Source organism: Enterococcus sp. 9D6_DIV0238, assembly GCF_002174455.2.
GTDB classification, from domain to species: domain Bacteria; phylum Bacillota; class Bacilli; order Lactobacillales; family Enterococcaceae; genus Enterococcus_L; species Enterococcus_L dunnyi.
The window spans coordinates 3,141,029-3,198,699 of sequence record NZ_CP147246.1 but is presented as its reverse complement, the minus strand read 5'-3'; the positions used below and the strand labels follow the sequence as shown (position 1 = coordinate 3,198,699).

The window sequence follows — 57,671 nt, the reverse complement described above, 5'->3', positions numbered from 1 at the left end:
TGACGACGACGGGAAATGATAATTCTAATAGACCTGCAATAACAGCACAGGAAAAATCTAAGATAAATAAATGCTTATATGGTCGATAATAGCTAAAAAAACGTTTTAACATAAACTCCCTCTTTCTCTTTTTGACTCTTATATATTATACGCAAAGAAAAGCATTGATGCAAAATTTGAAAAAAATACTTCATACTCTACAAAAAGCAAAGTAAAAAAAACTTGAGAATAAATTCACATGATAAGTAAAAAAAGAGAAAAAAGTTTATTTTTTAAGCATAAAAAAATGAACGATCGTTATTTTTTAAATATAGAAAATAATAATTCTATTTTTAAAATCCATATTATCCGTATAATATATTTTGATTTCCACAATAATAAAAAATAGCTTCTGTGGTAATTAAAGTCGTTGAAATAGATAGTTATTTCTTCATGTAGACAACATCATTATGAAAATTTTTTAATAAATCCATCGGTAATATTTTCAGATATAATCAGTATAAATATCAGATAACTACTTCGTACTTCTTATAATTAACTTTAGTTTTAGTTTTTTATACATTTTGATCTCTGTTATTTCAAATACTTGAAAAGCTGACCAGTATTTGTTAAATTATATACATACATGTACATCATTGAAAAACACCGATAAGTTGCTTATATCTTGGGGAAGATAGGCCTAATCGGTGTTTCTGTTTATATTATACTGAATGTACATTTTTTTTTAAAAGCCTTATTCTAAAGAATCTAGCTAACATTCAATAGCAATCAGCCTTCTATTTCAAGAAAATTTGCCTCTAACATTAAAAATTTCTTTCTGTTCTTTTTTCGTGAAATTCGCTACAATGAAAATGAGATTGAAAAAATTTCTGAAAAATATTAAGGAGTGCAACTTTTTTAATGAAAACTATTGTTTTTGATGTGGATGATACGATTTATGACCAACAACAGCCTTTTAGAAATGCGATCAATACAGTTTTTCCTACTGTGAAATCAGATGATATGCATGAGCTTTACATTCGTTTTCGCTTTCATAGCGATGAAACATTTCCAAAAGTAATGTCCAATGAATGGACATTAGACTTTATGCGTTTTTATCGAATCGACGAATCATTGAAAGATTTAGGGTATGTTTCTGTTACAAAAGAAGACGGCATCACTTTTCAAAAAGTATATGAAGAGGAATTAGACAATATCGTCATGCATCCTGAATTAAAAAAAGTCTTTGACTTCTTAAAAAACAAAAATATTCCAATGGGAATCATTACAAATGGTCCAACAGATCATCAATATAAAAAAGTAAAACAGCTTCAACTTGAACAATGGGTCCCTACTGATAACATCATTATTTCTCAAAGTACTGGCTTTCAAAAACCAGAAAAAGAAATTTTTGACCTAGCAGCAAAAGAATTTTCTATGGACGCTGCACACACACTTTACGTCGGTGACAGCTTTGAAAATGATATTGCTGGTGCCAAAAACGGCGGCTGGCACTCTCTATGGTTCAATCATCGCTTAAGAGCCTTACCTGAAAACGAAACACCAACACATCTTCATGAAGTAACTTCATTTGATGAATTGCTGCCAGTCATTCAATCGATATTTTCATAAGGAAATACAAATAGAGCCCGAAACAAAACTAAAAATCAGTTTTGTTTCGGGCTCTAATTACGAGTAAGCTGCTAATGCGCTCTGATCACATCAGCTATGGCATACAGCTTCATTATTGTTCCCTTTTCTACAACTCTCCAATGCTCAAAATTGCACGAATATCGTCTTCGGTCATTTTAGCTAACTGCTCTTCATTCCCTTGAATTACTTTTTGGAATAGTTCCCTTTTCTCCTGTTGAAGAGAATTCATTTTCTCCTCAACTGTTCCTTCGGCAATCATTCGCCAGACCTCAACGACATTTTTTTGTCCAATACGATGTGCACGTCCAGCAGCTTGTTCTTCCACAGCAGGATTCCACCAAAGATCGTACAAAATAACTGTGTCTGCTCCTGTCAAATTAAGTCCAGTACCTCCAGCCTTCAAAGAGATCAAGAAAACGTCTTTTTGACCTGCATTGAAAGCATCCGCCATTTCCATTCGCTCTTTGGGCTTCGTACTCCCTCTTAGATAAAAGGTCGACAGACCTAATTCATCTAATTCTTTTTCAATAATAGACAGCATGCTGGTAAATTGAGAGAAAAGCAAAACGCGACGATTATTTTCTTTAGCTGCAATCAATAGATCTTTCACTTGTTCAAGCTTACCAGAACCACCTGAATAATCATCAATAAATAAACGAGGATCGCAGCAAATCTGGCGTAATCTTGTCAAACCTGCTAAAATACTTAAACGATTTTTCTTGAACGCATCTTGATCCATTTGGCTGACATCTTCCTGCATTTGTTTTAGATAAGCCAGATAAACTGTTTTTTGTTCCTCAGTCAGTACACTATACAAATTACTTTCAATTTTTTCAGGTAAATCTTTAAGGACCGTCTGTTTATCCCGACGTAAGATAAATGGTTGGATCATCTTAGCGATTTCTTCCGGCTTCATCGCTCTAAATAATGTACGCGTTGGAAATAGACCAGGTAAAATCATTTGAAAAATCGACCACAGCTCATCTAAATTATTTTCGATTGGCGTTCCGCTTAATGCAAAACGTTGAGGGACTACTAAACTTTTTAGCGCCTGAGCTGTTTTAGTGCCGCTATTTTTGACCATCTGGGCTTCATCTAAGATCAGATAACCTAAATCAAATGCTTGATACATATCGACATCTTGCCTTAAGCTTGCATAAGATGTGATCAAAATATCCAGATCTTTTTGAGCTACAATAGCTTCTCGCTCTACTTTGTTGCCGGCGATAACAGCTGCTTCCAGGTCTGGTGCAAACTTCTTGATTTCCGCAGCCCAGTTGTATATCAAACTCGCTGGCGCAACGATCAATGCTTTGCCTTTGATTCTATTTTCTTCTTTTTCAGAAAGCAAATAGGTAATCGTCTGCAGTGTTTTCCCAAGACCCATTTCATCTGCTAAAATACCGCCAAATTGATAATAACTTAGCATCTTGAGCCATTTAAATCCATCGACTTGATAATTTCGTAAAGTTGCTTGAATATTACCAGGTAATTTTGCTTCAAATTCTTCCGGGTGAGTCAGGTTTGTGACCATTTCCTTGAATGATTCTGAAAAATGAGCCCGTGAATTATTTTCCAGCATACTTTCGATCATCAACCCTTGGTTTCTAGGTACTTGAATCGTTCCTTGAACATTTTTCATATTTTGTCTTAACAATGTCAGTATTTCACTGGTTTGTTGAAATTCTTCTGAATCAAATGACAAAATCTCTCCTGATTCTAAGGTATAAAACCGGTCATTCCGTAATAAGCTGGATAAGACTTCATCGATTTCCTGTTCGCGGATACCACTGATATCAAACCGAACGTCCAACCAAGAATCAGAATCGGAAACTTCGATCATTGGCTGATGATGTTGAGCATCCAAGAATAATTCTCGTAGTTTTTTCCCCATCCTAACCTCGCCTAGACGTCGGAAAGCAGGAATTTCTGCTTTGAAAAAGTAATACAAACGCTCACCAGCTGGTAATGGTTTTTCATAGGCATCAACACTTTTTTGATAGCCAAATGTGCCAAGCTGCTCAAGGATTTCTTGTTCTTTTTTTCCGTCACGGATCACTTCCTGATTTTCTCCTGAAGCGATAGAATGCGTTTCATCAGTTGAGAAAATAACATCACCATAAGTAAAATCAACTCGAACTTTGATCATTCCTTTGATTTTCCTGAAAATGAAAATTGTTTCCAAAGAATGGTAAACAACTTCTCCTGAGACTTCATCACTGACTGTGACCGTCCCGATTTTTTCTAATAATGGCACAACGGAACCAAATAGATCAGATAACTCGTGTTTCTCATAAACGATCTCAGGTTTTTCGATCCGTTTCAACAATTGCAGCAAGGTAGTATAAATTGACTCTTGCTCCGGTGTAAACAGATAGACTTGATTATCACTGATCCCCCACTGATAATGCGCCAAAAAAGTAGTGATTCGATCATCGATCTTTAATTTATACGTACCATCACTTTGTTTACTAACGTCGAACAAAATCGGTAACGCGCCTCTAGTAAATGTCAAATGACGATATTTTTTCTCTTCATCATTCAGCTGAAAGTAGGGAATATGGGTCATTTTTTCGATCAATTGTTGTCCTTGATCGATCGGTAAAATGAGGTAGCGCTTATCGATCTTTCCTTTCACTTGGACACCATTCGCGCCAAGCAGCTGACTGGTTTGATAAACAGCAGCCAATTGCGACAATAACTCTTGTACTTCGATCGAAAATGCGTCTTTCTTCAAATCAAAGTAGTGCTGTTTATTGACTAAAAAAGTGCCCTCTTTTTGAAAAGTTTGTAAAAATTCACCAATATTTTTGATGATATAGGTCTTCGGTTTGACTCCTTGATACCCCAATCGAAGAGAAACACCTAAAACAGCCAGTTCGGGATAATAATTATTTGTTTCGATCACATCAATAACCACTTCAACAACTAAAGGAATTATTTTTTCCGTTTCAGCTGCTTGATTCAGCTTAGCAAAGCCTTTTGTAAACATTTCAGACATAGATACAGAACGCTTTTCAAACATCTGAGGCTGATCGTCTTTGATGATCCTTGAGGTTCCTTTTTGCCGTAAAGATAACTCAACAGCTACAGTATGTTTACAATAACCATGATCCATCCAGTATGGACATTCACAGACATCATTTTCCTTTGCTGAACCATCTAATTGTACATGGTATAGTTCATTCCCTAACACTTCAGCATGCCAGAGCTTTCGCTCTGGGTCTTGAACGATCGACAAGACTCGTCCTTCTTTCATATAATCTCTACCGCGCTCTACGATACGCTCCGGTATACTCCATTTCATATGTTCACCTCCTATGCCATTTGATAGGTCACTTTACTTTGACCATTCCCATTTGTTTTGATTTGTAACTGTTGTGGAATTCTTGCTTTTAATTCACTTACATGACTGATAATACCGATCATTCTTCCTTCATTTTCAATTGTTTCCAAGGCTTCCATCGCCATTTCTAGCGCTTCTTCATCTAAAGATCCAAATCCTTCATCGATAAAGAGTGCCTCGATCAAAACACCGCCAGCTTGTTCTTGGATGACTTCAGCTAAAGACAAAGCCAACGCTAACGCCGCGATAAAGCTTTCGCCGCCAGAAAGTGTATGGGCACTTCGACTCGTTCCCGCATTGTCATCATATACATTGATTTCAAGTCCAGTTTGATTTTTATAACTGCCCGAATCTTGGTTCAGCTCAAACTGATATCGGTTATTCGTCAACAAACCCAAACGCTGATTCGCAACAGTCAATACTTCTTCCAAGTATGTTTGAAGAACATATCGTTCTAAACTTGTTTTTCTTGGATTATCGCCATTGATCGTTGCTGATAATTGATGCAAAGCTGTCACTTCTTCCCATTTTTGTTCTACAGAAGCAATCAATTCTTTGATCTGTTTTTCTATATATTCATTTGTTTGGATTCTTTCTTGTTGCTGATAGTATTGCTCTTCTTTTGACTGAATTTCATTTGATAAAGAAGTAAGTTCCGCTTCAACTGCATCGATTTCAGGTTGTTCCTTATTCTCTAATTTTTGCTCTAGCTCAGCGAGCTGGAAGGTCAATTGGTCTTTTTTCTTATCAAATTCTGTCAATTCTTCTGTGATCTTTTCTAGTTTTGGAACTTCCTGCACTAACAAACGCAAACTCTGTTCATCAAAATCAAACATTGATTCACTGATTGCTTGTTCCAGCTGCTTTTGTGACTTTACTTGCTCCGCTAAACTGGCTTCTTTTTCCTTAGCAAGATGAACTGCTGTATTTTTTAAGATCAAATGTGTTTCCTTTACTTTTGACCATTGCTTTTCGATCGTTTCTTTCATTTCTTCCCACTGAGTATACTGTTGTTCTAATTGTTGCTTTTCATTTAGTACCTCTGCTAAAGATGTATCTTCAGTTTGTAATTGCTCTGAGATTGTTTTCAATTTTGTTTTAGCTGAAATCTGCTCTTGATTTTTTTCATTCCATTGATTTTCTTGCTCTTTCAACATCTCAATCTGCTGTTCGAGAATTGATGCTAATTCAACGCTCTTCAACTTAGCTGATTCAACTTGTACCAATGCCTGATTCAAATCATGAGCTGCTTTTTCGAATTCATCGCTTCCCTTTTTGATCCACTCTTCAGTTATTGGCTCTGATAGTGTCAAGAAAGATATCTTATTTAAGGCTTCTCTCGATAGCTCCAGCTTCTTCTCTTGTTTTTGCAGTTCACTTGTCAGCTCTACCTTACTTGTTTGAGCTTGCGTAAGTTCTGACTGAAGCATCGCTGCAAGTGCTTCCTGCTTTTGTGCCTTTTTCTCCAGCTCATCTAACTGACTTTCCATCATTTGGATTTCTTCGAGTGAAAATTCTTGGTGCTCGTTTTGTATAGGATGTTCAAGAGAGCCACAGACAGGACAAGGTTCTCCCTCGACTAAAAGCAGGCTTAAGCGGCTAATTTGCATTTTTGCCCACTGGCTTTTTTGTTTTTTGACTTGCTCATAAACGGCCGTTTTCGTTTGTTCAGCTTCTGCCAATGCTGTTTTTTTATTGGTGATTTCTTCTCCTAACCGTTCTTTTCTTTGTTCTAGGCGTTGGGTATTTTCCCAATTTTCGAGAAATATTGCCCACTGCTCCTGACTTCGTTCTAATGTCAGCTGATCTTTTTCGATCGTTGCTTGCTGCTCAACGATCAACTGTTGTTCCTGATATGCTTTTTGGGTGATGGCTTGCTTCTCTTTGATTTCTGTTAATCGACTATTGATCTTTGCCAAAGTCTGTTGATTTTGCTGAATATCTTTATTTACTTTCTCTTTTTCCTCGTATAAAGGAATTTGAAATTGCAATTTAGTGATTTTTTCTTTTATTTGAGCCAATGCCGCTGCTTGACTTTGACTCGTCTCATGTTCTTTTTTCCAATGCAGTTCTAATTCCTGCTGCTTTTCTTGTTCCAATTGATTGGTCTGTAGTTGCTCCGTATAAGACAAAACTGCCCGATTTTTTTCGTCGATTTTTTCGATGACGCTTTGATGATCTTTGATCCACTTCAGTTGCTGCTCTTCTGTTCGCAGCTTTTCTATCAACTCAGCTGTTTCATCTAATTGGGCCTTTTGTTTTTCTAACAGTGCCTTCTTAGTAAAATCATTGATCAATTCTTCCAACTGAAATTTTTCTTGTTCCTTCGTTTGCTTTTTCTGTTGAAGGATAGTCACAGCTTCTTTAGTTGCTGATTGTTGCTCCAGCATTTCTTTTTGTTGTAGATTCAATCGTGCTAATTGCCGTTCCACCGTTTGTTCTGCTTCTATGTCAGTCAGCCAATATAATTGATCCAATTTAGCCTCAATTGTTTGTTGTGTTGCTTCGATCCCTTTATTGACTTCCTTTAACTGTAGTTTAAGCTGTTCATTCAAGGTCTGATATAAACGAGTGCCAAAAAGATTTCTCAACACCTTTTCTTTATCACTACTATTTGCGATTAAAAAGGTGCGAAATTCTCCTTGAGGTAAAAGCACGATCTGAGCAAATTGGTTAGCATCTAAATGAAGCAATTCCTGAATAAAAGTATCAACTTCACGTCGCTTGGTATATTCTCTAAGTTCTTTGCCTTTGTGATCTTTAACCACCAATGAAATCTTGGCACTCTGTACTCTAGTACCATCCCCGCGCTTTTTAAATAGTTTCTGTTCAGGCTTTCGTAGAATATCATAAACATGGTCTCCATGTGAAAAAGTCAAATGAACTTCCGTCGGTTCAGAAGGATCTGCAAATGTTGAACGCATTTCTTTTCCCTGCCGCAGCTTTCCAGAGCTTTCGCCAAACAAAGCATAGCTTAACCCATCAAAGATCGTTGTTTTTCCAGCCCCTGTCTTACCGCTGATCAAAAATAATGAGGAATCTTCAAATCGGCTAAAATCGATCGTTTCGTCAATAAAAGGGCCAAAGTTTTTCAATGTTAAATTTAATGGTTTCAACTTATTTCCCTCTTTCTGATTGATGGATTTCAGCTAATTGTTCTTTGATCCATTTTTGCTGTTGACCAGTTGGTTCTTCACCAGTGACTTCTGAAAAAAACTGTTCGACCAATTGATTTGGTGCTAGTTTTTTTAATCCAGCTTTGGTTGTTTTCTTTGCCGTTTGGTCTTCTCTTCCATACAGTCGTTCAACACCAATGATTCTAGGATACACTTGTCTTAGTTGATTCATCATATTTGGAATAACCGCGCGATCTGTCAATTGCACATGAAGATAATCATCTTTTTGGATCGTTTCATAAAATTCAGGTGAGATCAGTTCCTTGAAACTCCCCTTGATCTGTATGATGTCCCTTACCGGTTGAATTTCTTTGAATTCAAGCGCTAATTTTTGAACGTCGATATCTACGAGCCAAACCCCTTTTGTCTGATTCAGCTCAGATAATGAAAACTTCAACGGCGAACCGCTGTATCTAGCTGTCTCTGATTGAAGAGCATTTTTCCCATGAAGATGACCTAAAGCGACATAATCAAAAGCATCCAGTGTTGCTAATGGTACGGTATCTAGTCCGCCAACCATCAATTTTGTTTCTGAATCTGTTTTTTCACTGCCAGCCACAAAAAAGTGACTAACTAAAACATGCGCCTTCTCCGGATCAAAATGCATGGTCATTTCTTTGACGACTTCTTTCATTGCCTGTTCGATCGTTCTGATTTCTTCATTTTCAAAATACAAACGAGCAGAAATCGGCTCAAAATATGGCAATAGAAAAAATTGAGTATCGCCCATTTCGATTGGCTGAAATGCTTGCTCTAAGCGTGTATGTAAATAAAAATCAGACTGTACAAACCAAGGGCCGCCTGTTTCTAGACGAGTGCTACTGTCGTGATTTCCCGAAATTGCTAAAATTGGCAATTTTTCCTGCAAATTCATTTCAATGACCATCTGATTGAAAAGTTCAATTGCCTCCACCGCTGGTACAGAACGGTCATACAAATCTCCTGCAATAACGATTGCATCAACTTTTTCAGTTTTTGCAATTTGCAAAATTTGGTCAAATGCAGCTTTTTGGTCCTCTAATAAATCAAATCCATGCAGTTTCTTGCCAATATGCCAATCAGCTGTATGTAAAAAACGCATTCCTTCACCACCTAAAAAAAGTCCTTCTCACTATTATACCAAATTTATGGAAAAAGAGGTCATCCAAATGTATTGTAATTATTAAAATTGCATCAAAAAAAGAACCAAAACCTATTTAGGTTTCAGTCCGCTTGTTTTACTCTTTGATTTCATATTTGAAGTTCGGATCGATTTCTTTATCTAAACTATCAAACGCATTTTGCATTCTTCGTTCCACTTCAGCAATACCCTCTTTGTCCATTTTTGGAACATCGCTGATATCGATCGGCTCTCCAAATCTCACAGTGACACGACGACGTTTGAACAAGTCTTTTAATGTTAATGGTCCTTGATAAACTGCTGGAACGATTTTGACTTTCGCCATTTTGGCGATCAAAGCGACGCCGCCTTTTAGTTCAGAAGAATGTCTCGTCCCGCTTGGAAACATGATCAAACTTAAATCTGTGCTTTTCAAACTTTTGACTGGTGTTTTGATCGCACTTGGCCCTGGCTTATCCCGATCGACCGGAAAAGCATTGGCGTGACGCAGGATGAAGCTTAAAATACCATTTTTAAATAGTTCTTTCTTGGCCATAAAGCTAAACTTTTTAGGTGAACCGCCAACAGCCAAATAAAGAGGCTCCCACCACGTTCTATGAGGTGCAACTAAAATATAATTTTCATTTTGAGGAATACGGTCTTTTTTTTCATAATGTGCATTGCCATTGATAATAAATAGCACAACACGCACAACACCGCGCATAAATGTAAAAAACATAATTTTCTTCCTTTCTTTTCACTAGTTATAAGTATGCCGAAAGCTTTGGTGTTTGACAAGTCTTTTTCTTTAGTTTCTTATGATTCTTAATCGTAGTATAATACAATGATTTTAGTGATTCCATCAAAGTGTCTTTTACATTAAGAATCATTGTCAAGTCTTTCTATTTCAGCATAAGTACTATATAATCTAAGAAAAATGGAGGCTATCTTATGGTTGAATTCAAACAACCGGCACTTAGTGAAAATGAAGAGAAACTGATCGAACTGCTTTCTGAAAATCAACTTGAAGAGAAACAAATTCCTTCTGAAGCAAATTGTGATTTTTCATTGGCGCTTTACGACGATGGACATTATCTTGGCGGAGTCACAGCAAATAAATGGATGAACATCACACATATTTCTCTACTTGCGCTTGTCAAAAGTGCCCGCGGAAAAGGTTATGGAACAAAGCTTTTAAAAAAAGGCTGAAGTTTTTGCTGCAGAAAAAGGAGCATCTGTCATTACGATCCATACACAAGATTACCAAGCAAAAACATTTTATGAACAATTTGGTTATTCCGTTTTTGGAAAACTAGAAGATGTTCCATTTGAAGGAACAACAAAGTTTTATTTAATGAAAAAAATTTAATTATAATCTACTTAAAGGAATGAACAATACATGCTATTACCAGGTGAACGAATCGATCAATTATTTGCTGATGATATCCAGATCATCCAAAGTAAAGAGGTGTTTTCTTTTTCGATCGATGCTGTCTTGCTGGCAAATTTTCCCAAGCTTCCTAAAAAAGGAGTAGTCGTAGACTTATGTGCCGGTAATGGTGCTGTGGGTTTATTTGCCAGTAGAAAAACAGACGCTAGAATCATACAGATCGAACTTCAAACACGCTTGGCCAATATGGGACAGCGTAGTATCCAGCTTAATCAGCTAGAACAACAGATGATTATGATCGAACTAGATCTAAAAAAGGCAACAACAGCGATCAAGCCAGACTCTGTCGACCTTGTTTTATGTAACCCTCCTTACTTTAAGGAGCTGCCAACCAGTCAGAAAAATCCTAATCCTCACCTAGCGATCGCTCGCCATGAAATTCATACGACGTTAACTGAAGTCGTTGAAGTCTCTTCAAAGCTATTAAAAACTAACGGACGCTTAGCGATGGTTCACCGTCCTGATCGCTTTTTAGATATTTTACATGCAATGGAAGCTGCTGATATTGCACCTAAACGAGTTCGATTTGTCTATCCGAAAGTTGGAAAAGAGGCAAATGCATTATTGATCGAAGGAATCAAACAAGGAAAGAAAGATGGTTTTCGTGTTCTTTCTCCTCTATTTACTTATGATGAAGAAAATAATTATTTACCAGAAATGAAGGCGATGTTATATGGAAACTGAGCACTACTTTTACGTTCTTCATTGTAAAGATGATACTTACTATGGCGGTTACACAACTGATCCTGATCGCCGCCTGAAAGAACACAATAGCGGAACTGGTGCAAAATATACGAGGCTTGCTTCACGTTTACCTGCACAAATGGTCCACGTCGAAAAATTTACCAGCCGAAGTGAAGCAACTAAGGCAGAGTATGCCTTTAAAAAATTGACTCGTAAACAAAAAATAGCCTATTTAAACAAAAACCATCCTTGATCAAAAAAACTGATCAAAGATGGTTTTTATTTATTCAACCTGCATTTTCAACTCCTGCTTTACCTTATAAAGGAAGAATAATAAGAAAAGAATATTCACAAGTAAGAACGGAGCTGTATAATCTTGCAGCAGCAACCCTATCACCACCCAGCCGACAAAATAAAGAATATTTTTACTGATGAAAGGGAGATAATTGTACTCTTTTTTCGTATAGATGACCATATTGACAAGCGTGCCGCCCAGGAAACAAATTAGGCTGGCCGCTAAACACAGAACAAAAAACAGTGGATCGATCTCACCTTTTACGTAGTTTTCATATAAGACGATCGATAGTTCCAATCCAGCAAATACAAAATAATGAGAATGGATCAAGACCAGCCCTGCCGTAGTTTTTTGCCGATCGATCCCAGATTTATAGATCGTATTATAAAATAGAAACATCACAACGATCAATAAAAAGAACAAGACACTACTAAACTGAATGTCATTAAATAAAATCGTACTGGCAACAGCTATCACAGCCTCACCAAACAACAGTAAGGTAAATAAACTGTAACGCTCAGTCAAATGTTCAAAGTTGGTTGGAAAATCCAATAATGCTTTTTTTGTCACGATCGGGAAAAAAGCGGTGATAAAAATTGAAAATGCATAGATAGCAAAACGAAGCCAATAGCTTCCAAACGGCAGTATTGAAATGAATCCGAGCACTCCACTTACGACTAAAACTACCGCCAATTGAATACATAACTTTCTAATAATTTCATTATCCGTACTTTTCATCTTCAAGTAATACTGCAAAGCAATACTAAAAAACAAAATAGAGGTCGCGCCTGCAAATGTAAAATGAGTTCGCTCAAAATCGACATTGATCGACTGCGCTAAAATAATGACCCAAAACATATCAAAAAATAAAAAAAGAGCACTTAACTTATTTTTGATCGAAAAACGATTCGCAAAAACGGTTTGGTAAGTCCAAATCGTCCAAAAAACAAGCGTCAGCATCAAAAATTCTCCAAGGCTTTTGAAAGACAACAGGTGATCTGTTCCGACAAGTAAAATAGAGGCGATTTTACTAATAGCATACGCAAAAATCAAATCATAAAACAATTCAAACTCAGTCACTTCTTTTTTCAGTATCTGCATTTGATCACTTCCATTCTGATTTAATAAGTTCTCCTGTTCTTTATTATTATAATGGTTCTTTTACCATTAATACAAAAATAGTGATCTTTCGCACTAAAAAAGTGTCTGGGACAAAACTCAGCGAGTTAAATCCCGGACACCTGGAATCCAAATAAGCGGTGAGAGCAGAAGCAATCCCTTCGGAAATAAGCTAGAATTCACAAAAATTTGGAAAATAATTTTCGCGGATTTTTTCTTAATTTCTCGGGATTAGACACTTCTGTCTCAACCTATTTTTTCTATTCAATTATTTGAGCACCTAATGTTTGTTTGAAGTGCGTTAAGGCCCACTCATGACCTACTGGATCAAAACTGGCGACTGCTGATTTGTGCACAACAATTTGATACCCTAGATTATACGCATCTACTGCCGTATGCAGGACGCAAATATCTGTACAAACACCTGACAAATGAACTTCTGTGATCTTTCTCTCACGTAAACGGATATCTAAATCCGTCCCGCTGAATGCAGAATAATGACGCTTATCGATCCAATAAACATTTGACTGATCCGAGCTTTGCTCATAAAGATCAGCAAGTGCTCCATACAACTCTCTGCCCGTTGTACCCTTGAGATTATGGGGAGGAAACAGCTCATTTTCAGGATGATATCGATCTTTTGTATCATGGCAATCTATTGCATAGACAACAAAATCATCATTTTCAGTAAATGTTTTTGTCAATTCGACTAATGCGGATTCAATCGCTTGTCCAGCCTGCCCTGTCGTCAAAGCGCCCTCAGTGGCTACAAAGTCATTAGTGTAATCAATAGAAATCAGTGCTTTCATCGCTATCCCTCCAATTTAGACAAGATGTTCTACAAAATGAATCACCATTTGAGCAGATTTCTCGCCTGCTTCTTCAATGAACTCATCAAACGTTTGACTTGCCTCATGATCAGCCGTATCACTGATTGCCCGAACAACTAGGAACGGAATCTTGAATTGTGCCGCAGCTTGAGCAATAGATGCCCCCTCCATTTCACAAGCTAAAGCCTCTGGAAAGTCTTGAAGGATTTTTTGTACTTTTACTTTATCGTTGACAAATGAATCGCCTGTAACGATCAGCCCATGTCGAACGGACATTCCAGTTTTTTCTGCAGCTTTTTTCATTTCTAGCTTCAAATATTCACTGCACTCATAGTATAAAGGCATGCCAGGCAGCTGTCCTGGTGCATAGCCGAAGCCAGTGACATCAACATCAAAATAAGCTAATTTATCAGAGATCACTACATCACCGACTTTTAACCCTGATCCTATACCGCCAGCTGAGCCAGTATTTATGACCATGTTTACTCCGTATTGGTGGATCAAAAGCGTCGTCGTAACTGCTGACAATACCTTACCGATCCCTGAACGAACAACGATCACTTCATGACGACCTAAAGAACCTGAGACAAAAAGTGCTCCTGCTCTTTCCCACGAACGAGTATCTGATAATTTTTCCTTTAAAATTTTTACTTCCTGATCCATCGCACCGATAATACCGATTTTCATACTGATTACCTCTTTTCTATAAATTCAATACAATAAATATCACGATCGCAAGTAAAATGGCAACAACAATAATCGCTTTCGTCAATGTGCTGCTCCGTTCGCGGATTTTTGTCTGCTCATTTGATCGGCTTTTTGTGATTTCCTTTTGCTTTTTATGTTCTTTGCGGTAAAAGCTGGAAATTTCTTTTTCCTTTTTGCGGTATTCTTTATCCGCTTCTTTTTTTTGTTGTTCCAAATATTTCTGTTCTTCTCTTTCAGCCTCTTCTTTTCGCTTGCGTAATTCTGTCCGAGTGACCAGCGGACCTTTGCTCATCGTTTATCCTCCTTTAGCTGCTGCAATTCCCAATATTGTACAGCAAAGATTGTTTTGGCATCGCAAATCAATCCGCTAGCGATTTCAGCTTTTGCCTCAGCTAATGTTAGTGTATATAATTCTATCACTTCATCATCATCTAATGGACGAGGATTAGGAACTTTTTCAAGTTGTTCAGCAAAATAAATATGAAGTAGTTCATTCGCAAAACCTGGTGAGACATACATAGAGTTTACAAAAGAGAACTTATTTGCACGATAACCTGTTTCCTCTTCTAACTCTCGCTCAGCCGTTTCTTTAGGATTATTCTGTTCTCCAGGATCGATTTTGCCGGCAGGAATTTCCAAAGTAACTTTTTCCAGTGGTTTTCGATATTGTTTGACCATGATCATTTTATTATCTTCTGTGATCGGAATGACTGCAACAGCACCTGGATGAAACACTAATTCTCGTTTTCCCGTTCCTCCATCAGGCAGCTGAACATCATCGACGACGACCTCAATGATATGACCTTTAAATATTTCATTTCTGGAAATCGTTTTTTCTTCAAAATCTTCAAAATTCATCATACTGTTCACCAATCTTTCTATCGATATCATACCTTAATTTTGAAATTTTATCACTTCTGCTTCTTTTTGTGAATCCTTTCTCTCAATTAATTGCTCATTTATGCGCAATTCACATGATTTATTAACAATAACTTAGGACTTTTGCTATCAGTTACAATTATACCAGTAATTAGTCTTAAAAAACTTTTTTTCGATTTTACTCGCTAAAATAAAAAAAGAAGGGAAACAAGACGCTCGTTTCCCTTCTTCTCTATAAAAACTTTTTTATAATTCTGTCAATGATTTCATAAGCTTGATCATATCAGGCTCATTCTCCTTCTTTGTACTTTCTAAAGTCCAGCTGATACATTGAAGGTAGTGGTCTTCGCTTTCCATTAAATCATACATGTAATAAACTTCTATACCGTCTTTCGTTGCAGTGAACTTACGGCGTTCACCTTTCATCCCGTTATATTTGATCGATTCTTTTTTCTCATTCGATATCTCTCCTAAATCAGAAATATCGACTGATTTTTTAAACGCAGAAAAATTTTCAAAATCTTTTTTGGCTTCACTTAACACAATATAATAGGTTTCTGTATTCGAATTTTTCACGCTAATATCTGCATTATCACTCAATTCTTTTGTCTCGACAGTCTCCCATCCTGTTGGAAGCTCTACTTTAAAGTCACCATTACTTGTCTTGATCACTTCTACTTTGCCCTTGTCTTCAGTAGAAGATTGTGTTGTTGTTTCTGTCGCTTGTTTATTTTCATCTATTGTACTACTTGTCTCAGTGCTATCTCTGGGTTCATAAAACACTTCATCGCCTTCATAGGAAACAGATTCCTCAATGCTGGAACTCGACTCTTCTTTATAGGCATCCTCTATTATTTCTACCTCAGCTTTACGCCCAAAACAACCTGTGAGCATAAACCCTACAAATAAAAGCGGTATGATATTTTTTATCTTCACTGTATTTCTCCTTTATACCAAATCATTATTATCCATTATACCCTATGGTTTTGCTTTTTTCTCAGATTTCTTTTGACTTTTTTGTGAATAGGATGCATCATTCTACATCCTAAGTAGTAAAAAACAGTTGAATTCACTTGTCATTTCTTACATTTTCTCTAAATATTAAAATCCATCTTTGGACTGATATTCTTTCTTAAGTAGAATGTGCTAAAATAGCATATATAGCGAAGGAAAATTAACTTTCGATGGAATAAATGATTGGAGGGAACTGAAATGAGAACAGGAAAACTTATTAAAATAATTGCCTACTTGATTTTAGCTGGCTTCGTTCTGCGTTTTATTACCGGTATACATCTACCTGCCGTTATCGTGGCTTTAGTGATATTAATGGTGCTGCTCTTTACTGGGTCAAACAAAAAGAATGTGAAAAAAGAAGAACAGCTGCCTAGCTTGACCAAGGCAAAAGAAGAACATTATTCTGAATCAGGTATGACAGATCAGGAAATCACCTTTTTCCGTGATACGATGAACACAACAAAAAAACAGATCATTAAACTGCAAGAAAATATGAACGCCTCAACTAAATTGAGAGCGATCGATTTGCGCAATGATACATTGCGAGTATCCAAAGCTTTGTTCAAGGAATTAGTTAAGGAGCCTAAAAAGCTTCATTTAGCAAATCATTTTCTTTACACACACTTACCTAACTTAGTTGATTTAACAAGTAAGTATTTAGAAATCGACGATCATGAAATCAAAAATAAACAAACCTATGAAAAATTAGAAGAAAGTGCTCAAATTATCGATCAAGTCTCAAAATTGATCAAAAAAGATTATGAACAATTTGTTGCAGACGATTTAGATGATCTAGATATTGAGATTTCCGTTGCTAAAAACAGCTTAAAAAGAGATAATGAACATAGTGAAAATGAAGAATAATATCATTAACAGCACTATGTAAGCTCGTTTATGCACAGAGGAGGAAACTATATGGAAAATAAGCCAAAAGATGTGACACCTGTCAGTGATACTTTAGATGATTTATTAAATAACCCGTTTTCAACCCCTATCGATTCATTGACTGCTACACAGCAAAGCGAAATTTCTGCTTTACAGGATCAGCAAGTTGCTGCCCGTTTGGTAGATAAATTACCAGAAGAACGTCAGGCACAGGCCAGAGAATTAGCGTCAAAAATCGATGTACAAGATGCCCAAGCGGTCATTACTTATGGAGCTGCTGCTCAAACAAAATTAGGAGAATTCTCTCAATCAATGTTAAATCATGTGCAAGCACAAGATATCGGCCCTCTTGGCGATTCATTGACCGATTTGATGTATCGTCTAAATGAAGCGAACCCGGATGAATTACGGACTGGTGAAGGAAATATTTTCCAAAAAATGTTTGGAAAAGTCAAACAGTCGATCTTTGAAATCACTGCAAAATATCAAAAAATCGGTGCACAAATCGATAAGATCGCCATCAAACTTGATAAAGAAAAAAATGGCTTGCTAAAAGATAATTTAATGCTGGAACAGCTGTATAACAAAAATAAAGATTATTTTGATGCATTGAATATCTATATTGCTGCAGGAGAATTAAAAATCGAAGAGTTACAAACAACGATCATCCCGGAAGCAATGAAAAAAGCAGAAGAATCAGGCGATCAGATGGACGTACAAATCGCCAACGACTATACACAATTTTTAGATCGTTTAGATAAACGGACGCATGACTTGCGATTGGCTCGTCAAATCACGATCCAGCAAGCACCGCAGATTCGTCTAATTCAAAATACCAACCAAGCATTAGCAGAAAAAATTCAGGCATCGATCAATACTGCCATTCCACTTTGGAAAAACCAAGTAGTTATTGCTTTAACTCTTTTGAGACAAAAAGATGCTGTAACTGCCCAACGCCAAGTCTCTGAAACAACCAATGATCTATTGAAGAAAAATTCTGAAATGTTGAAAATCTCAGCAATCGAAACTGCTAAAGAAAACGAACGCGGTATTGTTGATATTGAAACATTACAAAAAACACAAAATGACTTAGTAGAAACGATCCAAGAAACATTACGTATTCAAAAAGAAGGAAAAGAAAAACGTAGAGCTGCTGAAATCGAATTAGGTCATATGGAAGAAGATCTGAAAAATAAATTATTGGAATTGACTCAATAAGAATCAGAGCCCGAAACAAAGCTATTTTCTAACTTTGTTTCGGGCTCTTTTTTTGATGTAGTAAATAAAGCTGCTAAGCCTACTTGGCTTCTTTCATTCTTGTTTATACGATTAACAAAAATAAATATCTTCATGATTTGCACACTTAGAATTGAATTGGTGACCACAATTTGGACAAGAACCGCTTTGTTTATATTGATCATAATTCATTTCAACAGAGCAGACCCCACAGAGAATTATTTTGACCTGGGAATCTTTACTGACCGGCCAAGCCTTAAAGCTATGCTCTTCCATTTCATCGTGGCAATGATAGCATGCATAATACGTCCGACATTCATAACACTGATTGGCAACAACATCATACTCAGAATCATAATGACTGCATCTGCCATGCTCATCGACACCGATGCCGCTGATCCTCTTCACTATTGTTCCCCTTTTTTTAGAAGAACTTTTGACAGTCTCTTAGCAACAAAAGCAGTTAAAAAGGCCTTGATCGTATCCCCAGGAATAAATGCCAAACTTGCCACTAAACTTTTTGAAAGAGAAACATCTGATAATAGACTTACGCCAACAGCACCACAAAAATCAATGAAAACTGCGCCAAAGATAAACGTAATGATAAATGCATAGATAAGCTTCTGATTGTTTGGATTGAATTTTTCAGTTAACCAGCCAATCAAAAAAGTCGCAAAAGGATACGCGAAAAGATATCCTGCCGTAATACCTATAAATACAGTGATCCCACCGCGTCCACCTGCTAAAATCGGAAATCCGATTGCTGTTAGTAGTAAAAACAGCAGCGTAGCAATCGTTCCATTCTTTTTCCCTAAAAGTAACCCACTCAACATGAATCCAGCATTTTGAATAACGATCGGCACTGGTAACAGACTAATTGGGATCGGCGGGAAAAATCCTAACACAATAATAATGCTTATCATAATTGCAATTCTTGTAATATCTTTTGTCTTCATAGGTCGGCTCCAAACTATTTGTATTTGTTGTATCTTTAAAATACTATTTACTTCTTCTTTTGTCAACCTATTTAAAATAAAGGTTAACTAAAAAGCAGGAGACTCAATTATATCCTCACATCAATAAGATTTACAGCTATTTCTTTTACTATTTTAGGAGGTCTGATCGATTTTTCTTTCCAAAAACTGTTCAACTTGTTCAAGTTCAAACTCATTTTCACTATTTTTTTGACATAATTTATGTTGTTTTCTAAATGATAATGGTGGTAAATCAAATTTATCCTTGAATGATTTATTGAATGCCCTAAGACTGGAGAAACCTGTGTCCAAAGCGATGTCCATAATTTTGGCATTCGTCTTTTTTAGAAGACAAACACTGTAAAATAGTCTGACTTCCCGTAAATAGATTTGGATAGAAAAACCTGTACTCTTTCTAAAGTTTTGAAAAAGAGTATATTTATCCAACATAAAATGTTCGACCAATTTTTCTAAGCAATGCTCCTCCATATAATTTTTATTGATATACTCCAAAATCTCAATAAAATCAGTGAATGGGCTACCATCGCCTCTCATGGTCTTCTCGATAAATATAATCTGATTTCTCAGTAACAGCTTCAACAAATACTGAGGATGTTCTTTATAAAGTAGACATTTTATAATTTCTTGATAGATTTTTTCACTAGAAATTGTTAAAGGACTGGGTTGTTTAAATCGACAGTTCATCCACTTTTCTGGCGTAATGTTCAAGCTTACACTTAATACCTGATTCTTGCTGCTTGGAAAAACACTCATCACTTCATTCTTATTCAATAGGTAAATCTCCCCTTTTTTCAACACCACATACTGATCCAATAAAATCAATTCGATTTGTCCTGAAATAACCATCAACAGTGTTAATTCCTCATTAAGATAAAGCATTTTTTCTTCTATTTCGCTAGTGAAATATTTAGTGATCGTTGTTTTAAATCCTTGTTTGCTATGCATTCTCTTTGCTCCCTCATGTTTTTCATTTTTATTTTTCCTTCTTGATAAAGATACGCAGAAGTTTAGGATTTTTATTTTTTATCAATCATCAGTCTTTAGTTGTTTTTCTTGTTGATAATGATACAATAAAGTAAAAAGTACTTTTATCTAATTTAGAGAGGATGAGCGATTTGGTGCACTTTAATTCTAGGGAAGAAGAAAAACAATACTATGAGCAACACGCTAGTGAAGCCGAATTTTTAAATTGGTATCATCAACAAGAACTTCCTGAATATGAAAAGCCTTCTCTGACCGTAGATATTGTTTTGATGTGCTATAACAAAGAAGAGGATCAATTAAAAATATTATTGATAAAAAGAAAAGGCCATCCTTATCGAAATTCATGGGCATTACCTGGGGGATTCGTCAACCGGAATGAGTCTACTGGTGAAAGCGTACTGCGTGAAACGACTGAAGAAACAGGCGTTGTTATTTCTAAAGAAAATATTGAACAGCTGCATAGTTTCAGCAGACCTGATCGTGATCCGCGCGGCTGGGTCGTGACTGTCAGCTATTTAGCATTTATTGGAGAAGAACCATTGATTGCAGGAGATGATGCTAAAGAAGTACGCTGGTTTACGATGGAACGTGGCGGAGATCTTCTTTCACTAACTAATGGCAGTGTAGAGATTATTTTGGACTTGAAAACAGGTGCTTCAAACGGCAAAGATACATTAGCTTTTGACCATAGTGAAATTATTTTAAAAGCATTTAATCGGGTTTCAAACAAAATGGAGCATGATCCGCAAGTTCTACAGGTATTGGGAAAAGATTTTACAATTACTGAAGCACGTAAAGTATTCGCTAAATTTTCTGGCGTCGACTACAAAACGATCGATCACTCAAACTTTAAAAAAGCAATGCTTCATCATTTTGAAGAAATTGGCGAGCGTCCCGTAGGAATCGGTCGTCCTTCAAAAATTTACCAGCTAAAACCTGAAAATTCATTGAATGACCACTAAATGTCATAAAGAAAGGATCTTACTATGGCGACTTATCTAAGATATGCGCAACCTAATGATTTGCCTGAGCTGATGGAAATCATAGTCCGTGCAAGGCAACTTTTAGCAGAACAGAAAATTCCACAATGGCAAAATGGTGAAGGCCCAAGTGAAAAGCAATTGATTTCAGATATTTCTTTGGGGCACTGCTATGTCCTGGTCGTCGATCAAATGATTGTTGGTCTAGGCGTTATTTCTACCGATAAAGAACCACCTTATGAACAAATAAAAAACGGTAACTGGCAAGATACAGGTTCATCTTATGCTGTTATCCATCGAGTTGCTCTTCATTCAGATCACCAAGGAAGAGGTTTAGCGCTGACCTTGATGAATCTGCTTATTTCAGCCGCTAGGTTAAATGGATATTTAGATATCCGAATTGATACTCATCCTAAAAATCTAGCCATGCAACAATTGATAAAAAAAGCAGGCTTTTCGTATCAAGGGGATATCCTGTTGAAAGTACCAAATGGAGAACGTTATGCTTATCAATTAGTCTTAACATAAGTAAAAAGGTGAAACAAACTGTTGATCAGTTGTCTCACCTCTTTATTTAACTTATTTTGACATCCTACTAAATAAAAGACTATTCACTATCATTCTGAACTAAACATCTATCAGTGATACAACCCCAATAGATACATTTTTACTATAATTCAACGTTTCACTTTTAAATACATGCCCACACTAGAAGGACTTGTTTCAACAAATCCAAATTGTTCATATAATTTATTTGCAGGCACATCTGCAATTAGATTGACATAAGCCAGCGGGTCACATTTTTCATTTATATAAGCCATCAGCTGCTCCATGATCTGCTTTCCTAAACCTTGTTTCTGATATTCTGGGTGGACAACAATATCAACAACTTGATAACTTGTACCGCCATCCCCTACGATTCGTCCCATTCCAACTAATCTTCCGGTCTCTTTTTCTCTAATACAGATAGAAAATAAGCTATTTTTTAATCCTAATTCACTTGCTTTTTTTCCACGTGGAGACAGACCTCCGCTTTTACGTAAATCTAGGTATTCTTCAACTTTAGGTATTTCTGTCTTTATTGACCAAAACTGCATTTTTTATACCTCCTTCATCCTGTTTTCTTTTATATTATACATTGGATACACAGAAAAATGGCAAAGAATCTGAACATTGACTTTTTCGTCATCATTCAGATTCTTTCAATATCATTTCAGAATTTCTTTTGCAATAAAGTTAGAATATTTGACTTGTCCATCAACATTGGGATGAACTCGGTCTTCATAAAACCACTCTTCATGTGCATTACTATAATTATACCAATCGATAACCGTTAAATTCTTATATTTCTTTTTCATGTTGTCCAACATCGTATTAACTTCGTTTTGCCATCTACGTGTTGGAACGCGAACATTGATCCAATAAACTTTTCGCTTCGTACCGATCGCTGACATAAATTCATCAAACTGTGCTTCAGTAAATGAGCCATTCGTCCCAAGCCCAACCAAAACATTGTCTTTTAATAATTTATCTTTATCCAACTTTTGAATCGTCGGAGCACTTTCATATAATTGTCTTCCCACTTCACCGTCAACAATTATTTTTGGAAAAATTTCCTGTAGTCCAGCTGCTGCATCAAGTACTACTGAATCCCCAAAAGCAGTGATCTCCATCCCTTGTGCTTTTTTGATTTCTTCAGCTGTCAAATCAACATTTATTTCTGGTGCTTTTGCTGACTGTTCTGTAGACTCAGTCGTTTTTCCTTCGTTTTTCGCTTTCTCTGCTTCTTTACGTTCTTCTGCTTTTTTCTTATTTTCCTCAATCGTTTTTTGCAGCTGCTTTTGATCAGCAGTTACTTCATTAGATGGTGCGATCGCCAGACCATATAACGCAAAACAAGTGAATACTGTGCAGATGACCGCAGTGATTTTAGCCGAAGTAAACCAAGGCTTTTTAAAGAAATCTTTGATTGCGAACCATGTATACTTATAATAAAATTTGCCTAAAGGTTTTTCAATAAAGCGATAAGAAAGCTCGCTGATGCCTAAAATCAAAGCTAGTTCGATCAATGAGTGCAATAAAACATGGTCACTAAGATTTTTTATTTTGGCTTCGTAAAAAATCATCACTGGAAACTGATACAAGTAGATCCCATAGCTTCTCTTACCGATCCAAGTAAAAACAGGATTTGTCAGCCAATGATTGACGTCAGCTCCTGGATGAGCCGTAACTGCTACTAAAAGCGTAGCAAAAATACTGACAATAAACATCCCTCCGTAATAGACAAAAGAATAACGATCTGCGAAAAACAAAAACGAGGCTAATAGAACAACCAATGAAGCAATTCCTACGCCATTCAATAAATTCCTTGCTTTAGCAGGAATTTCTTCTTTCAGACGATAGCTTGGCCAAACAAAAGCCAAGCCACTCCCCATTAAAATCGAAAATAATCGCGTATCTGTTCCATAATAAACCCTTGTGGGATCCGATCCTGGTGTGAACAAAACCGCCATCAGCACCCCAGAGATGACTGTCGCCCCCATGATCAAAGCAAAAATTTTACCACTATGTTTCACGTATTTTTTTAAGACAATAAATAACAACGGCCAAACCAGATAATTCTGTGCTTCAACTGCCAATGACCAAATGTGAGTAAAAGGAGATTGTGTAGCAAAACGATCAAAATAAGAAAAGCCTTTAAATATCTGCCACCAGTTATTATAGTAAAATACGCTGCTGGCAAAAACGCTGCGTAAATTGTTCAGTAAATCTTTTTGGAAAAGAACGATATAGGCTGATGATAGGATCAACATAGCAATCAAGCCTGGGTAAAGCCGCTTCATCCGACGAATATAAAAGCCCTTGACATCGATCGTTTCGGTCTGAAGCCATTCCTGCCTCAGCAGGTCAGTAATCAAATAACCTGAGACAGCAAAAAAAATAGGGACACCTAAATAGCCCCCATGCATTATATTTGGGAACAAGTGATAAAGAATCACGCCAATGACCGCTAGTGTCCGAATTCCATCAAATCCGGTGATATAACGGCGATCTTCTAACCTTTTATTAATATTCATTTATATTCCAACTTTACTAATATTCTATTTTGGTATTTCGAGTAATGTTTAACAAAGAGACATGATAATAAAAATGACGAATGATAGAAAAAATAATTCTGGTTTGATCAAAAAGGTGATCGAATGAAGTGAAAATGATTTTCTATCTGGCTCATGCCCATTGACAGTCGATGTTTTTGACTGATTTAATGTAGTAAGTTAAATATACGTTCTTTCGGAGGAAATGGCAAGGACTCTCTCTCCATTTTTCTACATTTTTAATCAAATTTTAGATATTTATTTTTGTAAAAAAAAATTGACTCATTTATCAGGTCATCCGCTGATAAATGATGTCAATTTCTACCCTTCTTATTCTCGGAAATTTTTACTAAAAAACCAAAATAAAATAACAATAATTTTAAAATGTAAACAATTATTTTTTCTCTAAACAAGTAATGCATATAAAGATGGATTGTCACTCAAATCAATATAATTCGGATCAAATGTAGCCATCTTCTTTAATAAATTGGATAATTCTTCTTTTTCTTTTAAAAGAATCCCCAAAATTACTGGTCCGGTTCCCCGGTTCACCTTTTTCGTATATTCGAAACGAGTGATATCATCATCAGGACCTAAAATATCGGTTACAAACTCTCTTAATGCTCCAGGGCGCTGTGGAAAGTTAATGACAAAATAATGTTTCAAACCTTCAAAAATCAACGAACGTTCTTCGATTTCTTCCATTCGATTGATATCATTGTTTCCACCACTGATAATACAGACCACTGTTTTTCCCTTGATTTCTTCCTTGATGTGTTCTAATGCAGAAACACTCAACGCCCCAGCAGGTTCCACTACAATCGCCTGCTTTGTGTAGAGCTCTAGAATCGTCGTACAAACTTGTCCTTCATCAATGGCCAGTAATCTATCTACATAATCCATTGCATGTTCATAGGTCAGATTGCCAACTTTTTTCACCGCAGCGCCATCAACAAACTTTTCGATTTGTTCCAACATGACCGGTCCGCCTTTATCAAAAGCTGCTTTCATCGATTGAGCCCCCAGTGGTTCTACACCGATCACTTCGGTCGTTGGACTTACAGCTTTTACAAATGTAGAAACACCACTGACTAAACCGCCGCCGCCGATCGCTGACAGTAGATAATCAACTTGAAATTCCGCTTCTTTTGCTTCTTTAAAGATTTCAACTGCAACGGTACCCTGCCCCGCCATGATATTTAGATCATTGAATGGATCGATAAATGCTTGATTATTCGCTTTTGCATAGTCTTTCGCCGCTGCCGCAGAGGAATCAAACGTATCACCGATCAATTTGACTGTGACTTCATCACCACCAAAAAATTTCACTTGAGAAATCTTTTGTTGAGGAGTGGTTGTCGGCATAAAAATCGTTGCAGGAACTTTCATTTCTTGACAAGTATAGGCAACACCTTGTGCATGATTACCCGCACTCGCACAGACAACTCCGTTTTTTAGCATTTCTTGCGGTGTTTCTTTGATAGCATAATAAGCTCCACGTAACTTGAAGGAACGAACCTTTTGCAAATCCTCTCTTTTCAGATAAACATTGCATTGGTATTTTTGGGATAAGTAGATATCGTATTGTAATGGTGTTTCAGTTACGACTTCCTTTAATGTATGATATGCATCTTCTATTTTTTCTCGTGTTAATTGTGACAACTGTTCCACTACCTTTCATATAGCCAGAAAAAGGCTGAGACTAAAGTGTTTAGCTCCAAGAACCAAGTAGGTATTGTGCAACACTGTTTATCAGCAGCAAGTCTTTGCTGAGAAAGCATCCACTTATTCTTCGTTGTGTTTTACAGTAATTTCAGCTTATTTCCGAATCTTTCAACTCTTAGTGGTTTAGGACTTAGAATGTTGCTAGCTTTACTTTGTTCTTTAAACAGTAGTGAAACTATATGCATTAGCTGATGTGATCGAAGCGTAGCCGTAGTAATTGCTTTTTTCTCGCCATTTATTTAGGTTTAGAGAGCGAAACAAAACAAAACGGATGTTTAGTTTTGTTTTGTTTCGCTCTCTTTAGCCATTTGCTACCTATTTAGTCTTCTCTAGAAACAAAAGGCATCATTTTACGTAGCTCTGCTCCAACTTTTTCAATTGGATGTCCAGCATTTTCTTTACGCATTTGATTAAATTCTTTAAAACCATTTTTGTTATCGTCAATGAAGCCTTTAGCAAATTTTCCATTTTGAATGTCTGTCAAAACATCTTTCATATTCGCTTTTGCTTCTGCTGTAACAACTCGTGGACCTGAAACATAATCTCCATATTCCGCAGTATTTGAGATAGAGTGACGCATTTTCTCAAATCCTCCTTCATAAATAAGATCTACGATCAATTTTAATTCATGACAAACTTCAAAATAGGCTAATTCTGGTTGGTAGCCTGCTTCTGTTAACGTTTCGAAACCAGCCTCGATCAAACTAGTCAAACCGCCGCATAAAACTGCTTGTTCACCAAATAGATCTGTTTCTGTTTCTTCTTTAAAGGTTGTTTCAAGTACTCCTACACGCGTTGCCCCGATTCCTTTTGCATAAGATAAAGCAACATCACTAGCATGACCAGAAGCATCTTGATAAACTGCAAACAATGCAGGTACAGCAAAACCTTCTGTAAATGTCCGGCGAACAAGATGACCTGGTCCTTTAGGAGCAACTAAGAAAACATCCACATCTTTGGGTGGTGTGATCACATCAAAATGAATATTGAATCCATGTCCAAACGCTAAGGCATTGCCTGCTTCTAAGTTTGGTGCAATCTCATTGTCATAAAGATCTCCTTGGATTTCATCCGGTGCTAAGATCATCACAACATCTGCTTTTTTAGATGCTTCTGCTACTGGAAAAACATCAAACCCATCGTTACGAGCTGCTTCAGCTGATTTTCCTTCGCGAATACCAATGATGACTTGGTTTCCATTATCTCTTAGATTTTGCGCGTGAGCATGTCCCTGAGAACCGTAGCCAATGACTGCGATCGTTTTTCCTTCTAATTGATTTTTTTCTACTGAATTATCATAATATACTTTTGCCATGTTGAACCCTCCAAATTTTTTATGCTTATAAGCGTATGCTTAAAACCCTTTTTTAATTGTTGCCTCTTGTAAATCCTGTAACACCAGTACGTGCAAGCTGTTTGATGCCATATGGTGCGACAACATCAACAAATGCACTGATCTTTTCACTGGTACCCGTAACTTGAATAACAACTGAACGTGTTCCAACGTCGATGACATTTGCTCGAAATGGATCGATGACTGAAAATAATTCTGCCCGAACCGCAGCAGGTGCGTTGACTTTAACTAATGCCAATTCTCTTTCCAAATGAGCTTCGTCTGTGATATCAGAAACTTTGATCACATCGATTTGTTTGTTTAATTGCTTTGTGACCTGTTCACTTTCATTTAAATCCGCTACCTGAACAACTATCGTTATTCTTGAAACGTGTTCTTGCTCTGTTGGACCAACTGAGATACTGTCAATATTCACCTGTCTTCGTGTCAATACCCCACTAAAACGGTTCAGCACACCAGAATTATTGTTAACTGTTGCAGTGATAATGCGCCTCATTTACTCCACCCCCAACATCTGATAGTTCGCTTTTCCAGCTGGAACCATCGGCAGCACGTGTTCTGTTGGAGAAACCATTACTTCGATAAGTATTGGCCCGGTTTCCTTGAAGGCTTCTGTCAGCGCCTTCTCCAACATTTTTGGATCATCGATTTTAACACCTTTGATATGATATGCTTCAGCCATTTTTACGAAATCAGGCTGACTGGAAAAAACAGACTCTGAACGGCGATTATTGAAAAAGCTCTCTTGCCACTGACGAACCATCCCCAAGGACTGATTATTTAAAATGACGATTTTGATCGGAATATTATACTCATTTAAAATGGCTAATTCTTGATTCGTCATTTGGAAGCCGCCATCGCCAACAAATAAGACAACTTCTTTATCTGGACAACCTAGTTTTGCGCCAATTGCTGCTGGAACACCGTACCCCATTGTTCCAAGTCCTCCACTAGTGACTAGCTGCTTTTCATTTTTAAATGGATAAAATTGAGCCGCCCACATTTGATGCTGCCCAACATCTGTCGCAACGATCGCTTCTCCTTTGGTTAATTCGCCAATGAATTCAATTACTTTTTGCGGCTTGATTTCTGCCTCTTGTTCTTTATCGTATTTAAATGGATGTAATTTTTTTCTTGAGAGATTCAGTTTGTTCCAATCATTCCAGCCACTACAAGTCACATCGATCTTCAACATTTCCTTCAATGTCTCTTTGGCATCAGCTACGATCGGGATCTGAGTATCAATGATTTTTCCGATTTCAGCGGGATCGATATCTACATGTGCAATTATTGCATTTGAAGCGAATTCTTTCGGTGCACTTGCCAATCGGTCATCAAAACGCGATCCAATATTAATCAATAGATCACAATCAGTTAATGCCATATTCGCCGCGAAAGATCCATGCATCCCGCCCATTCCTAAGAACAACTCTTGCTCCGTCGGAATCGCTCCTAATCCAAGCAAAGAACTTAATGCTGGCAGTTGATATTTCGTGATAAATTCAACTAGCTCTTTTCCAGCATCAGCATGTAAAACACCCGCTCCTACAAGCACTAATGGTTTTTTAGCGACAGCTAATGCTTCCATTAGTTTTTTTACTTGCAGTTTATTTGGTTTGACCGTCGGCTGATAACTTGGCAAATGAAGTTTGACCTCAATATCGGCTTCCGCCTCCATTACAGTCATATCTTTTGGTAAATCGATCACGACTGGTCCTTTTCTACCTGTAGTTGCAATGTGAAAAGCCTCTTCAATGATTCTTGGCAATTCCTTTGTATCACGAACTTGGTAATTATTCTTTGTGATCGGCATGGTCAAGCCAATAACATCCGCTTCTTGAAATGCATCTTTTCCAATACCATCAGTGATCACTTGCCCTGTAAAAACGACCATCGGAATTGAATCACTCATGGCATCTGCAATACCTGTTATCGCATTTGTTGCTCCAGGTCCGCTTGTAACGATAACCACTCCTGGTTTACCTGTTGCTTTTGCATAACCTTCTGCTGCATGAACTGCTCCTTGTTCATGTCGTGTCAAAATATGAGGAATGTCCCCATCATATAAAGCATCATATAGAGGAAGTACTGCACCACCTGGATAACCAAAAATCATTTCAACCTTTTGTTTCAACAACGCATCAATCAAAATCTTTGAGCCACTTTTCATTTTTTTCTGTTGTTCTGCCATGAACTTCCCTCCTCTAGTCTAGCAGGTCTTCTGGAATCTGCATGATTCCTCCTGTGTGAGCTGATGTGACCAATGCTGTATAACGCGCCAAGTATCCTGTTTTTACTTTCGCTTTGAATTTTGGTAAATGATCATTTCGTTTAGCTAGCTCTTCATCAGAAACATGTAATTCTAATGTGCGATTAGTTAAATCTATCTCAATTTCATCTCCGTCTTCAATTAAAGCAATGGGGCCGCCAGCTGCTGCTTCAGGTGAAATATGTCCTACTGCGATCCCGCGCGTAGCGCCTGAAAATCGGCCATCTGTGATCAGAGCCACATCTTTACCTAAACCACGTCCGACAATACTTGATGTTGGTGCCAGCATTTCCGGCATTCCCGGTCCGCCCTTTGGTCCTTCATAACGAATAACCACTACATGTCCTTTTTTCACTGTATGGTTATCGATTGCTTCAACCGCTTCATCATGAGAGCTGAAACAGATCGCTTTACCGACAAATTTCTTGATCGATGGATCAACTCCACCAACCTTTATTACGCTGCCTTTTGGTGCAATATTTCCGTAAAGGATCGATAACCCACCGACTGGGCTGTATGGATTTTCTTTTGGATGGATGACTTCTTCATTTTTGATCACTGCATCCTGAACATTTTCTCTGATCGTTTTTCCTGTTACAGTGATTCTATCTGGATGAATTGCATTCCCCAAATCAACTAGTTCTTTCATGATCGCTGGTACTCCTCCAGCTTCATGTACATCGTGCATGGAGTAAGCAGAAGAAGGAGCAATTTTTGAAAGATACGGAACTCGTTTGGCGATTTCATTGACTTCTTCAAGGTTGTAATCAATTTCTGCTTCATTCGCAATCGCCAATGTATGCAAAACAGTATTCGTAGAGCCGCCCATAGCCATATCCAATGCAAAAGCATCATCGATTGCTTCTTTAGTGACGATATCTCTTGGTTTGATTTGTTTTTTAACTAAGTCCATCAGATGGAATGCTGACTTTCTAACCAATTCCTTTCGTTCATCAGAAACTGCTAAAATCGTCCCATTCCCTGGAAGAGCCAATCCCAAGACTTCCATTAAACAATTCATAGAATTTGCTGTAAACATGCCCGCACAAGAACCGCAAGTTGGACAAGCATTTTCTTCCATGAACTTAAATTCTTCTGCTGTCATCTTTCCTTCTTTAAAAGTCCCGACTGCTTCAAACATAGAAGATAAGGTCGTCGTATGTCCTCTTGGGTCGACTCCTGCTTTCATTGGCCCACCAGAGCAAAAAATCGCTGGTACATTCGTTCGAACACTAGCCATGAGCATACCTGGCGTAATTTTGTCGCAATTTGGAATATAGAAAACACCGTCAAACCAATGAGCATTGATCACTGTCTCCGCTGCGTCCGCAATGATCTCTCTACTTGGTAATGAATAGCGCATACCAATGTGCCCCATCGCGATTCCGTCATCAACGCCGATCGTATTGAATTCAAAAGGAATTCCTCCTGCTTCACGAATTGCTTCTTTAGCAACATCCGCTAATTCTCTTAGATGAACATGTCCAGGCACAATATCAATATACGAATTGCAAATCGCAATAAATGGCTTCTCCATATCTCTGGCATTTTTTACTTGTCCAGTTGCATATAGCAAGCTTCTTGCCGGTGCTGCTTCGATTCCTTTTTTTATTTGATCACTACGCATTCTTCATCCACTCCAATTCAGTTAACTTTCTTTACATTATTTTCTACAAAAAAAACATCCCAATCATAATGAATGGGATGTCTTAGTAAGAATCCCATTTACCAAAGACAAACAGGACTCAAACATCTGCAAAATTTCTCAGTGTTCTAAGTCCTTCACGATAAAATAATGACTAATACGTGGTTGTTGTTGGTCTTCTTCATGGCAATGGTCTCCTCGTTCAAAATCTATAAAGATTAAAATTCAATGTGATAAATAAAAGCTTTTGTTAACTATAAACCTAATAAATGAGATTGTCAATAAAAAATGGCGAAAAATGTCAGAAAATTCTAAAAATGTTTGTTGTTGTTTTTTGACTTTATGTTTTATAAATAAAAAAAGCCGTACCTTTCACTTAAGGTACGGGCAGACTGTAGACAAATACGTTCAACATTCAGAAAATAGAGTGTTGAGCGTATTTTTTTATCTTAGTATCAAAATCAAAGCAAAAAAATAAAGGCATTCGCCTTTCTCTAGCCCCACAGGGCTAATTTCTTTAAATTCATTGCAGCAAAAATCAGTCTCGTATGCACTGCGACTTTTTCCAAGGTTCGGTATTTTGTCCAACGCATCCCATGCTTCTCTTTTGCATCGGCAAACACTCTTTCAATAGTTTCTTTACGTTTGCGGTATGTTTCTCGATTGAAGGAAGTATGACGAAGATGTTCTGCATTCTCCAACCCAGCTTGCCAAATATGACGGGTCACTACTTTTTGATGATTTTGACTTCTTGTGCACTGCTTCAATTGCGGACAATTCTGGCAAATGTAAGATTTTGACTTATATTCACGGTATCCCTCTCGAGTAAGTGTAGAAAAATGTAAGGGTTGATTTTCAGGGCACAGGTAACAATCGTAGTATTCGTCATAGACAAATTGATTTTTGGCTAGTAACGTTCGATCACCTCTAGGTCGTGTATAAGGAAGAACAGGGTGAAGTTTTCTCCGTCGGAGAAATTCTATAAAAGTGGCAGTTTTATACCCAGCATCAGCTGCTACAGCATGTATCGCTGGAAATTTAGTACAGATAGAGGCAACTAGATCAGGAGCAATTTGACTATCATGACGGTTACCAGGCGTTACAATGACATCTAAAATGAATCCGTGTTCATCACAACCAGTATGAGCAGAATAAGCAAATTGTTTCTCTCGTTCTCCTTTTACATAATACCCGCTCTCAGGGTCTACTTTACTTATTTTTCGTTCTTTCAGCTCACTTTCTGTCGGGAAAGTAAAAGGGCGCTTTCCTGCCTTGATGCGTTCCTCGTTAATTTCTTTCTCTAATTCTGATTGATAGGCTTTTGCTTCAATATGCGTCATTTCTCTAGTAAAATAATGCTTGTTTGCATTAGCTTTGATATGAGTAGAATCCATATAGAGAACATCTTCCGTAATCATCCGAGCCTTGGCAGCTTGTTCCAGTATGTAGGCGAAAATATCTTCAAAGAGTGTAGTTTCTCGAAAGCGGCGAACATAGTTTTTTCCAAAGGTAGAGAAATGTGGAATGGTTTCATTGAAATCGTAGCCTAAAAACCAACGATAAGCGACATTAGTGTCTATTTCTTTTATCGTTTGACGCATGGAACGGATACCAAAGAGATATTGAATGAAGACGATTTTGACTAAAACCACAGGATCAATACTTGGTCGACCTAAGGTCGAATAAGTTGATTCAACAATTGGATAAATGAAGGTAAAATCAATTGCTTTATCTATTTTTCGGATCAAGTGATCTTTTGGGACAAGTTCTTCCAAGGAAATCATCATGTATTGATCCCTTCCATTCATTGGGTGTTTTGACATCATTTTTTACGCGCTCCTTTAAAACGTTTTCATACATTAAGTATAAAAGAAAAAACTGTAGACGTCATCCTTTTTTAGAACTTTGTCTACAGTCTGGCCGTACCTTTCACTTAAGGTACGGGCTTTTTAGCTCTTTTGGAAATAGTACAGCGGTTTGTGCGACAGACGTTTCATTTGTCTTTTTTTATCTTCGATGATCGTCAACAACTCTTCTGAAAAAGTTTCTAAAATCAATTTTCCACCCTTATAGGTACTTCCACCCATTGAGATGACTTCATCCGGGGTCAAAATTACTTTTCTGTGAGCAATCTTTTTGAAAAACTCTTCGACTAGATAAGTAGGAAGATAGAAATTGTTTTGCGCAGAAAAAGATTCCAAATATATAAAGTCGTCGATGCTGATATAACAATCATCCATAGAAATAAAGTTAACAGATTTATCGACATAAATATCTCTCTTTTGCAAAATTTCATTGATTTTTTTGTTCAAAAGATTCAATGTTTCGATTTCTTTGACGAAATGTTCCAGCTCACGATAACGTGCTGCTTTTCGTTCTTCAAACGTCACTCGTAAAGCAACGCTGATCGACACAATCACTGCGCCAACTAATACGCCTGTTATGCCTGCGATAAAAACAACCATCCGAATCCCCTCACTCTTCTTTACTTGCTTTTTTAGTATAACATACTCTTTCACAAGCGTAAAAACATAGAACAAAAAAATAAAAAGGATTCATTTACTTAAAAGTTTTCAATTCTTTTTGAAAGGTGATCTGTAAAAGTTATAAAGTGAAAATTTAAAGATATAGAAAAAAAGTGAGCAGATCAGACTTTGAGAAAGTTATTATTGCTAATAAAGATAAGCCTATGTTCTGCACTTCGTATCAGTGTTTGATGACGAAATCAAGCACTGATAATCTGCAAGACAAAATCAGCATCAATATTGTCAATGAAAACAATAATACTCAATCAGTTGGTGGTTATGTACAACAAGGTAGAGTAGTCAATAAATGGATTTATTTCATTCTAGCATTTTTCTTAGGCTGGATCGGTGCTCATAAATTCTACTCTGGTTTTTCTGGAAAAGGCATCATGTATCTTGTTTTCAGTTGGACTGGCATTCCAGCTCTTATTGCTTTCTTCACTGCGATCATGACTTTATTGAAGCCTGCTGACCAAAACGGCAACATTATTGTCTCTTCATAATATTTATTTTGAGAATAATAGTAGAAGGCAGAAACACGGCTCAACGTTTCTACCTTCTATTTTTTCAGTTCATTTAAGTTGACCTTTTTTGACCAATAAAGTATACTTTTTTTAAGCATTCAGGTATGCTTTGTGATAAAATGATTTGAAGAGCTTTTTATATAGGAGGAATATACTATGAACTTAATACCAACAGTCATTGAACAGTCATCTCGTGGAGAAAGAGCTTATGATATTTATTCACGATTATTAAAAGATAGAATCATCATGTTAAGTGGTCCGATCGATGATAATGTAGCCAACTCAGTAATTGCTCAATTATTATTTTTGGATGCACAAGACTCTGAAAAAGATATCTACATCTACATCAATTCTCCTGGCGGCAGTGTTTCTGCTGGATTAGCAATTTTCGATACGATGAATTTTGTTAAAGCAGACGTCCAAACGATCGTACTTGGGATGGCCGCATCAATGGGCAGCTTTTTACTAACTGCTGGTCAAAAAGGCAAACGTTTTGCCTTGCCTAATGCTGAAATCATGATCCATCAACCACTTGGTGGTGCACAAGGACAAGCGACAGAAATCGAAATCGCTGCAAAACATATCTTGGATACACGTGACCGTTTGAACAAAATCTTGGCTGAGCGAACTGGTCAGCCTTTAGAAGTCATCGAACGCGACACAGATCGTGACAACTTCATGACAGCTCAACAGGCAAAAGAATACGGCTTGATCGATGAAGTAATGGAAAATAGCAGTGCCTTAAGCTAAACCTAAAATCAGATGTCCAAAATTCTTTTCCGGATTTTGGACATTTTTATTTCAACTCAGACTAAAAAGCGCTACACTATAAGTAAAGAATTGAAAGGATGTATAACATGGATATCTCAATTATCGATGCAACAAAAGTCACTACAAAAAATGGTTTAGTCATTGGTCAAGAATCAGCTCCAATAAAGATGGTCGAATTTATGAATGTTCGTTGTCCCTACTGTAAAAAATGGTTTGAAGACTCTTTTGACCTTTTAGAAAAATATGTTAAAGAAGGAAAAGTTCAGCGTATTATCAAGCTATTTGATAAAGAGAAAGAAACATTACAGCCTGGAAACGTGATGCATCACCACATTGATTACGACTTACCAGAAAGAGGATTACTTAGTTTAAAACAAATGTATGACACGCAAGATCAATGGGGGCATCTTTCATTAGCAGATGTTGCCGTCTTTGCCCAAGATAACCTACAGCTAGCTGAAAAGAAAAATCCTGCAATGATCGATACTGTGATTGCTGAAGCAAATGCTGCTAATATCAAATTTGTTCCAACGATCGTTATTGGTGAACATATCTTTGATGAATCTGTTACAACGGAAGAATTGATCAGCTACATTGAAGGAAAATAAAAAAACAAAGACAAAGCTATTGTGGCTTTGTCTTTGTTTTTTGTTCTTGTTTTCTCTTTAGTTTCTTTTCAGCGAGTGAATCCTGAGTTTCTTTTTGGGCGTCTTCACTAAAATTCAAGATTTTATCTACATCTTCTTTACCTAAAAATTCGCCCAAACCTTCGCCTAATTGTTTGATTTGCCGCATAATAAAGTCTTTATCCTCAACACCCATTTCTTTCACCTGATTTCCATTTTTTAGTTCACGTAACTTTGCAGCTATGCACTTTTTTCTCTAAGTTTTTCAGCAAATTCATTGATTTTCCTGATTCGATGATTGATTCCCGATTTTGAAATTGCACCTGAAGGAATCATCTCACCAAGTTCTTTCAGACTGACTTCCGGATATTCCAAACGCAATTCAGCGATTTCCTGTAATTTTTCTGGTAGAGCCGTTAAACCTACCACACTTTCAATATACTGGATATTTTCAATTTGTTTTGATGCAGCATCGATCGTCTTATTTAAGTTCGCTGTTTCGCAATTGACCAAACGATTAACAGAATTGCGCATATCCCGCACGATTCGGACATCTTCAAATTTTAACATCGAATTCGTTGCACCGATCAATGTTAAAAAATCAGCGATCCGCTCTGCACCTTTCAAATAAGAAATATAGCCGTTTCTTCTCTCTAGCGTCCGTGCATTCAAATCATAATAATTCAGCATTTGACAAATATCTTCATTGTGTTCTTCATAAATAGAAAATATTTCTAAATGGTAACGACTGGTTTCAGGATTATTGACTGAGCCAGAAGCCATAAAAGCACCACGTAAATAAGATCTCATCTTTTGGGCATTCCCCATGATTTCATCTGATACATGGCTATTGAACATCATTCCATCTAAAATATCTAAATCTGCAAGAACGTCCTTAGTTCCCTGTTTTAAACGAACAATATAAACATTGTTCTTCTTCAGCTTCATTTTTTTTCGAACGAGCAACTCCGATCGTACGTCATAATGATCTTTTAAAAGAGAATAAATACGTCTTGCGATCGCAGCATTTTCTGTTTGGACATTCAACACGAATTGCTGATTCACGATGCTTAGTGACCCATTCATTCGAATCAATGCAGCAAGTTCTGCTCTAGCATGTTCCCGATGGACTTCTAACGTCGTTAGTTCTTTTTTCACATCTGAGGCAAAAGACATTTTTCTCTCCCCCTCTCTCTTTTCCTTTTAATACCTTGCTCCAAAAACGATTCGGAACAACTCGTCAACTACCTTATCACCATCATGAAAAACGCCACCGTCTCTTAATTTCAGAAAATCAGTAGAAATCACTCGGCAGCCTTCCGATCTTAATTTTTGAAAGTCATGCTCCACTTGTACAAGATACTCATCATAAACGTCCGGATCCATGTATCCATCAGGTACTTTTTCTGTGTTGACTAATACCGTATCAACAAACTTACTTTTGAGATGATCGTGTAAAACACAAACATGATCTGCATCTGTAAAGTGCTCGGTTTCACCTTTTTGTGTCATGATATTGCAAATATACACGACTTCACCTTCTGCATTGATAATGGCATCTCCAATTTCACTGATCACCAAGTTTGGCAAAATACTAGTAAATAAGCTTCCCGGACCTAAAACGATCATGTCTGCTTCTTCAATTGCTTTTACTACTTTTCTAGCAGCTTTTGGCTGTTCATCGTCGTTTGTATTTGTTACAAAAACATAATCGATCGTTTTCCTGTCTACAGCAATATTCGATTCACCAACTGCCACTGTTCCATCTTTGAAAACAGCATGTAAGGTCAATGGTCTTTCTGATGAAGGAAAAATATGTCCGTCCACATGCATCATTTTTGATAACAATTGGATCGCTTCATACGTACTACCACGCATTTCAGAAACTGCGGCAATAATTAAATTGCCGATCGCATGATTAGCAAAATACTTATCTGATTTATCAAAACGATACTGAAAAATATCTTCATACAACTGCGGCATATCTGATAAAGCAACGAGCACATTGCGTAGATCACCAGGAGGAGTCAGGTTCATTGATTCCCGGATTTCACCGCTACTGCCTCCATCATCAGCAACTGTTACAACAGCAGTGATATCCGCGCTTTGATTTCTCAAGCTTTTTAAAATAACAGGCAGCCCAGTACCACCACCGACAACAACGATCTTAGGCTTTCTGATCCGGTAAGTTTTCATTTTCATGAGCGATTCACCGTCTCTTTCCGTTTTCCTTTATCACGATGAGTAATGTTCACATGATACTCCTTACCAAGTTCATTGCCTACTCGTTCTGTCAAAGCGACTGAACGATGTTGTCCGCCAGTGCAGCCGATCGCGATCGTGATACTTGATTTGCCTTCTTTTTCATAGCCAGGCATCACGTGTTGCAATAGATCGATGAAGCGAGTATAAAATTCTTCTGTTTCTGGAAAACTCATAACATAGTCATAAACAGATTTATCTTGCCCAGTCAATGGTCTCAACTCTGGTATATAGTGAGGGTTTGGTAAAAAACGTACATCCATTACAATATCTGCATCGATCGGCAGACCATATTTAAACCCAAACGATACCATCTCCACACGAAAACCATGTGTGTCGCGTGTTTTAAATTCTTCATTGATTCGTTCTCTTAGTTGTCTTGGAGAAAGATCCGTTGTATCGATGACGACCTGAGCGTCTCCTCTGATTTCTTCCAGAATCGCACGTTCTTTTCTGATCCCTTCAGTGACCAAGCCATCCATAGCTAACGGATGTGCACGTCTAGTTTCTTTATAGCGTGAAACTAACTCTTCGTCGGTTGCATCTAAAAACATGATCGTCGTATCGATCAAATTCGTATTTTCAAGTTCGACCAACATATCCTGAATTTCTCTAAAGAAATTACGTGAACGTAGATCGATCACCAAAGCAATTTTAGTTACTTTGCCTGATTCCTTGATCAATTCCCAAAATTTGGGAATCAGACTTGGCGGCATATTATCGATACAAAAATATCCCATATCTTCAAAACTTTGAATTGCGACAGTTTTACCTGCTCCGCTCATTCCAGTGATTATTACTAATTGTAAATTATCAGCCATCTTACAGCGCCCCTTTAATAACATTTGACTAATTATAACATTCCGGGCGTATCAATGAAAGCTTTTCAACCATTCCAGACTTTTACATTGGCTATCTTTAAATAAAAATAATCATTTGACATCTTGACATCAGATCAAACAAAAAAAGCAAAGCAGAAATTTTCTATTTCCGTTTGCTTTTACGATATACATATTATTAAAATAATAAAGAAACGATTATACATCTTCGATTACATTTAAATAATCCAGGCTTAAAATCGGATCGTCACACTTGATATTCGAACGGTCGGTTGGGTGACATTTAAGAACTCTTACTTCCAAGTCATCTTCTTTTTTAGAGATAGCTTCTCCAATAAAGAACCAAGAAAAGTTTGAGCCATGACAAACATAATGAGCGCCAATCTTAATTTCTCTTTTTTCCAAGAAAAATCATCCTTCCATACTTTTTTCGTATGTATAGAATATCATGATTTTATTCAAATGTACCGTCCAACATACGTATATAATTTACCTTTTTTTGACTATTTTTAAATTAAAGTTATTAAAAAACAAGAGTTTCTCCATCTTGTTCATTTTTTTCTCATTTACTTTTGGTTTATATTTACTTTTTTCACATCTAAAATAAATATAAGAAACAAAAAAACAGTTTTCAAATAAATGAAAAACTGTTTTTTCTTTTTTGAACGGGTTATTTATAGAAGGAAAGATATATACCAATTAGGTTGAACAATATATCTACCTGTGAGTGATTTTACTGTATGAAAATGAAGAAATCAAGACTACTCACTAAATTTCCTCTAATCTTCACACATTCTTTAAGTTTTGTAAAATCACTTCCTAAATGGAGTAGACCAATATCATAGAACCCGTTTCAAATATTTACCAGTATAGCTAGTTTTGACTTTCGCGATATCTTCCGGCGTTCCAGTGGCAACGATCGTTCCTCCACCATCTCCGCCTTCTGGACCAAGATCGATCACATGATCTGCTGACTTGATGACATCTAGATTATGCTCGATCACTAAGACCGTATTTCCCGCCTCAACTAATCTCTCCAATACAAGCAGCAAACGAGCAATATCATCCGTATGCAGGCCAGTGGTTGGTTCATCCAAGATATAGAAGTTTTTACCATTGGAATTTTTGTGCAGTTCACTAGCCAGCTTCATCCGTTGCGCTTCTCCACCTGATAATGTCGTTGCGGGCTGTCCTAACGTCACATAACCTAATCCTACATCAACGATTGTTTTTAATTTACGATGGATCTTAGGAATATGTTGGAAAAAGTCTACAGCATCTTCCACTGTCAAATCAAGAATATCAGCAATCGTTTTGCCTTTATAATGGACTTCTAACGTTTCAGAGTTATAGCGTTTGCCATGACAAACTTCACAAGGAACATATACATCAGGTAAAAAGTGCATTTCGATCTTGATGATTCCATCTCCGCGACAAGCTTCACAGCGACCACCTTTTACGTTAAAGCTAAAACGACCTTTTTTATAGCCACGCACTTTTGCTTCATTCGTTTTTGCAAACAAATCACGGATGTCATCGAAAACACTTGTATAGGTCGCAGGATTACTACGCGGTGTTCGACCGATCGGACTTTGGTCGATATCAATGATTTTTTCGATTTCTTTATAGCCTGTGATACTCTTATGCTTTCCAGGTTTATTAGAATTACGGTTGAGTTTTTGTGCCAAGGCCTTTTTTAAGATCTGATTAACTAATGTACTTTTCCCTGAACCAGAAACACCAGTCACTGCAACAAATTCACCTAAAGGAAATTCAACAGTTACATTCTTCAGATTATTCTCTGCTGCACCAGTAACCTTGATTTTTTTGCCATTCCCTTTGCGACGCTCTTTTGGTACCGGAATGACTTTTTTACCGGATAGATACTGACCTGTCAACGATTTAGGATTTTCTGCTACCTCATCAGGGGTTCCGGCTGCAACGATTTCTCCACCAAGGTGGCCTGCGCCCGGACCTACATCGATCAAATAATCAGAAGCCCGCATCGTATCCTCATCATGTTCTACAACAATCAGTGTATTTCCTAAATCCCGCATCTTTTTGAGTGACTCGATCAAACGGTCATTATCTCGCTGATGGAGACCGATCGATGGTTCATCCAATATATATAAAACGCCAGATAAATTGGAACCTATCTGTGTAGCTAAACGAATACGCTGTGCTTCTCCGCCGGACAAGGTTCCCGCAGCTCGACTAAGAGTCAAATAATCTAAACCAACATTTTGCAGAAAGTTCAATCGGTCTTTTACTTCTTTCAAAATCGGTTTGGCAATCATTTGTTCTTGTTCAGATAAAGTGACTGTTTCAAAAAAGTTTACCGCTTTTTTGATTGCTAATTCACTGATTTGTCCAATATTTGTATTATCGATTTTTACAGAAAGAGCTTGTGGGTTTAAGCGATAACCTTTACACGTCGTACAAGTCAATTCAGTCATGTATAAACGCATTTGATCACGCGTGAAATCACTATTCGTTTCATGATAACGGCGCTTGATATTCGTTAAGACACCTTCAAAAGGTACTTCAACATCACGAACACCGCCAAAATCATTTTCATAATGGAAATGAAAAACTTCTCCATTAGACCCATTCAAAATAATATCCTGATGCTCTTCTGGTAATTCACTGAATGGTGTATCCATATCGATATTAAAACTTTCAGCTGCTTGCTCCAGCATTTGCGGATAATATTGCGAGCTGATCGGATTCCAAGGAACAATCGCTCCTTCACGTAAAGTTTTAGTCCCATCAGGGATCACTAAGTCCTTATCTACTTCCAATTTATTTCCCAACCCATCACAATCAGGGCAGGCGCCAAATGGAGCATTGAAAGAAAACAATCTCGGCTCAAGCTCGCCAACAGTAAACCCACAATAAGGACATGCATAGTGTTCGCTAAACAGCATTTCTTCACCATCGATCACATCTACTAATGCATAACCGTCAGCTAAACGTAATGCCGCTTCAAATGAATCAAATAAGCGTGAACGAATGCCGTCTTTCACTACGATTCGGTCGATCACTATAGAAATATCATGCTTCTTATTTTTCTCAAGTTCAGGAGCTTCGCTAACATCATACGTTTCTCCATCTACTCGCATCCGAACATAGCCTTCACGCTGGATCATTTCGAAAATTTTCTTATGTTGCCCTTTTTTCTTCACGATCACAGGTGCCAAAATTTGGATCTTTGTTTTTTCCGGCAATTCTAAGACTTTATCCACCATTTGTTCAACTGATTGACTGGTGATCTCAATATTGTCATTCGGACATATTGGATGTCCAACACGAGCAAACAATAATCTTAAATAATCATTGATCTCCGTCACCGTACCAACAGTTGAGCGCGGATTTTTACTAGTAGTTTTTTGATCGATGGAAATTGCTGGACTTAATCCATCAATACTATCGACATCTGGTTTATCCATTTGACCTAAAAATTGTCTAGCATAAGCAGAAAGACTTTCCACATATCTGCGTTGACCTTCTGCATACAAGGTATCGAAAGCGAGTGAACTTTTCCCAGAACCTGATAAACCTGTCACTACAACCATCTTATCTCGCGGAATTGTAACATCTATATCTTTTAAATTATGTGCGCGTGCACCATGAATAACGATTTTATCGTTTGCCATTACTTCTCTCCTTTTTACTTATTGGTCCGATGTCCATTACTTCTAAGCGAATAAATTCGCAAGAGTAACGGTTCTCCTTTTTACTTATTGGTCCGATGTCCATTACCTCTACACGAATAATTCGTAAGAGTAATGGCTCTCCTTTATGATTATTGGTCTAATGATCATTACTGTGAAACACAGCGTTACTGTCATTTTTGTACAGATACTTGCTCGTCTGCAAAAAAAGTATCATTAAACAGTGCATGTCGGTTTTTAGTATAATCGATTCTTATGATTTTCTATTTCCTTGGGCAAAGTTTTCTTATGTTTCAAAGAAATCAGTTTAATCTGCTGCTTTTAGCTCTAAGATCGTATCTCTCAGCGTAGCGGCTGTTTCAAAGTCCAGCGCTTTTGCAGCATCTTTCATTTCTTTTTCCAGTTTCATCAATAAATCTGCTTTTTCCTGACGAGTCATTTCATGGTAAGACTTATCGATCTTGAATGGTTCATTCTTTTCATTGTTCGCCTTAGAAATCGAAATCAATTCCCGAATCTCTTTGATGATCGTTTTCGGCACGATCCCGTGTTCTTCATTATATTTCTCTTGGATCGAACGACGACGAGCTGTTTCATCCATCGCTTTTTGCATCGAATCAGTTATTTTATCCGCGTACATGATCACTCGACCATCTGAATTCCGCGCCGCTCTTCCGATCGTCTGAACAAGAGAACGCTCACTTCTCAAGAAGCCTTCTTTATCAGCATCTAAAATAGCGATCAATGATACTTCCGGTACATCAAGTCCTTCTCTTAGTAAGTTGATCCCGACTAACACATCGAATTCTCCTAAACGTAGATCTCGAATGATCTCCGTTCGTTCCAATGTTTTGATATCACTATGCAGATACTTGACCTTGATCCCTAATTCTTTGAAGTAATCTGTTAGATCCTCTGACATTTTTTTCGTGAGTGTAGTAACGAAAACCCGTTGGTTCTTCGCTACACGTTCATTGATTTCACCAACCAGATCATCGATTTGTCCCATGATCGGACGAACTTCGATCAATGGATCTAGTAAGCCAGTTGGACGAATGATCTGCTGGATCACAGTATCCGTCTGTTCATGTTCATATGGCCCTGGAGTTGCTGAAACATACACGATTTGATGAACATGCTCTTCAAATTCTTCCAACCTAAGCGGGCGATTATCCAATGCACTTGGTAAACGGAAACCATAGTCGACCAGCATTTGTTTTCTTGCTCGGTCTCCATTGTACATCCCTCTGATTTGAGGCATCGTCACATGTGATTCATCAATCACTAACAGAAAGTCATCTGGGAAGAAATCCAGTAATGTATATGGCGGCTCCCCTTCTGAACGACCATCCATGTGACGGGAGTAATTCTCGATGCCGGATGTGTAGCCCATTTCACGCATCATTTCAATGTCATAATTCGTTCGTTGTTCCAAGCGTTGTGCTTCCAATAATTTATTTTCACTACGTAATACTTTTAATCGCTCATCTAATTCTGCTTGAATCTGAGAAATAGCATGCTCCATATGATCTTCATTCGTCACAAAGTGAGTTGCTGGGAAAATTGCTACATGCTCTGTCTCTGCAATTATTTCTCCCGTCAACGCATCCACTTCTCTGATTCGTTCGATCTCATCACCAAAAAATTCGACTCTTAACGCATGCTCATCTCTAGATGCCGGAAAAATTTCAACCACATCTCCCCGAACTCTAAAACGGCCCCGCTGAAAGTCAATATCATTACGCTCAAATTGAATATTGACCAAGTTCGTCAACAACTGACTACGATCCATCTCCATACCTACACGAATCGATACAACTTGTTCACTATATTCTTTAGGGTCTCCCAAACCAAAGATACAAGAAACCGAAGCAACAACGATCACATCATTTCTTTCTAATAATGAGCTTGTTGCTGAGTGACGTAATTTATCGATTTCATCATTGATACTGGCATCTTTTTCTATATATGTATCGCTGGAAGGAACATAAGCCTCTGGCTGGTAATAATCATAATAACTGACAAAATACTCGACCGCGTTATTCGGGAAGAATTCTTTGAATTCACCATAAAGCTGTCCAGCTAATGTCTTATTATGCGCGATGACCAGAGTTGGCTTATTGACCTCTGTGATTACATTAGAAATGGTAAATGTCTTACCTGTTCCTGTCGCTCCAAGTAGAATCTGAGCTTTCTCGCCGCCTTCGATCCCTTCTGTCAATCGCTTGATTGCCTCCGGCTGATCACCATCCGGCTGATACTTTGAGACTAAGTCAAATGTATTGGAGGTTTCTCTTTCTATCATTCAACATCCTCCTCTGAATAATTTACTGGCTGCTTCCATTCAATCATTAGCCAATGACAATAGATACAATTTTCTAAAATCACTACTAGTGAATTGAAGGGAAACCTCTGAAAATATTTTACCATACCGAACATATTTTCGCCACCTTTAGAATATATTGCGTATACGCATTTTTTTACACTTTCAACTTTATTTTCAGATTTTAGCTTCAATATTTTTCACTTTATAATGTAACATTAAGTAACACAGGATGTTAGAAAACGACATTTTTTTAAGTTTAACTTGTTTAATGACTTGTGTTTTACCCTTTTTTTACTATATAATTATTCAATATGTAAATATAGGAGGTATTTTATGAAAAAGAAACATTTTTTGCTTTCATTTATGCTAATGATGGCAAGTCTACTGACATTTACACTTGGACAGTCGGCTCAGGCTGAGGAAAAAACATATAATATAGGAACAGATTTAACTTTTGCGCCTTTTGAATTTCAAGATTCCAAAGGAGAATACATCGGTATCGATGTCGATCTGCTTAAAGCCATTGCAGATGATCAAGGCTTTAAGGTCAATCTAAAACCACTTGGCTTTGATAGTGCCATTCAGGCAGTTCAATCAAAACAAGTTGATGGAATGATCGCCGGAATGAGTATCACAGACGAGCGAAAGAAATCTTTTGATTTCTCAGAACCTTATTTTGATAGCGGATTGCAAATGGCAGTCAAAAAAGGCAACGATAAGATCAAAGCTTATGATGATTTAAAAGGAAAAACTGTTGCTGCTAAAGTGGGAACAGAAAGTGCTACTTTCCTTGAAAAAAATCAAGATAAATATGGCTATACAATCAAAAACTTTGACGATGCTACTGGACTTTACCAAGCACTCGAAAATGGTGAAGCAGACGCAATTTTTGATGACTACCCTGTGTTAGGCTATGCAATCACGAATGGGCAGAAATTACAGTTAGTCGGTAAAAAAGAAACAGGAAGTTCTTACGGGTTTGCGGTAAAAAAAGGGCAAAATAAAGAATTACTTGAAAAATTCAACGCTGGTTTGAAAGACTTGAAAGACTCTGGTAAATATGATGAAATCATTGCCAATTACATTTCTACTGGAAATGAATCAGAGGAACAAGCCGATACACAAATGAAAAAGATTCAACCCAAAAAAGATACTTATGTCATTGCCAGTGATTCAACATTCGCACCTTTTGAATTCCAAAATTCTGATGGTGAATATGAAGGAATCGACGTTGATCTAGTCACACGAATCGCTGAACTCCAAGGATTCAATATTGAATTTAAGTTTATTGGTTTTAGTTCAGCTGTTCAGGCGGTTGAATCTGGACAGGCAGATGGGATGATCGCTGGAATGACGATCACTGACGAACGTGAAAAATCATTCGACTTTTCGACTCCTTATTTCAATAGCGGGATCCAAATCGCTGTCAAGAAAGGCAACGACAAAATTACTTCTTATGAAGATTTAAAAGGGAAAAAAGTCGGTGCAAAAATCGGGACAGAAAGTGCTGATTTTCTTGAAGCAAATAAAAGCAAATATGGTTACTCCATCAAATATTTAGATACAACTGATGCCTTATATAGTGCCCTTGAAATCGGTGAAATCGAAGCAATGATGGATGATTATCCTGTTATCGGTTATGGCGTTGCTCAAAAACAGCCTTTAGTAACACCGATTCCTCGTGAAGAAGGTGGAAAATACGGTTTTGCAGTTAAAAAAGGCAAAAATCCTGAATTGATCCAGATGTTCAATGAAGGGCTTGCCGAATTAAAACGAACAGGTGAATACGATAAAATCGTTGGCAAATATATCAAAGATGCTTCTACGGAAAACAAAGTAGATGAATCAACATTTATCGGTATGATCCAAAATAATTGGAAACGACTATTAAGTGGATTATGGATGACGATTCAACTAACATTGATTTCATTCATTCTTGCATTGATCGTTGGTGTGATCTTCGGATTATTCAGCGCCTCTCCTTCTAAAGCGTTACGCGTGATAGCCACTGTTTATGTCGACATCATCCGTGGAATTCCGTTGATGGTACTTGCTTTCTTCATTTATTTTGGCTTACCTGGAATTCTAGGATTCAATATTCCAGTATTCCTTGCTGGTATCATTACCTTAACGCTAAACGCCAGTGCCTATATCTCTGAAATCGTACGCGGCGGGATCAATGCGGTTCCTACAGGACAAATGGAAGCTTCGCGCAGTTTAGGACTTTCATATAACCGGACAATGCAAAAGATCATTTTGCCGCAAGCAATCAGAATCATGATCCCATCATTCGTCAACCAATTCGTTATTTCATTGAAAGATACAACGATCCTTTCAGCGATCGGGTTGATCGAATTATTACAAACAGGAAAAATCATCGTTGCCAGAAATTTACAAAGTACACTTGTTTATTTTGTAATTGCGATGATGTATCTAGTCTTGATCACAGCGTTGACAAAACTAGCAAAAGTCTTGGAAAAGAAGGTGAAATAATATGGCTGAAAAAATTCTAGTCGAGCATTTAGTAAAAAAATATGGTGATAACACTGTTTTAAATGATATTAATGTTTCTATCCAAGAAGGCGATGTTGTTTGCGTGATCGGTCCTTCCGGTTCTGGTAAAAGTACTTTCCTTCGTTGTTTGAATCAACTGGAAGAAGCAACAAGCGGCGATATTATTATTGACGGAGCAAACTTAACAGATAAAAATACCAACATCAATAAAATACGTCAGCATATAGGTATGGTGTTTCAACACTTCAATTTATTTCCACATTTATCGATCATGGAAAATATCACATTAGCTCCTACTGATCTAGGTCGTCTTTCTAAACAAGAGGCGGAAGAAAAAGCCATCCAGCTTTTAGAAACTGTGGGTCTCGCTGATAAAAAAGATAGCTATCCAGAATCATTATCAGGTGGTCAAAAACAACGTGTTGCAATCGCTAGAGCTTTAGCGATGAACCCAGATATCATGCTATTCGATGAACCAACCTCGGCCCTTGATCCAGAAATGGTCGGCGATGTATTAAACGTTATGAAAAAACTTGCAAAACAAGGAATGACGATGGTGATCGTTACTCATGAAATGGGCTTCGCTAAAGAAGTAGCAAATCGTGTGATGTTTATCGATGGCGGAAATTTTCTAGAAGACGGGAGCCCGCAACAGATCTTTGAGAATCCTCAAAATGAACGGACGAAAGATTTCTTGGATAAAGTTCTAAATATTTAAGACTAACTAAAAAGACATGATTTGAATGATTCAAATCATGTCTTTTTTAGTTTAGATATTCTTTTCTTGATAAATCTCCTATTCTAACGTAAATTAAAAAAGAAGTTATTTTTGAAAGAAGGCTGCCGTCCATGAAACGCATTTTCTCTTTTTTTATGCATGATCTACTATTTTCTATCTCCTTTCTAATAGCACTCATTAGCTGCTTTTTCGGTACATTTTCAATTGAGTCGATCGATTTTAAAGTCATCGTTTGCCTGTTTGGTCTAATGCTGCTTGTCGCTAATATTGAAAAGCTTGGTGTTTTGACCTATCTCGCTGAAAAACTGATCGATCTATCGACTACTACTCGTGCTCTCATTAGAAATATCACACTCCTGGCTTTTTTTAGCTCTATGTTATTAACAAATGATGTCGCTATTTTAAGTCTAATGCCGATCTACTTGACGATCACGAAAAAAGTTTCGGATATGGGCCATAAGATGACTGGTGCTGTTCTACTGATCATCGCAGCAAATTTAGGCAGTAGTTTCTTCCCTTTTGGCAACCCGCAAAATTTGTTCCTATTTTCCTATTACTCATTGACTGTTGGTACATTCTTCAGTTGGGCTTCTCTCTTGCTGCTTGTATCGTTCAGCTTCTTATTTCTGTCCTTTTTTTGGATCAAAAAGACCCCTATTCCCAATCAAGAAGAGCCGCTGCCCTCGATCGATCAACGCAAAACCAGTTATTTAAGCTTGATCGGATTAGTGATTTTGGTTGGCGTCTTCGATCTGTTTCCTTATTATATCGTCATTCCTATTGCTGTTTTGCTTCTTTCGATGTATGATTTCAGCAGTTTGAAGCAAGTTGATTATCGGTTGCTAGCTACGTTTATCTTTTTCTTTATCGCTGTCGGTAATTTTTCTCAATTGGAAACTATTTCTCTATTGATCAAAAAACAGTTCACAACAAGCTCAGCTACGTTTTTTGGCAGTATCGCAGCTAGTCAGCTTATCAGTAATGTTCCGGCTGCTATCCTTCTCGCTCCATTCACTACTCAAACCCAAGCCCTGTTCTTCGGAGTCAATATTGGCGGCTTAGGAACAATCATCGCCTCTTTAGCTAATCTGATTGGGTTTAAAATTTATAAGCAATATTATCCAAATCAAGGAAAACGATTTTTACTAACGTTTAGTCTAATCAATCTGATTTTTCTACTTGGATTTATTGTCGTCTTTTATTTTACTCTATAAAAAAACAACAAAATGACAATCATTTTGTTGTTTTTTTCAATTTCTAATTAGCAATTGCTTCCAAACGTGCTGTTACTTCTTGTTCTGTCAAATGATTCTTCGCTACATAGCGATTAGCTGGATGATGACGGCATTCATCTGAACAGCTGCCAAGATATTTAGCTTCATTTTCTTCTGAAGCTAAAATTTGTTTATTACAGAACGGGTTAGCACAGTTGATATAACGTTCGCAAGGTGTTCCATCAAACCAGTCTTTACCGATGATTTTTTTATCGACATGATTGATTTCCACACTGATGCGTTCATCGAAAACGTACATTTTTCCATCCCATAATTCACCCTGTACTTCAGGATCTTTTCCATATACAGCAATCCCGCCATGAAGTTGTGAAACATCTTCAAATCCTTCTTTTAGCATCCAGCCAGAAAACTTCTCACAGCGGATTCCGCCCGTACAATAGGTTACGATTTTTTTATCCATAAATTGCTCTTTATTTTCTCTGATCCATTGAGGCAGCTCTCTGAAATTACGGATATCAGGGCGAACGGCACCCCTAAAATGTCCCAAATCATATTCATAGTCATTTCTAGCATCGATCACAACAGTATTTTCATCAAGCAAGGCTTCTTTAAATTCCTTAGGCTCCAAATATTTACCTGTTAATTCTAACGGGTTCACATCCTCTTCTAAGTTTAAAGAAACAAGCTCTTTCCTTGGACGGACAAACATTTTATGAAATGCCATCTCTTGTGCTTCATCGATTTTGAAGTAAGTATCTTTGAATCGTTCATCCGCAAGCATTGCTTTCATATAAGCATCTGTGTCAGCGATCGTTCCAGAAAGTGTACCGTTGATTCCTTCTGATGCAATTAAGATTCTTCCTTTTAAATTTAGTGAATTACAAAATGCTAGATGTTCTTTCGCAAATTGTTCTGGATTTTCTAGTGGTGTATATTTATAGTAAAGTAATACACGATAGTCCATTCTTATCTTTCCCCTTTTTGTACAAACTGTTTACAAGACAGTCCTTAATTTATCTTCATACCTATTAAGTATATAAAAAAAGAAAGCGAAAAATCGAGATATTTGCTTGTGTATTAATGTACAATATAAAAGCTTTGAAACATGGCTTCTTCAAGCATATTTCAAAGCTTCAATACTTACTTATCATTATTGTCCAGAAACAGCAAAATAATTTTCGTCATTATCCGCAAAATTAAACACAAGTCCTGTCGGCAGTTGAACCATCTCGCCTACTCGAACACCTGCATCTTTCATTTTTTTATACAAATTCACAATATCATCAGAGAAAAACATCAATGAAGGCGTATTGCCTGCAACTTCTGGCGAATGTTTTTGAATAAATTCCAAATCATACAAAACTATACTAGTATCTGCATCTTCACCTGGTGACACTTCCACAACCAAAGTTCCATCAACTGCGTCTCTTTCCTTCTCTACAAATCCGATTTTTTGCCAAAATCGGCTTGATTCCTCGACATTTGTTACATATAACATGATTTTAATTTGATTAGTAAACATTATTGAGCTCCTTTTCTAGATAGCAATTATTCCACTTCTATTATATACTTTATTACTATATCTTATACCAAGGTTTATGAAAATAATTTTGCTTTAAAAAAGGAGAAAAAATGAAATTGACTGTTTTGGTAGACAATAATGTTTACATCGATCATTACTATTTGGGCGAGCCTGCATTGTCTTTTTATCTAGAAGATGGCAATGAAAAAATCTTGTTTGATACAGGCTATAGTGATGTTTTCATAAGAAATGCTGAATTACTAAATATTGATTTGAGTCAGATAACGAAGCTGGCTTTATCTCATGGACACAATGACCATACTGGCGGACTCAGCCAAATAACAGATTTATTTGACCAGAAAAAACCACAGCTGATTGCTCATCCTTTAACGTTTTTTCCTAAAAAAGAACAGGATTTGGCCATCGGCTCCCCAGTAACTATCAAAGATTTAGAAAGAGAATATGAGCTGCTTTTAACAAAAGAGCCTGTCAAGCTTTCACCAAATATTACTTTTCTTGGAGAAATTCCTCAACTTGTAGATTTTGAACCTCGGCTTCAGGTGGGCGAAACAAAAATCACAGATACTTTTGTTCCCGATTATGTTTTTGATGATTCTGCTTTAGTTTTTGAAGGTACTGATGGTATCTACATCATCACTGGCTGTTCTCATAGCGGTATCAGCAATATTTGTGAATATGCCAAACGAGTTACAGGCAATCAAACAATCAAGAGCATTATTGGCGGCTTTCATTTATTTGAAGAAAATATACAATTGGAGCAAACAATCGAGTACTTTAAAAAGAATCAGATCAATACACTATATCCCTGCCATTGTGTTTCCTTTCCTGCAAAAGCAAAAATCCATTACCAACTTCCAATCCAAGAAGTCGGTGTCGGAATGCAAATCGAATGGCAATAAAAGAGGACGGGACAGAAGTGTTCAACTCCAAGAACCAAGTAGGTACTGTGCAACACTGTTTATCTGCGACGAGTCTTTGACGAGAAAGCATCAACTCGTTCCTCGTTGTGTTTCACAGCAATTTCAGCTTATTTCCAAAACCTTCAACTCTTAGTGCTTTAGCACTTAGAATGTTGCTAGCTTCACTTTGTTCTTTGAACAATAGTCAAACTGTATGCGTTAGCTGATGTGATCGAAGTGAAGCATAGTAGTTACTTCTGCTTCTACCGTTTATTCGTTTTAAAAAGGACCAGGATATAACTCTACGAGTTATATCTCAGACTGTAGACAAATACGTTCAACATTCAGAAAATAGAGTGTTGAGCGTATTTTTTTATCTTAGTATCAAAATCAAAGCAAAAAAATAAAGGCATTCGCCTTTCTCTAGCCCCACAGGGCTAATTTCTTTAAATTCATTGCAGCAAAAATCAGTCTCGTATGCACTGCGACTTTTTCCAAGGTTCGGTATTTTGTCCAACGCATCCCATGCTTCTCTTTTGCATCGGCAAACACTCTTTCAATAGTTTCTTTACGTTTGCGGTATGTTTCTCGATTGAAGGAAGTATGACGAAGATGTTCTGCATTCTCCAACCCAGCTTGCCAAATATGACGGGTCACTACTTTTTGATGATTTTGACTTCTTGTGCACTGCTTCAATTGCGGACAATTCTGGCAAATGTAAGATTTTGACTTATATTCACGGTATCCCTCTCGAGTAAGTGTAGAAAAATGTAAGGGTTGATTTTCAGGGCACAGGTAACAATCGTAGTATTCGTCATAGACAAATTGATTTTTGGCTAGTAACGTTCGATCACCTCTAGGTCGTGTATAAGGAAGAACAGGGTGAAGTTTTCTCCGTCGGAGAAATTCTATAAAAGTGGCAGTTTTATACCCAGCATCAGCTGCTACAGCATGTATCGCTGGAAATTTAGTACAGATAGAGGCAACTAGATCAGGAGCAATTTGACTATCATGACGGTTACCAGGCGTTACAATGACATCTAAAATGAATCCGTGTTCATCACAACCAGTATGAGCAGAATAAGCAAATTGTTTCTCTCGTTCTCCTTTTACATAATACCCGCTCTCAGGGTCTACTTTACTTATTTTTCGTTCTTTCAGCTCACTTTCTGTCGGGAAAGTAAAAGGGCGCTTTCCTGCCTTGATGCGTTCCTCGTTAATTTCTTTCTCTAATTCTGATTGATAGGCTTTTGCTTCAATATGCGTCATTTCTCTAGTAAAATAATGCTTGTTTGCATTAGCTTTGATATGAGTAGAATCCATATAGAGAACATCTTCCGTAATCATCCGAGCCTTGGCAGCTTGTTCCAGTATGTAGGCGAAAATATCTTCAAAGAGTGTAGTTTCTCGAAAGCGGCGAACATAGTTTTTTCCAAAGGTAGAGAAATGGGGAATGGTTTCATTGAAATCGTAGCCTAAAAACCAACGATAAGCGACATTAGTGTCTATTTCTTTTATCGTTTGACGCATGGAACGGATACCAAAGAGATATTGAATGAAGACGATTTTGACTAAAACCACAGGATCAATACTTGGTCGACCTAAGGTCGAATAAGTTGATTCAACAATTGGATAAATGAAGGTAAAATCAATTGCTTTATCTATTTTTCAGATCAAGTGATCTTTTGGGACAAGTTCTTCCAAGGAAATCATCATGTATTGATCCCTTCCATTCATTGGGTGTTTTGACATCATTTTTTACGCGCTCCTTTAAAACGTTTTCATACATTAAGTATAAAAGAAAAAACTGTAGACGTCATCCTTTTTTAGGACTTTGTCTACAGTCTGGGATATAACTCTACGAGTTATATCTTGGTCCTTTTTTTTAACTCTCTTGGGGAAGAGAAGTGGATCACAAATTATGCATTTTCTTCAATGACTAAATTGCTGTCATTTAGGACATCACGATCTAGTTCATTGATTCTAGAACTCGTCACGATTCCTGCGACCATGCTGTCACTCACGTTAACAGCAGTTCTCGCCATATCGATCAACGGTTCTACAGAAATCACTAATCCAACAATCGCAACTGGTAAGTTCATAGCGCCTAGTACGATCAAGGAAGCAAAAGTCGCTCCACCACCGACACCGGCAACACCAAATGAACTGATTGTAACAATTGCAACTAACATCAAAATAAATTCTAAACTAAAGACATTGATCCCAACAGTTGGTGCAACGATCGTTGCCAACATTGCAGGATAAACCCCTGCACAGCCGTTTTGACCAATCGACAAGCCAAAGCTTGCAGCAAAGTTAGCGGTCGCATCATCGACGCCCAATGCCTTTGTTTGTGTTTCAATATTTAAAGGTAATGCTCCCGCACTTGATCTTGATGTGAAAGCAAAGCTCAACACTGGAAATGATTTTTTCAAATAATTTACAGGATTTACTTTTACCGCAATCAAAATCGCTAAGTGAATTAGCATCACAATAATCAACGCAGTATATGAAGCTAAAACAAATTTACCCAAGTTCAATATTGCTTCAAAATCACTTGTCGCTACCACATTTGTCATCAACGCCAACACGCCATACGGTGTCAAACGCAACACAAGTGTCACGATACGCATCGTAATTTTATAAAGACTGTCGATCAGATTGGCGAAAAATTCTCCTTCTTTTGGCGCTTTACGTTTCACACCAAGATAAGCTACACCAACGAAAGCCGCAAAAATAACCACACCGATCGTACTTGTTGGACGAGTGCCAGCAAAATCTGCAAAGACATTTCTAGGAATAAAGGCTAAAATTTGTTGAGGAATCGATAGGTTTTCAACGGTTTCCTGTCGAGTCGCAAGTTCTGCGATCCGTGCCGTTTCTGCCGCTCCTTCAGTAAATTTCGCACCTTGAAGTCCAAACAATAATGTAGTTCCGATTCCGACCAATGCAGCGACGGCAGTCGTACCTAACAATGTTGCCAGCACATTAAAGCTGATTTTTCCTAATTGTTTGGATTCTTTCATTTTCGTAAATGCTCCGACGATCGAAACAAAGACTAAGGGGATTACGAGCATTTGTAAAAATGCTACATATCCATTACCTACAATACCAATCCAGTCCATTGCTTGTGTTGTAACTTTATCTTGAGTACCAAATGCGAATTGAATAATTGCGCCTAAAACAATACCCACGCCTAATGCAGCAAAGACACGTGTTGAAAACTTAAGGTGTTTTTTCTGCATACGATAAAAGACGTATAACACAGCGACAAAAGCCAGGACCACTAAAACAGTGATGAGTGTTGTCATTTTTTTCCCTCCCAATTTTTAAAGCGAAAGCAGCCTTTAAAGCTAACCACCGCAAAATAAATGACAGTCCATCAAAGGAAGTAAAGGTTCCCGGGAATCATTCTTCAATGATCCGCCCTAAAAATTAAAAAGCTTATTTTTAGTGATACATCTATTTTACCTGATTTTAAATAAGAAAAGATACTTTTTTGTTTCACTGATGATAGTAAAAAAGAGTTTGTGATAGTTTCAGGCTATCACAAACTCTTTTTTCTATTTTATCCTTCTTGTGATGATTGAAAGTTCAATTGAATTCCTGGCTTATCCAGTGCAATTTCAGTCACTTCATAGGCCATACGTTGAACAATACTGAATAGAGGACTTACTAATTCATCCACTTCTTCTTGGCTGATATCTTCTTGTTTTTCAATTTTGTGATTGATGATATGGTTGATTTGACTCACAGATCCTGACAACACATATTCTTCAAATACTAAGCGAAACTCTAAACGAGCCGCGATAATTGAATTTTCTTTAGGATAATTTTCATCTGTTGATTCGATTGGTGAAAAACCAACTCTCAGATCTGTTTCTACCTCACCCATATCTTGTGTACGCATATCGTAATGAAAAGCTTCTACGACTTCTTGCTGACGTTTTATTTCCACGTTTTTATACTCTCCTTTATATTCGGTTTGACAGTCACTATTTTACTGAAAAAATAATTGCTCTGCTTAAAATCATTATAACATATTTCTTTTTCTTAAAAATAGCTCAAACCCTTATTCCATTAATTTTTAAAAGAATGGATCGGCGCTGGAATACGTCCGCCGCGTAAAATAAAATCGGTAGAAGCGTAGTCATTGACTTTCATCACAGGTGCTCTGCCTAATAATCCGCCAAATTCTACCATATCTCCTACTTGTGTTCCTTTGGCTGGAATGATTCTGACAGCTGTCGTCTTATGATTGATCACACCGATCGCTGCTTCATCAGCGATCATAGCGGCAATTGTTTCAGCAGAGGTTTCTCCAGGAATCGCGATCATATCTAATCCTACCGAACAAATGGCAGTCATTGCCTCTAATTTTTCCAAATTCAAAGCGCCATTATTCACCGCATTGATCATGCCGGCATCCTCAGAGACAGGAATAAATGCGCCAGAAAGTCCGCCAACGTGATTACATGCCATTACTCCACCTTTTTTCACCGCATCGTTCAATAGAGCCAATGCAGCAGTTGTCCCATGAGTCCCAACACTTTCCAAGCCCATCTCTTCTAAAATATAGGCAACACTATCTCCAACAGCTGGTGTAGGCGCTAAAGATAAATCAACGATTCCAAACGGAACATTCAGTCGTTCGGAAGCAATTTTTCCAACTAACTGACCCATTCGTGTGATTTTAAAGGCTGTTTGTTTTACGACCTCAGCTACAACATCAAAAGGCTCACCTTTGACCTTTTCCAGTGCCCGTTTGACAACTCCTGGTCCACTGACACCCACATTGATGACACAATCAGCTTCCCCTACGCCATGGAAGGCACCAGCCATAAATGGATTGTCTTCAACAGCATTTGCAAACACAACTAATTTGGCACAGCCCATATCAGATCTTTCTGCAGTTTCTTTGATCACATAGCCCATATGACGAACAGCATCCATATTGATACCGGCACGGGTTGAGCCGATATTCACAGAAGAACATACAAATTCTGTTTCAGCCAATGCTTGTGGAATCGAATTAATTAGAATATCGTCACCATGCTGATACCCCTTTTCAACTAAGGCGCTAAATCCGCCAATAAAGTTGACCCCAACCGCTTGAGCTGCTCTATCTAATGCTTTCGCATATTTCACATAATCTTTATCTAGACTAGCTGCGGCAATGATTCCAATCGGAGTTACTGAAATCCGTTTGTTGATGATCGGAATCCCGTACTCTGATTCAATCTCAGCTCCAACTTTAACAAGATTTTTCGCTAAGCGAGTGATTTTTTCATATATTTTTTGACAGGCACGATCACTATCACTATCAATACAATCAAGTAATGAAATCCCCATCGTGATCGTTCTGATGTCTAAATTTTCTTCTTCGATCATGCGAATCGTTTCTAAAATTTGGTTTGTTTCCAAAATGATTCCTCCTAATTTTAAAAGTAACACGAACTAGCTTATAAAGTTAGATGATGTTAAAAAATAAAGCTCAAGCTAGTATATGATTATTATAACTTGTGCATCACGTTGAATATTTCTTCGTTTTGGATACTGATCGTGACTCCTAATCGTTCACCCAATTCATTCAATGTTGCACGAATGTCTTCAAAATTAGCTTGTTCTTTGGAAAGTTCTAGTACCATCATCATCGTAAAATAGCTGTCCATGATCGTTTGAGAAACATCAAGGATATTAATGTTCATTTCAGCTAATGTCTGGCTTACACCAGCGATGATCCCTACTTTATCTTTTCCTATAACTGTCAGTACTGCCCGCATATATTTTCCTC

Annotated in this window: 50 protein-coding genes and 3 pseudogenes (1 of these 53 cut by a window edge); 15 read left to right on the top strand and 38 right to left on the bottom strand. The window is 37.3% G+C overall.

Features of this window, described 5'->3' with window-relative positions:
- Positions 1–112 carry the 5' portion of an ABC transporter ATP-binding protein gene (locus A5889_RS15050; RefSeq protein WP_087639607.1) on the bottom strand. 1,604 nt of this gene lie to the left of the window's left edge, so 112 of the gene's 1,716 nt are visible here — the first part of the coding sequence; the start codon lies at positions 110–112; its stop codon lies off the left edge, out of view.
- A 788-nt stretch (positions 113–900) separates the two neighbouring features.
- Here A5889_RS15050 and A5889_RS15045 point away from each other — a divergent pair.
- Complete coding sequence (locus A5889_RS15045; RefSeq protein ID WP_087639606.1) at positions 901–1,611, top strand: HAD family hydrolase; 711 nt, start codon at positions 901–903, stop codon at positions 1,609–1,611.
- Positions 1,612–1,738: 127 nt separating this feature from the next.
- Here A5889_RS15045 and A5889_RS15040 read toward each other — a convergent pair whose 3' ends face one another.
- From A5889_RS15040 to A5889_RS15025, 5 genes and pseudogenes are all read right to left on the bottom strand, one after another.
- On the bottom strand, positions 1,739–4,939 hold the full coding sequence (locus A5889_RS15040) for a DEAD/DEAH box helicase (protein ID WP_087639605.1): 3,201 nt from the start codon (positions 4,937–4,939) through the stop codon (positions 1,739–1,741).
- Between the two features lie 11 nt (positions 4,940–4,950).
- Positions 4,951–5,502: pseudogene (locus A5889_RS16520) on the bottom strand (SbcC/MukB-like Walker B domain-containing protein); the annotation flags it as partial.
- A gap of 2,001 nt (positions 5,503–7,503) precedes the next feature.
- A pseudogene (locus A5889_RS16515) lies at positions 7,504–8,094 on the bottom strand (AAA family ATPase); the annotation flags it as partial.
- 1 nt (position 8,095) lies between these two features.
- A complete protein-coding gene (locus A5889_RS15030; RefSeq protein ID WP_087639603.1) occupies positions 8,096–9,235 on the bottom strand; it encodes an exonuclease SbcCD subunit D in 1,140 nt (379 codons plus the stop codon).
- Positions 9,236–9,371: 136 nt separating this feature from the next.
- Complete coding sequence (locus A5889_RS15025; RefSeq protein ID WP_087639602.1) at positions 9,372–9,992, bottom strand: lysophospholipid acyltransferase family protein; 621 nt, start codon at positions 9,990–9,992, stop codon at positions 9,372–9,374.
- 212 nt (positions 9,993–10,204) lie between these two features.
- Here A5889_RS15025 and A5889_RS15020 point away from each other — a divergent pair, with 212 nt between their 5' ends.
- The 3 genes from A5889_RS15020 to A5889_RS15010 all read left to right on the top strand — a co-directional run bounded on the left by A5889_RS15020 (position 10,205) and on the right by A5889_RS15010 (position 11,640).
- On the top strand, positions 10,205–10,462 hold the full coding sequence (locus tag A5889_RS15020) for a GNAT family N-acetyltransferase (RefSeq protein WP_242585321.1): 258 nt from the start codon (positions 10,205–10,207) through the stop codon (positions 10,460–10,462).
- A gap of 190 nt (positions 10,463–10,652) precedes the next feature.
- Complete coding sequence (locus tag A5889_RS15015) at positions 10,653–11,387, top strand: tRNA1(Val) (adenine(37)-N6)-methyltransferase (RefSeq protein WP_087639601.1); 735 nt, start codon at positions 10,653–10,655, stop codon at positions 11,385–11,387.
- Positions 11,377–11,640, top strand: a complete 264-nt coding sequence (locus tag A5889_RS15010) for a GIY-YIG nuclease family protein (protein WP_087639600.1) — start codon at positions 11,377–11,379, stop codon at positions 11,638–11,640. The genes A5889_RS15015 and A5889_RS15010 overlap by 11 nt, the downstream gene beginning before the upstream one ends.
- Positions 11,641–11,670: 30 nt before the next feature.
- Here the strand turns inward: A5889_RS15010 and A5889_RS15005 are convergent, their stop codons facing one another.
- The 6 genes from A5889_RS15005 to A5889_RS14980 all read right to left on the bottom strand — a co-directional run bounded on the left by A5889_RS15005 (position 11,671) and on the right by A5889_RS14980 (position 16,154).
- Positions 11,671–12,783, bottom strand: coding sequence for a low temperature requirement protein A (locus tag A5889_RS15005; RefSeq protein WP_087639599.1), 1,113 nt, complete (start codon positions 12,781–12,783; stop codon positions 11,671–11,673).
- Between the two features lie 278 nt (positions 12,784–13,061).
- The gene (locus tag A5889_RS15000; protein WP_087639598.1) at positions 13,062–13,610 is read right to left on the bottom strand and encodes a cysteine hydrolase family protein; all 549 of its coding nucleotides are present in this window, start codon (positions 13,608–13,610) and stop codon (positions 13,062–13,064) included.
- 15 nt (positions 13,611–13,625) lie between these two features.
- A complete protein-coding gene (locus A5889_RS14995) occupies positions 13,626–14,318 on the bottom strand; it encodes a 5'-methylthioadenosine/adenosylhomocysteine nucleosidase (protein WP_087639597.1) in 693 nt (230 codons plus the stop codon).
- Positions 14,319–14,334: 16 nt separating this feature from the next.
- Positions 14,335–14,631: a cell wall synthase accessory phosphoprotein MacP gene (macP, locus tag A5889_RS14990; RefSeq protein ID WP_087639596.1), complete on the bottom strand. Its 297-nt coding sequence runs from the start codon at positions 14,629–14,631 to the stop codon at positions 14,335–14,337.
- Positions 14,628–15,200 (bottom strand): NUDIX domain-containing protein, encoded by a 573-nt coding sequence (locus tag A5889_RS14985; RefSeq protein WP_087639595.1) that lies wholly within the window; start codon positions 15,198–15,200, stop codon positions 14,628–14,630. The genes macP and A5889_RS14985 overlap by 4 nt, the downstream gene beginning before the upstream one ends.
- Positions 15,201–15,464: 264 nt before the next feature.
- Complete coding sequence (locus A5889_RS14980; protein WP_087639594.1) at positions 15,465–16,154, bottom strand: hypothetical protein; 690 nt, start codon at positions 16,152–16,154, stop codon at positions 15,465–15,467.
- A 276-nt stretch (positions 16,155–16,430) separates the two neighbouring features.
- Here A5889_RS14980 and A5889_RS14975 point away from each other — a divergent pair, with 276 nt between their 5' ends.
- Together A5889_RS14975 and A5889_RS14970 are read left to right on the top strand one after the other, a co-directional pair.
- Positions 16,431–17,096, top strand: coding sequence for a 5-bromo-4-chloroindolyl phosphate hydrolysis family protein (locus tag A5889_RS14975; RefSeq protein WP_087639593.1), 666 nt, complete (start codon positions 16,431–16,433; stop codon positions 17,094–17,096).
- Between the two features lie 51 nt (positions 17,097–17,147).
- Positions 17,148–18,335 (top strand): toxic anion resistance protein, encoded by a 1,188-nt coding sequence (locus A5889_RS14970; protein ID WP_087639592.1) that lies wholly within the window; start codon positions 17,148–17,150, stop codon positions 18,333–18,335.
- Between the two features lie 111 nt (positions 18,336–18,446).
- On the opposite strand, the gene A5889_RS14965 is transcribed toward A5889_RS14970, so the two are convergent.
- The 3 genes from A5889_RS14965 to A5889_RS14955 all read right to left on the bottom strand — a co-directional run bounded on the left by A5889_RS14965 (position 18,447) and on the right by A5889_RS14955 (position 20,293).
- Complete coding sequence (locus A5889_RS14965) at positions 18,447–18,761, bottom strand: CHY zinc finger protein (protein WP_087639591.1); 315 nt, start codon at positions 18,759–18,761, stop codon at positions 18,447–18,449.
- The gene (locus tag A5889_RS14960; RefSeq protein WP_087639590.1) at positions 18,761–19,309 is read right to left on the bottom strand and encodes a biotin transporter BioY; all 549 of its coding nucleotides are present in this window, start codon (positions 19,307–19,309) and stop codon (positions 18,761–18,763) included. The genes A5889_RS14965 and A5889_RS14960 overlap by 1 nt, the downstream gene beginning before the upstream one ends.
- A gap of 153 nt (positions 19,310–19,462) precedes the next feature.
- Complete coding sequence (locus A5889_RS14955; RefSeq protein ID WP_087639589.1) at positions 19,463–20,293, bottom strand: helix-turn-helix domain-containing protein; 831 nt, start codon at positions 20,291–20,293, stop codon at positions 19,463–19,465.
- A 161-nt stretch (positions 20,294–20,454) separates the two neighbouring features.
- Between A5889_RS14955 and A5889_RS14950 the strand changes: the two genes are divergently transcribed.
- A complete protein-coding gene (locus A5889_RS14950; RefSeq protein WP_422389706.1) occupies positions 20,455–21,294 on the top strand; it encodes an NUDIX domain-containing protein in 840 nt (279 codons plus the stop codon).
- Positions 21,295–21,318: 24 nt separating this feature from the next.
- Positions 21,319–21,840, top strand: coding sequence for a GNAT family N-acetyltransferase (locus A5889_RS14945; protein WP_087639587.1), 522 nt, complete (start codon positions 21,319–21,321; stop codon positions 21,838–21,840).
- Between the two features lie 149 nt (positions 21,841–21,989).
- Here A5889_RS14945 and A5889_RS14940 read toward each other — a convergent pair whose 3' ends face one another.
- The 9 genes from A5889_RS14940 to A5889_RS14900 form a co-directional block, all read right to left on the bottom strand.
- On the bottom strand, positions 21,990–22,409 hold the full coding sequence (locus A5889_RS14940; RefSeq protein WP_087639586.1) for a GNAT family N-acetyltransferase: 420 nt from the start codon (positions 22,407–22,409) through the stop codon (positions 21,990–21,992).
- A 111-nt stretch (positions 22,410–22,520) separates the two neighbouring features.
- Positions 22,521–24,389 (bottom strand): acyltransferase family protein, encoded by a 1,869-nt coding sequence (locus tag A5889_RS14935; protein WP_087639585.1) that lies wholly within the window; start codon positions 24,387–24,389, stop codon positions 22,521–22,523.
- A 423-nt stretch (positions 24,390–24,812) separates the two neighbouring features.
- On the bottom strand, positions 24,813–26,069 hold the full coding sequence (ilvA, locus tag A5889_RS14930; RefSeq protein WP_087639584.1) for a threonine ammonia-lyase IlvA: 1,257 nt from the start codon (positions 26,067–26,069) through the stop codon (positions 24,813–24,815).
- A gap of 382 nt (positions 26,070–26,451) precedes the next feature.
- The gene (ilvC, locus tag A5889_RS14925) at positions 26,452–27,447 is read right to left on the bottom strand and encodes a ketol-acid reductoisomerase (protein WP_087639583.1); all 996 of its coding nucleotides are present in this window, start codon (positions 27,445–27,447) and stop codon (positions 26,452–26,454) included.
- Between the two features lie 52 nt (positions 27,448–27,499).
- Positions 27,500–27,982, bottom strand: a complete 483-nt coding sequence (ilvN, locus tag A5889_RS14920) for an acetolactate synthase small subunit (protein ID WP_087639582.1) — start codon at positions 27,980–27,982, stop codon at positions 27,500–27,502.
- Entirely contained in the window at positions 27,983–29,677 is a 1,695-nt protein-coding gene (gene ilvB, locus A5889_RS14915) for a biosynthetic-type acetolactate synthase large subunit (protein ID WP_087639581.1), read from the bottom strand. It lies immediately after the preceding gene.
- 13 nt (positions 29,678–29,690) lie between these two features.
- Positions 29,691–31,382, bottom strand: coding sequence for a dihydroxy-acid dehydratase (gene ilvD, locus A5889_RS14910; protein WP_087639580.1), 1,692 nt, complete (start codon positions 31,380–31,382; stop codon positions 29,691–29,693).
- Between the two features lie 512 nt (positions 31,383–31,894).
- On the bottom strand, positions 31,895–33,226 hold the full coding sequence (locus A5889_RS14905; RefSeq protein WP_140405315.1) for an IS1182 family transposase: 1,332 nt from the start codon (positions 33,224–33,226) through the stop codon (positions 31,895–31,897).
- A 123-nt stretch (positions 33,227–33,349) separates the two neighbouring features.
- Positions 33,350–33,865, bottom strand: coding sequence for a hypothetical protein (locus tag A5889_RS14900; RefSeq protein ID WP_087639579.1), 516 nt, complete (start codon positions 33,863–33,865; stop codon positions 33,350–33,352).
- A 251-nt stretch (positions 33,866–34,116) separates the two neighbouring features.
- On the opposite strand from A5889_RS14900, the gene A5889_RS14895 reads away from it, so the two are divergent.
- From A5889_RS14895 to A5889_RS14885, 3 genes are all read left to right on the top strand, one after another.
- Positions 34,117–34,428: a TM2 domain-containing protein gene (locus tag A5889_RS14895; protein WP_087639578.1), complete on the top strand. Its 312-nt coding sequence runs from the start codon at positions 34,117–34,119 to the stop codon at positions 34,426–34,428.
- Between the two features lie 177 nt (positions 34,429–34,605).
- Entirely contained in the window at positions 34,606–35,199 is a 594-nt protein-coding gene (gene clpP / locus A5889_RS14890) for an ATP-dependent Clp endopeptidase proteolytic subunit ClpP (protein ID WP_087639577.1), read from the top strand.
- 107 nt (positions 35,200–35,306) lie between these two features.
- Positions 35,307–35,828, top strand: a complete 522-nt coding sequence (locus tag A5889_RS14885; protein ID WP_087639576.1) for a DsbA family protein — start codon at positions 35,307–35,309, stop codon at positions 35,826–35,828.
- Between the two features lie 16 nt (positions 35,829–35,844).
- Here the strand turns inward: A5889_RS14885 and A5889_RS14880 are convergent, their stop codons facing one another.
- The 7 genes from A5889_RS14880 to uvrB form a co-directional block, all read right to left on the bottom strand.
- Complete coding sequence (locus tag A5889_RS14880) at positions 35,845–36,042, bottom strand: hypothetical protein (protein ID WP_087639575.1); 198 nt, start codon at positions 36,040–36,042, stop codon at positions 35,845–35,847.
- A gap of 44 nt (positions 36,043–36,086) precedes the next feature.
- Entirely contained in the window at positions 36,087–37,022 is a 936-nt protein-coding gene (gene whiA, locus A5889_RS14875; protein ID WP_087639574.1) for a DNA-binding protein WhiA, read from the bottom strand.
- A gap of 27 nt (positions 37,023–37,049) precedes the next feature.
- A complete protein-coding gene (locus A5889_RS14870; RefSeq protein ID WP_176372749.1) occupies positions 37,050–38,048 on the bottom strand; it encodes a gluconeogenesis factor YvcK family protein in 999 nt (332 codons plus the stop codon).
- Entirely contained in the window at positions 38,045–38,929 is an 885-nt protein-coding gene (rapZ, locus tag A5889_RS14865; RefSeq protein WP_087639573.1) for an RNase adapter RapZ, read from the bottom strand. The genes A5889_RS14870 and rapZ overlap by 4 nt, the downstream gene beginning before the upstream one ends.
- Before the next feature lie 216 nt (positions 38,930–39,145).
- Entirely contained in the window at positions 39,146–39,352 is a 207-nt protein-coding gene (locus tag A5889_RS14860) for a hypothetical protein (RefSeq protein WP_087639572.1), read from the bottom strand.
- Between the two features lie 434 nt (positions 39,353–39,786).
- Entirely contained in the window at positions 39,787–42,603 is a 2,817-nt protein-coding gene (gene uvrA, locus A5889_RS14855; protein WP_087639571.1) for an excinuclease ABC subunit UvrA, read from the bottom strand.
- Between the two features lie 325 nt (positions 42,604–42,928).
- Positions 42,929–44,926, bottom strand: a complete 1,998-nt coding sequence (gene uvrB, locus A5889_RS14850; protein WP_087639570.1) for an excinuclease ABC subunit UvrB — start codon at positions 44,924–44,926, stop codon at positions 42,929–42,931.
- Positions 44,927–45,280: 354 nt separating this feature from the next.
- On the opposite strand from uvrB, the gene A5889_RS14845 reads away from it, so the two are divergent.
- The 3 genes from A5889_RS14845 to A5889_RS14835 all read left to right on the top strand — a co-directional run bounded on the left by A5889_RS14845 (position 45,281) and on the right by A5889_RS14835 (position 49,414).
- On the top strand, positions 45,281–47,440 hold the full coding sequence (locus A5889_RS14845; protein WP_087639569.1) for an amino acid ABC transporter substrate-binding protein/permease: 2,160 nt from the start codon (positions 45,281–45,283) through the stop codon (positions 47,438–47,440).
- A gap of 1 nt (position 47,441) precedes the next feature.
- Positions 47,442–48,179, top strand: a complete 738-nt coding sequence (locus tag A5889_RS14840; protein ID WP_087639568.1) for an amino acid ABC transporter ATP-binding protein — start codon at positions 47,442–47,444, stop codon at positions 48,177–48,179.
- A gap of 131 nt (positions 48,180–48,310) precedes the next feature.
- Positions 48,311–49,414 carry an SLC13 family permease gene (locus A5889_RS14835; protein ID WP_087639567.1) on the top strand — a complete coding sequence of 368 codons (1,104 nt, stop codon included), beginning with the start codon at positions 48,311–48,313 and terminating at the stop codon, positions 49,412–49,414.
- Between the two features lie 43 nt (positions 49,415–49,457).
- Here the strand turns inward: A5889_RS14835 and A5889_RS14830 are convergent, their stop codons facing one another.
- Both A5889_RS14830 and A5889_RS14825 read right to left on the bottom strand, forming a co-directional pair.
- The gene (locus tag A5889_RS14830) at positions 49,458–50,399 is read right to left on the bottom strand and encodes a rhodanese-related sulfurtransferase (RefSeq protein ID WP_087639566.1); all 942 of its coding nucleotides are present in this window, start codon (positions 50,397–50,399) and stop codon (positions 49,458–49,460) included.
- Between the two features lie 186 nt (positions 50,400–50,585).
- Positions 50,586–50,957 carry a VOC family protein gene (locus A5889_RS14825; protein WP_087639565.1) on the bottom strand — a complete coding sequence of 124 codons (372 nt, stop codon included), beginning with the start codon at positions 50,955–50,957 and terminating at the stop codon, positions 50,586–50,588.
- A 110-nt stretch (positions 50,958–51,067) separates the two neighbouring features.
- Between A5889_RS14825 and A5889_RS14820 the strand changes: the two genes are divergently transcribed.
- Positions 51,068–51,877 carry an MBL fold metallo-hydrolase gene (locus A5889_RS14820; protein WP_087639564.1) on the top strand — a complete coding sequence of 270 codons (810 nt, stop codon included), beginning with the start codon at positions 51,068–51,070 and terminating at the stop codon, positions 51,875–51,877.
- 344 nt (positions 51,878–52,221) lie between these two features.
- On the opposite strand, the pseudogene A5889_RS14815 reads toward A5889_RS14820, so the two are convergent.
- The 5 genes and pseudogenes from A5889_RS14815 to A5889_RS14795 form a co-directional block, all read right to left on the bottom strand.
- Positions 52,222–53,632: pseudogene (locus tag A5889_RS14815) on the bottom strand (IS1182 family transposase).
- Positions 53,633–53,796: 164 nt separating this feature from the next.
- A complete protein-coding gene (locus A5889_RS14810) occupies positions 53,797–55,188 on the bottom strand; it encodes an L-cystine transporter (RefSeq protein WP_087639562.1) in 1,392 nt (463 codons plus the stop codon).
- Positions 55,189–55,445: 257 nt separating this feature from the next.
- The gene (locus A5889_RS14805) at positions 55,446–55,835 is read right to left on the bottom strand and encodes a DUF1149 family protein (protein ID WP_087639561.1); all 390 of its coding nucleotides are present in this window, start codon (positions 55,833–55,835) and stop codon (positions 55,446–55,448) included.
- A gap of 122 nt (positions 55,836–55,957) precedes the next feature.
- Positions 55,958–57,301, bottom strand: a complete 1,344-nt coding sequence (locus A5889_RS14800) for a PFL family protein (protein WP_087639560.1) — start codon at positions 57,299–57,301, stop codon at positions 55,958–55,960.
- A gap of 89 nt (positions 57,302–57,390) precedes the next feature.
- Positions 57,391–57,660, bottom strand: a complete 270-nt coding sequence (locus A5889_RS14795; RefSeq protein ID WP_087639559.1) for an ACT domain-containing protein — start codon at positions 57,658–57,660, stop codon at positions 57,391–57,393.
- Positions 57,661–57,671 lie beyond the last annotated feature (11 nt).

Excerpts from the sequence above, each read along its gene's own strand:
- A5889_RS14970 (WP_087639592.1), top strand. The coding sequence starts at position 17,148 with ATGGAAAATAAGCCAAAAGATGTGACACCTGTCAGTGATACTTTAGAT.
- macP (WP_087639596.1), bottom strand. The coding sequence starts at position 14,631 with ATGAGCAAAGGTCCGCTGGTCACTCGGACAGAATTACGCAAGCGAAAA.
- A5889_RS14845 (WP_087639569.1), top strand. The coding sequence starts at position 45,281 with ATGAAAAAGAAACATTTTTTGCTTTCATTTATGCTAATGATGGCAAGT.
- A5889_RS15020 (WP_242585321.1), top strand. The coding sequence starts at position 10,205 with ATGGTTGAATTCAAACAACCGGCACTTAGTGAAAATGAAGAGAAACTG.
- A5889_RS14900 (WP_087639579.1), bottom strand. The coding sequence starts at position 33,865 with ATGGTTGTTTTTATCGCAGGCATAACAGGCGTATTAGTTGGCGCAGTG.
- A5889_RS14960 (WP_087639590.1), bottom strand. The coding sequence starts at position 19,309 with ATGAAGACAAAAGATATTACAAGAATTGCAATTATGATAAGCATTATT.
- A5889_RS14935 (WP_087639585.1), bottom strand. The coding sequence starts at position 24,389 with ATGAATATTAATAAAAGGTTAGAAGATCGCCGTTATATCACCGGATTT.
- A5889_RS14835 (WP_087639567.1), top strand. The coding sequence starts at position 48,311 with ATGAAACGCATTTTCTCTTTTTTTATGCATGATCTACTATTTTCTATC.
- A5889_RS14975 (WP_087639593.1), top strand. The coding sequence starts at position 16,431 with ATGAGAACAGGAAAACTTATTAAAATAATTGCCTACTTGATTTTAGCT.
- rapZ (WP_087639573.1), bottom strand. The coding sequence starts at position 38,929 with ATGGCTGATAATTTACAATTAGTAATAATCACTGGAATGAGCGGAGCA.
- A5889_RS14895 (WP_087639578.1), top strand. The coding sequence starts at position 34,117 with ATGACGAAATCAAGCACTGATAATCTGCAAGACAAAATCAGCATCAAT.
- A5889_RS14945 (WP_087639587.1), top strand. The coding sequence starts at position 21,319 with ATGGCGACTTATCTAAGATATGCGCAACCTAATGATTTGCCTGAGCTG.
- A5889_RS14810 (WP_087639562.1), bottom strand. The coding sequence starts at position 55,188 with ATGACAACACTCATCACTGTTTTAGTGGTCCTGGCTTTTGTCGCTGTG.
- A5889_RS15005 (WP_087639599.1), bottom strand. The coding sequence starts at position 12,783 with ATGCAGATACTGAAAAAAGAAGTGACTGAGTTTGAATTGTTTTATGAT.
- A5889_RS14995 (WP_087639597.1), bottom strand. The coding sequence starts at position 14,318 with ATGAAAATCGGTATTATCGGTGCGATGGATCAGGAAGTAAAAATTTTA.
- ilvB (WP_087639581.1), bottom strand. The coding sequence starts at position 29,677 with ATGGCAGAACAACAGAAAAAAATGAAAAGTGGCTCAAAGATTTTGATT.
- A5889_RS15030 (WP_087639603.1), bottom strand. The coding sequence starts at position 9,235 with ATGCGTTTTTTACATACAGCTGATTGGCATATTGGCAAGAAACTGCAT.
- clpP (WP_087639577.1), top strand. The coding sequence starts at position 34,606 with ATGAACTTAATACCAACAGTCATTGAACAGTCATCTCGTGGAGAAAGA.
- A5889_RS15015 (WP_087639601.1), top strand. The coding sequence starts at position 10,653 with ATGCTATTACCAGGTGAACGAATCGATCAATTATTTGCTGATGATATC.
- A5889_RS14880 (WP_087639575.1), bottom strand. The coding sequence starts at position 36,042 with ATGGGTGTTGAGGATAAAGACTTTATTATGCGGCAAATCAAACAATTA.
- A5889_RS14825 (WP_087639565.1), bottom strand. The coding sequence starts at position 50,957 with ATGTTTACTAATCAAATTAAAATCATGTTATATGTAACAAATGTCGAG.
- A5889_RS14950 (WP_422389706.1), top strand. The coding sequence starts at position 20,455 with ATGAGCGATTTGGTGCACTTTAATTCTAGGGAAGAAGAAAAACAATAC.
- A5889_RS14830 (WP_087639566.1), bottom strand. The coding sequence starts at position 50,399 with ATGGACTATCGTGTATTACTTTACTATAAATATACACCACTAGAAAAT.
- A5889_RS14985 (WP_087639595.1), bottom strand. The coding sequence starts at position 15,200 with ATGATGAATTTTGAAGATTTTGAAGAAAAAACGATTTCCAGAAATGAA.
- A5889_RS14795 (WP_087639559.1), bottom strand. The coding sequence starts at position 57,660 with ATGCGGGCAGTACTGACAGTTATAGGAAAAGATAAAGTAGGGATCATC.
- A5889_RS14955 (WP_087639589.1), bottom strand. The coding sequence starts at position 20,293 with ATGCATAGCAAACAAGGATTTAAAACAACGATCACTAAATATTTCACT.
- A5889_RS14905 (WP_140405315.1), bottom strand. The coding sequence starts at position 33,226 with ATGATGTCAAAACACCCAATGAATGGAAGGGATCAATACATGATGATT.
- A5889_RS14870 (WP_176372749.1), bottom strand. The coding sequence starts at position 38,048 with ATGAAAATGAAAACTTACCGGATCAGAAAGCCTAAGATCGTTGTTGTC.
- A5889_RS14885 (WP_087639576.1), top strand. The coding sequence starts at position 35,307 with ATGGATATCTCAATTATCGATGCAACAAAAGTCACTACAAAAAATGGT.
- A5889_RS15040 (WP_087639605.1), bottom strand. The coding sequence starts at position 4,939 with ATGAAATGGAGTATACCGGAGCGTATCGTAGAGCGCGGTAGAGATTAT.
- uvrA (WP_087639571.1), bottom strand. The coding sequence starts at position 42,603 with ATGGCAAACGATAAAATCGTTATTCATGGTGCACGCGCACATAATTTA.
- A5889_RS15025 (WP_087639602.1), bottom strand. The coding sequence starts at position 9,992 with ATGTTTTTTACATTTATGCGCGGTGTTGTGCGTGTTGTGCTATTTATT.
- A5889_RS15010 (WP_087639600.1), top strand. The coding sequence starts at position 11,377 with ATGGAAACTGAGCACTACTTTTACGTTCTTCATTGTAAAGATGATACT.
- A5889_RS14840 (WP_087639568.1), top strand. The coding sequence starts at position 47,442 with ATGGCTGAAAAAATTCTAGTCGAGCATTTAGTAAAAAAATATGGTGAT.
- uvrB (WP_087639570.1), bottom strand. The coding sequence starts at position 44,926 with ATGATAGAAAGAGAAACCTCCAATACATTTGACTTAGTCTCAAAGTAT.
- whiA (WP_087639574.1), bottom strand. The coding sequence starts at position 37,022 with ATGTCTTTTGCCTCAGATGTGAAAAAAGAACTAACGACGTTAGAAGTC.
- A5889_RS15000 (WP_087639598.1), bottom strand. The coding sequence starts at position 13,610 with ATGAAAGCACTGATTTCTATTGATTACACTAATGACTTTGTAGCCACT.
- ilvD (WP_087639580.1), bottom strand. The coding sequence starts at position 31,382 with ATGCGTAGTGATCAAATAAAAAAAGGAATCGAAGCAGCACCGGCAAGA.
- A5889_RS14820 (WP_087639564.1), top strand. The coding sequence starts at position 51,068 with ATGAAATTGACTGTTTTGGTAGACAATAATGTTTACATCGATCATTAC.
- ilvN (WP_087639582.1), bottom strand. The coding sequence starts at position 27,982 with ATGAGGCGCATTATCACTGCAACAGTTAACAATAATTCTGGTGTGCTG.
- ilvC (WP_087639583.1), bottom strand. The coding sequence starts at position 27,447 with ATGGCAAAAGTATATTATGATAATTCAGTAGAAAAAAATCAATTAGAA.
- A5889_RS15045 (WP_087639606.1), top strand. The coding sequence starts at position 901 with ATGAAAACTATTGTTTTTGATGTGGATGATACGATTTATGACCAACAA.
- A5889_RS14940 (WP_087639586.1), bottom strand. The coding sequence starts at position 22,409 with ATGCAGTTTTGGTCAATAAAGACAGAAATACCTAAAGTTGAAGAATAC.